We start from the raw sequence: 56,971 nt of genomic DNA on the forward strand, positions 1-56,971 counted from the left end.
TCAGGTTTTCGACGCGGGTCGCCAACGTCCAGACATGACCAAACGGATCGGCAATCGTGGCGCAGCGTTCGCCCCAATAGGTGTCCGCCGCCTCAGCGATCAGGCTGGCACCGCTTTCCAACGCGACTGCAAGGGCAGTGTCCACATCTTCGACATACATATGATGCCCAATCGGAGTAACTGTGCCCGGAATGGCGGGGCCGTGCGCACCCCATCCGGCGGTGACAAACAGCATCGAGTTGCCGATCTTGATCGAGGCAAAGCCGGGGGCCTCATCCGCGTCATAGGCCTGTATCTTCGCATCAAAGGCGCATTCGTAGAAAGTTAGCGCGGCATCGACGTCGGCGACGGCAAGCGATGCGGTGCAGGTGCGATAGCCACGTGGCAGAGTGGCAGGTTTCTTTTTCATTCCGGTACTCTCTGAATTGGGCGGCGGACACCCTGGATTATCTGCAGGAATTTCCCGCACTATGCATCATACTGTGGATCAAACCAGGAGATACTGCAACACTATGATGCATAGTGCTGAAATTTCTGCCGTGATGCTTAGAATGTAGGCGGAGTACAGGCGCTGATGACCCGGCAAACTTCGGGGCCGACCTGCCTGAACCGGTGCGGGGTGCGACTGTCGAAATAATAAGCATCGCCTGGTCCCAGTACCTTGCGCTTATCACCCACGGTCACCTCCACCCGACCCGAAATGACAATACCGCCCTCTTCCGCCTCATGCCCGTACATCACGCGACCGGTGTCAGCCCCTAGCTCGTAAGTTTCCTGCAAGATCATCATCGCGCGACCATGCAGGTTTGATCCTACCTGCCGCAGAGACAGCCCACCCTTTCCGATCTCAGTAAGTTCTTCTGAGGCGTAAAACACGGTCTGCTCAGGTTCGATTTCGAAGGAAAAGAAATCGGACATGCCAATCGGTATGCCTTGCAGAATACGCCGTAACGCACCAACCGATGGATTCATCTTGCCCGACTCGATCAGTGAGATGGTTGAGTTCGGCACATCCGACTTCTTGGCCAGCGCCCGCTGAGATAAGCCTGCACGCTCTCGCAAGGTTCGCAGGCGCAGTCCGAGGGTCAAATCCTCTTGGCTGGTGTTCTTCATGTTCAGTATCCGCAACACTTGATCCTGCCGCGACGGTAAATCAATGGCTTATGAATCACAAGAAACAGGCTTTCGCTTGCAGGCGCAGATACTACAGTCGCGCAGTCAAACATACGGGCACCGCGCCCGGAAACGGGAAAGGACGCAAGATGCTGAACGCTCAGATTGCTGAACGCCGGAATACCTCGATCGCGCAGGGCGTGGGGATGCAGACGCAAGTCTATGTGGACCGTGCCGTGAATTCCGAGGTCTGGGATGTCGAAGGCAAACGCTATATTGATTTCGCCGCAGGCATCGCCGTTGTGAACACCGGGCATTGCCACCCCAAGGTGATGGAGGCTGTTCAGAAACAGGCCGCGAACTTCACCCATACCTGCCATCAGGTTCTGCCTTATGAGAATTACATCCGTCTGGCCGAGCGCCTGAACGAGAAGGTGCCTGGCGACTTCACCAAGAAAACCGTCTTTGTCACTACAGGTGCCGAGGCGGTCGAGAATGCCGTCAAGATCGCGCGTGCTGCCACTGGCCGCCCGGCTGTAGTGGCCTTTGGCGGCGCTTTTCACGGCCGCACCTTCATGGGCATGTCGCTGACCGGCAAGGTTCAGCCCTATAAAGCGGGCTTCGGCGCGATGATGCCCGATACCTATCACGTCCCGTTCCCGATCGATCTGCATGGCACCTCGACCGAAGATTCGCTGGGTGCTTTGACTAAACTGTTCAAGGCCGATCTTGATCCGGGCCGGGTGGCCGCGATCATCATCGAACCGGTTCAGGGCGAAGGTGGCTTCTACCCCGCTCCGGCTGAGTTGATGCGTGGTCTGCGCGCGCTTTGCGACGAACATGGCATCGTTCTGATTGCCGATGAGGTACAGACCGGCTTTGCCCGCACCGGCAACCTGTTCGCGATGGACGCTTATGACGTCTCTGCTGATATCACCACTATGGCCAAAGGTCTGGCCGGTGGTCTGCCGCTGGCCGCCGTCACCGGTCGTGCCGAGCTGATGGACGCCGCGCACCCGGGTGGTTTGGGCGGAACCTATGGCGGCAACCCGCTGGGGATCGCCGCCGCCCATGCTGTGATGGATGTGATCGAAGAAGAAGACCTGTGCACGCGCGCCAATGAGCTGGGCTCGCGCTTGAAACAGCGTCTGGAATCGATCCGTTCACGCACGCCCGAGATCGTAGATATTCGTGGTCCGGGCCTTATGGTTGCGGCCGAGTTCAACACGACCGACGGCAGCGCCCCGAATCCCGATATGGCAAACGCCATACGGGTCGAGGCATTGAAGCGTGGATTGATCCTGCTGACATGTGGCGTATATGGGAACGTAATTCGTTTCCTCGCGCCGTTGACGGTGCAGGACGAAATCTTCGCCGAGGCCATGGATATCCTCGAAGCCTCGATCGACGCTGCCAAAGGAGCCTGAACATGCTGGATACCAAAGTGACCAAGCTGGAGCTGAAAGATCCCAGCCTTCTGGAACCCCGCGCCTATATCAACGGTGAATGGGTCGAAGGTGAGGCAACGTTCCCTGTCTACAACCCTGCAACTGGTGATCTGATCGCCAATGTGACAGATGTCAGCATCGAAGGCACAACACAGACCATCGATGCAGCTTACGCTGCGAAAAAGGAATGGGCTGCTCAGACTGGCAAGGAACGCGCCGCCATTCTGCGCAAATGGTTCGACCTGATGGTCGAAAACGCAGACGATCTGGCGACCATCCTGACCGCCGAGATGGGAAAACCCTGGCCCGAGGCGCGCGGTGAAATCCTATATGGCGCGTCCTTTATCGAGTGGTTCTCGGAAGAGGCCAAGCGTGTATACGGCGACGTCATCCCCGGCCACCAGCGCGACAAGCGCATCGTGGTGCTGAAGCAGCCCGTGGGCGTAGTGGGATCAATCACGCCTTGGAATTTCCCGAACGCAATGATCGCGCGCAAAGTTGGCCCAGCGCTGGCCGTGGGCTGTACCTTTGTGGCGCGCCCAGCGACGCTGACGCCGCTGTCGGCGACGGCGATGGCGGTTTTGGGTGAACGTGCGGGTATACCAGCGGGCGTGTTCAACGTGATCCCGGGCACCGACAGCTCGGGCGTCGGTAATGAGCTTTGCACTAATGACAAGGTCGCCAAGATCACCTTCACCGGCTCGACCCGTGTAGGACAGATCCTGATGCGTCAGGCGGCGGGCACCATCAAGAAGATGTCGCTGGAACTGGGCGGTAACGCACCATTCATCGTCTTTGACGATGCCGACGTGGATGCCGCCGTGGATGGCGCGATGATCGCGAAGTTCCGCAACAATGGCCAGACCTGCGTCTGTGCCAACCGCATCTATGTGCAGGCGGGCGTCTATGACGAGTTTGCTGCCAAGCTGGCCGAGAAGACAAAATCTTTGAATGTCGGCGACGGCTTTGGCGACGGCATCACCACAGGTCCCCTGATCAATCAGGCGGCGGTCGACAAAGTTGAAGAACATATCTCGGACGCGGTTTCCAAAGGGGCGACTGTAACGCTGGGTGGCAAACGCTCGGATCTGGGTGGGACATTCTTTGAACCCACCGTTCTGACTGGCGTAACCCGCGACATGGTTGTGGCAAAGGACGAAACCTTCGGCCCCGTCGCTCCGCTGTTCAAATTCGAGGAAGAAGACGACGTCGTCAGCATGGCCAATGACAGCGAGTTCGGCCTGGCCTCGTATTTCTACAGCCGCGATCTGGCGCGCGTCTGGCGTGTGGCCGAGGCGCTGGAATCGGGCATGGTGGGCATCAACACTGGCCTGATCTCGACCGAAGTCGCCCCGTTCGGCGGTGTCAAACAATCCGGTCTGGGCCGTGAGGGTTCGAAATACGGGATCGAGGATTTCCTTGAGATGAAGTATCTCTGCATGGGTGAAATTCAGTAAGCGCCTCGTGCCTTGAAAATTCAACGCACTCGCAGTCCGCTGCGGGTGCGTTTTTCGTTTCAGACCGATGCGTGCCCGCGCAGACGGAACACCAACGGCATCATCACCAAGACCAGAGCCGCCGAGAAAAAGAACGGTGCGCCGGGCAGATAAGTGCCTTCGCCATCGACCGACGCCTGAAAGATGCCGGTCATCACCAAAGGCGACAGAACCGCAGCGACAGAAGACAGTGACGCGATGACTCCCTGCACCACGCCCTGCCGGTCTTCGTCCGCCTGGTTCGAGGCCATAGCCGTGATCAAGGCAGGCACGAGGTCGGACAGCGCGGCAAGCAGAATAAAGATGACAAGGGCCGTAACCGTTACGGTAAACCCAAAGCCGATCATTCCGACCAATGCCGATACCATCCCCAGCAGCAGGGTCCGGTAGTCGCCGATCCAGCGAATGAAGACCGGCATCAGTCCGGCTTGGACGAAGGCCAACAGCACGCCGTATGCAGCCAGCGACAGGCCGATATACAGCGTGGACCAGCCAAACACCTCTCGTATCCAGAAGGCCCAGAGGGTGGGGTAGACCATGTTGGCAAATTCAAAGATGAAAATGCACAGCAGCGGCACTGCCAGCCCCGGAAAGCGGAAGGCGTCAAAGATCGATTTGAACGGGTTCAGGTCGCGCTTGCCAAAGGGGCGGCGCTTTTCTGGTTTCAGGCTTTCGGGCAGGACGAAGACTCCGAACAGGGCGTTGGCGGCGGACAAAACCGCGGCAATCCAGAACGGCGCAGTAATGCTGATCCCGGCAGCGATGCCGCCGATGGCCGGTCCAAGCACAAACCCAATCCCGAAGGCCGCCCCGATCAGGCCGAAATTCGCCGCCTTCTCAGTCGGTGAGGATATGTCAGCGATGTAAGCCGTTGCGGTAATATAGGTCGCCCCCGCAAGCCCCGCGAGCGTTCGCCCCAGAAGAAGCAGCCAGAATGTTTCGGCCAGCGCCATGATCACATAATCCAGCGCCAACATGGTCAGTGCTGCGATCAGGATCGGCCTGCGCCCGACCGCATCTGAAATGCTGCCGACAATGGGTCCGCACAGGAACAGCGCCCCGGCATAGGCGGCCATCAGCAGCCCACCCCAAAAGGCCCCTTGTCCGGTATTGCCCGCACCGACGCGATCCATCAGGTCGGGCATGATCGGGAACACGATGCCAATACCGATGGCATCGATCATCAGTGTGATCAGAATAAAGGTTATTGCGCGGCTTTTGAACATACCGCCCTATCGGACGAGTACGCTGTTAAAGCAAGAGAAAAGGGCTGTGTGGTACAATTGTCCAGCAGCCCTTTTCCAGTTCATGTTTATTGGCCCAATGCCACGCCTTCGCGACGAGGATCAGCAGCGCCGATCAACTGCCCGTCCTTGATCAGGATGGCATGCAACCCGCTGTTGAGATCGACTTCTTTCACCTCATGACCTTTGGCGGTCAGAGCATCTGCGAATTCGGCAGCGGATGTTCCCTGCTCAAGATCCATCGCAGACCCGTTGCGATGCACGAAATGCCCGGTTTCGATGGCATCCTGCGGGTCCATTTCCCAATCCAGGATCGCAATGATCGTTTTGGCCACATAGTTGATGATGCGGCTACCACCGGGTGAACCGATCAGCAGATAGGGCTCACCATCCTTCATCACGATAGTTGGTGACATCGAACTGCGCGGGCGTTTGCCACCCTCAACGCGGTTGGCCACCAGACGGTCGCCATCCTTTGGTGCGCGGTCGAAATCGGTGAGTTCGTTGTTCAGCAGGAAACCCCGCACAAAAACCCGGCTGCCAAAGGCGGTCTCAATAGTGGTCGTCATCGACAGCGCGTTGCCGTACTGATCTCGGATCACGATATGGCTGGTGCCGGGACGACCCGGGTTTTGCGAGGGCGCAAACAGGGCGGTGTGATCACGTGGCGGCTCACCTGCCTGACGCTTCTCGCTGGCTGCTGCCGGGTCGATCATCTCCGAGCGCAGCTTTAGGTAGTCCGTGTCCAGCAGACCCTTGACCGGTACATCAATAAAATCGCTATCGGCCATGTACAGCGCGCGGTCAGCATAGGCCAGCTTGGCGGCCTCGGCATAGAGATGCGCCATCTCGGCGTTCCAACCGGTGCCTTCGAGGTCGAAGTTGCTGAGGATCCCCAGAATCTGGCCCACGGTCAGACCACCCGAGGTGGGCGGACCCATTCCGCAGACATCGTAGCCGCGATAATCGGCGCAGACGGCGGGGCGGATTTTGACGCGGTAGTCGGCCAGATCTTCAAGCGTGATGTTGTTTTCCACCTTGGATGTGGCATCCACTGCCGCCACGATATCTTCGGCGATGGGGCCGCTATAGAAGGCGCCTGCGCCCTGATCGGCCAGAATGCGCAGGGTTTCGGCAAACTCGGGGTTCCGTAGTGAGGTTCCAGCCTGCAGCGGCGTGTCATCTTCGTTGAAGAAATACGCTTTGCCCGCCGGGAACACACCGACTGAGCGCTCACGTTCAATCGTGCTTTGGATCGAGTTTGCCATGCGGGGCGAAACCTCAAACCCCTGCTCGGCCTGATCGATGGTGGGCTGGAACAGCGAGGCCCAGTCTTTCTTGCCATAGAGGTTATGGGTCACTTCCATCAGGCGCAGAATGCCCGGAACGCCAACAGATTGTCCGCCTACAACAGCTTCGGGCCACGGCATCTTTTCCCCGTCCGGCAACAGGAACCGTTCAGGCGTGGCTTTCGCAGGGGCTTTTTCACGCGCATCAAAGGTGGTCAGAGTTTTAGCCGACGCATCCCAATACAGCATGAACGCACCACCGCCGATGCCCGATGATTGCGGTTCAACCAGATTGAGCATCAGCTGCACGGCAATCATCGCATCTGCGGCTGTGCCACCTGCGGCCAGCACATCATATCCGGCTTTGGCAGCAATGGGATTGGCGGCCGAGACCATGAACTCGGTGCCAGTCACCGAGTTTTTGTCCTCCCAACCATAGCCATATTCCGGCGCAGGGTCCTGCGCATTGGCCGCGCAAGCGACAACACCCAACGCCAGAACGGCGCCGGTTTTCATGAATGTCTTCATCATAGAAATCTCCCGGTAAGGATCTGCGAGATTGGCTACTGAGTAACGAACTTCAAATGGCAGACTCTCAGCTTAAATCCGATCGATTTACCGCACAACATATACTGACGTGTGCGAATGCCTCACGACGCGCGCCGCATTCGGACCAAGCAAATAGTCTTTCAAGTCAGGCTTATGCGCGCCGATCACGATCAAGTCCGAGCCCGCGCCTTCCGCGGTTTTGAGGATCTCCTGATAGGCGCTGCCAGTTGCCACCACATGACGGACCTTGGCGTTGCGCTCTTCCCCCAGCGTGGCGGCGCAGAGGGCGACCAGCTTTTCATGAGCCTCTTCAATCACCTTTTCGTGGTGGTGGGGCTCAAAAAAACTGCTGACAAAGCCTTCGCCATAGTCAGGTGTCACGGTCACGACATCCAGCCGCGCGCCATCCATTTCGGCCAGCGCCGCCGCCCGTTCAAGGACGGCAACATCAAGATCGCCATTGCTGATATCCACGGCGCACAGAATTGCTTGGGTCATGCGGGTTCTCCCTGTTTTGCGGCACGGCCGCGCTGGAGGAAGGCGACAAGACCCAACAGGATCAGCGCCGGGATAAAGATCAGCTCTTTCGCGGGCTGGCTTTGCGGGGCCTGAATGCTGGTGATGCGAACGGCATCGTCAGCATAATAGTCAAACATATCCAGCTCATCCGCGACCGGCGTACCGAACATCGGCTCGTCGAGCTTGACCAGACCATCCTCTTCCAGCGTCATCAGGCCCAAAGCGTCAACGCGTGCTGTACCGTCGGCTCCTTCCGGAATGTCCAGAACAACGGTGGTTTCGGTCATGTTGCCGGTGTCAAAATCCGGGCCCGCGACCTCGATCCGCATGGTGCTACCTGGCGCGGCCTCACCCACGGCCTGCGTCAGCTGTGCCGGTTCGATCTGCGCAAAGGGCGGTGCGATGCGGTTCATGAAGAAATCCGGACGGAACAGCGCAAAGGCGATCAGGATCAGCGCGACGCTTTCATAGATGCGGTTCTTGGTCAGGAACCAGCCCATGGTACCGGCGGTAAAGATCAGGATCGCGATGGTCGCAGAGACGGCCACAAGAATGCCCTGTACCCAGCCCACATCGATTAGCAACAGGTCAGTGTTGAAGATGAACACGAAAGGCAGTGCCACGGTGCGCAAGCTGTAGAAGAAGGCGGTGAAACCGGTCTTAATCGCATCCCCGCCCGAGACGGCGGCGGCGGCAAAGCTCGCCAGACCAACCGGCGGTGTCACATCAGCCATGATACCGAAGTAGAACACGAACAGGTGCACCGCGATCAGCGGCACGATCAGCCCATCCTGCGCGCCCAATTCCACGACCACACCCGCCATCAGCGAGCTGACCACGATATAGTTCGCCGTGGTCGGCAATCCCATCCCGAGGATCAGGCTGAGCAGACCCACCAACGCCAGCATGGCGATCAGGTTACCGCCTGACAGAAACTCGACCAGATCGGCCATCACTTGGCCCACGCCGGTCAGCGTCACGGTGCCCACGATCACACCCGCAGTGGCGGTGGCCAGCGCGATACCAATCATGTTGCGCGCGCCGTCGATCAGCCCGTTCCACAGGTCGACGACACCGGCCTTGAAGGCATTCGCTGTGTCACTTTCACCCCGGAAGATCGACTTGAGCGGTTTCTGCGTCAGCAGGATCACGAACAACAGCGAAGTCGCCCAGAAGGCTGATAGGCCCGGTGATTTCTGTTCGATCATCAGGAAATAGACCAACACGATGATCGGTAGCAGGTAATGCAGACCGGCCTTGTAGATTTCGGCAATTACCGGCAGTTCAACCTCTTTGGCATTAGGATCGTCAGGCACCAAGTCCTCTACTCCGGAAGCCAGCCAAAGCAGGATCAGATAGGCCAAAACGATCAGCGCCGACAGGACCAGACCCGACGCATCGGGCATGAGCGCGACAATCGCTTTGATCGGGTACTGGATGCCATAGCACAGCCCGGCAAAGCCCACGAAAAACAGCGCCATTCCACCGATTGTGCGCCCCATCGAAACGACGCGGTCGCCCAGCGTCGGCATGTTCCGCTTCACCGCTTCAAGATGCACAATGTAGACCAGCGCGATGTAGGAAATCGCAGCAGGCAGGAAGGCGTGGGTGATCACCTCAACGTATGAGATGCCCACATATTCCACCATCAGGAAGGCAGCAGCGCCCATCACCGGTGGCATGATCTGGCCGTTCACGGATGAAGCGACCTCAACCGAGCCCGCTTGTTCGCTGGAAAAGCCCACACGCTTCATCAGTGGGATAGTGAAGGTGCCGGTCGTGACAACGTTCGCAATGGACGAGCCCGAGATCAGGCCGGTCGCCGCAGAACCAACAACAGCCGCTTTGGCCGGGCCACCGCGCAGGTGCCCCAGCGCGCCAAAGGCCATCTTGATAAAGTAGTTGCCCGCGCCCGCCTTATCCAAAAGCGCGCCGAACAGCACGAACAGGAAGACGAACTTGGTCGACACGCCCAGCGCGATGCCAAAGACACCTTCGGACGTGATCCACATATGGCTCATCGCCTTTTGCAGGCTGGCACCTTTCCAGCGGATCACCTCGGGCACCCACTCGGAGGAACCAAAGAAGACGTAGGCCAGAAAGATCGTGGCGATGATCGCCATTGCCGGGCCAAGCGCGCGACGCGCGGCCTCGAACAACAGCAGCAGGCCAACAAGGGCAAACCACTTGTCCGTATCGTCTGCCAGCCCCCCGGCATCGACGATCTTTTGATAGAAGAAATAACCATAAAGCGCCAGAAATGCGCCCACGATCCCCATGATCCAATCCTGAATCGGGATGTAGTTCCGCGGGCTGGATTTCAGTGCCGGATAGGCCGAAAAGGCCAGGAACATCGCAAAGGCCAGATGAATCTGGCGTGAGTTGTTCACTACACTGCCCGGCAGCAGATAATTCGATAGGGGAGAGGCCAGAACGACCTGGAACACCGACCACAAAACCGCAACGATCGCCAGAAACAGCCCGACATTTCCCGCCGGATCACGCGCGCCTGCATCTGATGAGGCAACCAGTTCCTGAAGCTCTTCTTCGGAAAGAGGGCGATTGCCCTGTGTGTCGGAACTCATGTTGGTATCTCCCTGTCCTTCGGCCTTGGTTTTTACGGCCGTCTTGTCTCCGGTTTAGCCCGGATATGAATCGGGGCGCCCCGAAAGGCGCCCCGTGTCAGGTCTGGTTACTGAATCCAGCCTTTTTCTTTGTAGTACTTCTCAGCGCCCGGATGCAGCGGTGCCGACAGGCCATCCGCAATCATTTCTTCCGGTTTCAGGTTGGCAAATGCCGGGTGCAGCTTTTTGAAGTCATCGAAGTTTTCGAAGACCGAGCTGACAACCGCGTAAACCGCGTCTTCCGACACATCTGCCGAAGTCACGAAGGTCGCGCCCACACCAAAGGTCGATGTGTCGCCATCCGAACCGCGGTACATGCCACCGGGGATGGTCGCGGTACGGTAGAACGAGTTGTCGCCCACCAATTTGTCGACCGCATCACCGCTAACGTTCACCAGAACCGAGTCACAGGCGGTCGTTGCTTCCTGGATCGAACCCGATGGGTGACCCACGGTGTAAACCATCGCATCGATCTGGTTGTCGCACAGGGCAGCGGACTGTTCAGCCGCCTTCAGCTCGGTAGCCAGTTCGAAATCGTCGGTGGTCCAACCCATTTCGCCCAGCAGCACTTCCATGGTGCCACGCTGACCGGAACCGGGATTGCCGATATTGACGCGTTTGCCCTTCAGGTCTTCGAAATTCGAGATACCCGCGTCGGCACGCGCCACAACCGTGAACGGCTCTGGGTGTACCGAGAACACGGCACGCAGGTTCTCAAACGGGCCGGCTTCTTCGAATTTCGAGCTGCCGTTGAACGCGTGGTACTGCCAGTCCGACTGTGCCACCCCAAACTCAAGCTCGCCTTCGCGAATGGTGTTGATGTTGTAAACCGACCCCCCAGTCGACTCCACCGAACACCGGACCCCGTGCTCTTTCCGGCCCTTGTTGACCAGACGGCAGATCGCGCCACCCGTCGGGTAATAGACACCCGTAACGCCGCCAGTTCCGATCGTGATAAATTCTTCAGCATATGCCGCTGGTGCCATCAGGGCCGCCGCGGCAAATGCGGTGATTGAGGTTTTCTTGAACACTTTGACACTCCTGTTGTCAGTCTTTTTTGATCTGTGGGGTGCCTGAAACCTTTCAGAACACAACAGAAAAAATCGCACTGGAATCAGGCCCCCCGATGATAAAGAGGAAAGCGAAACCAAACAGCAGGTGTCTATACGGTAGATTACGTATAGGCTTGGATTCAGATATAGGGGAAAGAGGGTAACTGATCACATTCTGTGACTGTGATACCGACCCGTGCAGAAGGTCGTTTGGACAAGAATTGAACTACGCAGGGCAACAAGAAATACGCCAGGACCACACTGAGCCAGCCCGCAGGCGAAGATCGCTGCGCGCCACGCTTGCGCTGTGTTTGGGTGGGCTGCAGTTCATCGCCATCCTTTCGGTGATCCTGTCGACCTTTGTCAGCTCGGAGAACGCGCTGTTGCGGCAATCCCGAACATCGCTCAACGAAGTCAGTGTCAATGTCATCGGCCAAGTCAAAAGTTTTCTGAACCCCGCCCGGCAGGCCTTGGATGCAACTCGGCGACTTGCTGAAAATGACGTACTGGATATCAGCGATCCTGGCGTATTGGAAAGCCATTTTTTTCAGCAGCTACAGGTCGCGCCTCAACTCGCAGGGATGTATCTGGCCGATGCGACGGGCAGGTTTGTCTATGTCATGCGCGCGGAAGAGCCCGGACGCTATCGCACCAAGTTCGTTCCGCCATTCCTGCCCGGCACCGCGGAACATCCCGCCGATTTCCAATGGCGCAACGATCAGTTCACATTGCTGGAAACGGCCACTACCCAGACTGACACCTATGAGGCGCGCACCCGGCCCTGGTTCAGAATGGTGACCGAAGCCAAAGCACCGATCTGGACAGAGCCTTATATCTTCTTCACCACGCGCCAGCCGGGGATCACTTATAGTGTCCCCATATTGGACGATACCGGAGCTATCCGTGCCATTTTGGGTGTCGATATCCAGATCGACGCCCTGTCGGGATTCCTGCTGGACATCTGGTCGGAACGACGCGGTGCCGCGCTGGTTCTGAACGAAAATGGCGCGGTGCTGGCGCATCCAACGCTGGTGCTGATCCGGCAGGAAGCACATATGGAAGCGCCCGAGCTGACGCGTGTGGACCAAATCGCAGACCCGATCGCACAAAAGGCGTTCGGAGATGTCGTGCAAACCGGTCTGAGCGACACGGAAGGACCGGTTCATACCGATTTCCAGCTGAACGGTCAGGACTATGTGGCGATGCTGATCGAGGTGTCCGAGCCGGGGCTGCGTTGGTTGATCGGGCTTTATGCGGCCGAGGACAACTTTATTGGCGAGATCAAGAAGAACCGGACGCAAGGCGTCTGGATCGCGCTTGCCATTGCCATTCTGACCGGCGCAATTGGTTTGGCCATGGCCGACCGGATCTATGCCCCTGTGCGCACCTTTGCCAGCCAGAGCCAGCAATTGCGCAGCGGAGAGATCACCACCGAAGAAGGCCTGCACAGCCCCTATCGCGAGCTGGAAGATACCGGCGCGGCTCTGACACAGGAAGTTCGACAACGGCAACGGTTCGAAACCGCCTATGGCCGCACCTTCGATCTGGCCTCGCGCGGGATGGCGCAGATCTCACCCGAAACGGGGCGTTTTCTGCGGACCAACGAACAGCTGTGCGATATCATGGGATATCAGCCGGATGAATTGGAGAAGATGACGCTGGCCGACATCCTGCCGGAAGATGAACAGCAGATCGCGGTCAAGTTCCGCGAAACCTTGCTGCAGGATTCCGAGTTCATCGCCGAAAACCAGTTTATCCGAAAAGATGGATCCCCCATCTGGTTGCGGGTCAATGCCATCCTCATCCGCGATGAAAGCGGGACCCCTGATCATGCGGTTGCCATTATCGACAACGTCAGCGATCGGAAGCAGGCCGAGGATGAAGTAAGCCGCCTCAGCCGCGATCTGTCCCATGTGGCACGGGTCAACCTGATGGGCGAGATGGCCTCGGGGCTGGCGCATGAGCTGAACCAACCGCTAAGCGCGATTTCCTATAATGTCGACGCCGCGAAGATCACGCTGGATGAAATCGGCGATCCCGATCCTGAGGTTATAGAAATCCTTTCGGATATCGACCGACAGTCGCGCCGTGCGGGCGACATCATCCGCGCCCTGCGTGATGTGGTGCGTAAGGATCGCGGACGTCAGACTCCGTTTGAACTGAACGGGTTGATCCGGCAAACCGTCAGCCTGATGGACGCCGAGGCGAAGTTACACGAGATCAAGCTGCTTTATGAAGAAACCGACCTTCCTCTTGTCATCGGAAACCGGACGCAGATCGCTCAGGTTCTGGTTAACCTGTTGCGCAACGCGATCGACGCCTTGGCCCTGGATCCGGATGGCAAGGGTAAAATCACCATCACTACAAAGACTAGCGATGAACTGGTCGAGGTGCGGGTTGAGGATAACGGGCCCGGGATTAGCGATGGTGTCACCTTGTTCAACTCGTTTGACACCCAGAAGACCGACGGGATGGGGCTGGGCCTGTCCATTTGTCGGACCATCGTCAAAGCCAATGACGGAGCCATTTGGTACGAGCCTACTGAGACGTCCGGGGCGCGCTTCTGTTTCACCCTGCAGCGCCGCGATCAGCCCAAGGAGGATCACGCATGACCTTTGAGCCGCTGGTCGTCTATATCGTCGATGACGATGAAGATGTGCGCGTCGCCTTATCACGCTCGCTCAGCAAACGCGGACTAAGGGTCGAGCATTTTGCCGATGCGCAGACATTTCTGAATCAGGTGCATGAGGACGCAAAAGGTTGCCTGATCCTGGACTATGGCATGCCCGGCATGGACGGGCTGGAATTGCAGGAACATCTGAACCGGCGCGAGTCGACCATACCGGTCATTTTCATCTCGGGTCATGGCGGCATTCCGGAATCCGTGCGGGCCACCAAGGCGGGTGCAATTGATTTTCTGGAAAAACCCTTTGACCTGCAGGTGCTGATCGAACGGATACAGGCCGCGTTTGAAATAGGCGACCGTCTGCGCGCCGAGAAATCGCGACGTCAGATGCTTGCGGATAAGCGCAGACTTTTGACCGACCGCGAGGAGCAGGTCCTGCAACATATTCTGACCCACCCCGCGCGCACGTCGAGCAAGGAGATCGCAACTGCCTTGGGTATCAGCCCCCGCACGGTAGAAATTCATCGCGGGCGCATCCAGCAGAAGGTCGGCGTGAAAACCACGATAGAGCTGTATGAACTGTTCGGGCAGATGCAATGATCGCAAGCCTGATGATGTATGCCCGCCCTCAGCTTGATGAGGCACATCTGCGATACTGGAACCTCATTCGTGACAATCTGAACCGCGCCGGGATCGAGAGCCCTGAGCATCTGTCGCAGGACGCCGAGGAATTCTCGGTCTGGCAGCACCCGGAACTGGTGCTGAGCCAGACTTGCGGCATGCCGTACCGGACATGGCTGCACGATAAGGTCGCGTTGGTTGGCACGCCAGACTATGGTCTCGACGGGTGCCCGCCCGGCTATTACCGCAGCGCTCTGGTCGTGCGCGCCGATGATCCACGCACAAATCTGATGGCGTTTCGGGAAGCGGTGTTCGCTTACAACCAGACATTTTCGCAATCTGGCTACGCCGCGCCTTATTGGCATCTTGAGCCGCATGGCTTCTGGTTCAAGCACCGTGTGCAAACCGAAGGTCACCTGAAGTCGGCGCATGCCGTTGCGGAAGGTCACGCAGATATCGCCGCCCTTGATGCGGTTTCTTGGCGATTGATGGCTGAGTATGAAGAGTTTGCCGCATCTCTGCGGGTGTTGGAGTGGACGGACCCGACCCCTAGCCTGCCATTGATCACTGCGGAGGGTAACGATCAGCAAGCGATTTTTACAGCGGTTGAACGGGCAATTGCGCAGTTGGATGACGCGGATCGTACTGCCTTGGGGATCAAAGGTCTCGTGAGGATTCCGGCCGAACGTTATCTGGACGTGCAGAACCCGCCGGGATCGGTTTAGTCGTCTTGTGTGCCGGTGTCGCCGGCGACAGCCGGTGTCACATAATGGCTTTGGTCGCCCTTAATCAAAATCGGTGGGCCGGGTTGTTTAAGCTGCGGAACGACGCTTTCAACGCCGAGACCGCGCGTTAGGTCTGTCGCGCGAATTCCTCCGAGACCGGCTCGGCCTTTCCCTCGATCAAGTCCTCTTCGACCGGCTCTTCAAGTGACTCTTCAGCACTTTCTTCAGGTTCCTCTGCCTCTTCAGCCTCTGATTGATCCTCAAGCGCGCCAACGATCAGAGGCAGCATGTGCACACCCGTCGCACTAGCAATCTCGGGCGTCTGAGGCGTCTGCCAGCTGAGCGTATCGAAGCTGCCGCAGTTCTGGCACACCGGTCCCCATTCAGGCTGAATGTCGTGGCAATTGGTGCAGACCCATTGCGGCCCGCGCGGTGCGTTCAACGCCTTGGCCAGCCAACCCTGAACCACCGCGTCCGAGGCGCCCTCGCCCCGTTCAATCGCAGCCATCAGCGTGTAGGCCCGTGCATCCCCCTGCTTTTCGACAACATCACCCAGCGCGCGTCGCGCTTCGGGGAAGTCTTCGGCTACGATGTTCAGCTCGGCCAAAATCAGGCGTGTTTCCATATTCTCTGAATGAATGCGGGTCAAAGCGGTGAACCGCTTGATCCGCTGTTCAGGTGTTTCGTCTGGCACAATCTCGGCAAAGGCATGGGCCAGATCGGGGTGAGGCTGTACTTCCCACGCCTTTTTCAGAATCTTGGTGGCTGCACGCGGTTTGCCCTTTTCGATATAGGCGCGCGCGGCCATGGCGGCTGCTGGGACAAGATCGGGTGAAAGGCGGTTTGCCTCAATCGCATGTTCCTGCTGTTCGACCGTCGCCGTGTCGTCCAGCAGCACTTTGGCCTCGGACAAAGCCAGGACTGCGTCGCGCCGTTTGAACACGTCGCGCGGCAAATACCCGGCCTTCAGCTTCGAGGTCAACGTGGACCGCGCACCGGCCCAATCCTGCGCTTTGGTCTGCAGGTTCAACAGCACATCCTGCGTTTCTTCATGCCGGGGTTTGAGGGCCAGAGCCTTCTCGGCCAGCTTGCGCGCGGTTTCATCATCGCCTTCGGCCAGCTTTTGCTTCATGATCCCGCGCACACCGACAAATCGCGTGGCGTTGTTGGTGACCAGCTTCTTGTAAGTCTCGGACGCTTTCTTGGTATCACCGGTCATCTCGGCTGCCTGCGCCACCAGCAAATTGGTCAGTTCCGGATTGTTCAGCAGCTTCTCGGCCTTATTGGCCTTGGTCATCGCCACGCGCCCCTCACCCGAGGCCAGCGCCATCAACCCGTCCGCCAGAGCCTGATATCCCCGCTTTTCCCGACTGCGATCGAAATAACGTGAAAGGGCGGTTTCATCACCGTTTAGGAATTTCAGCGTGGCGATCAGCAGCGTAAGCAGCTTGAAGAACAACCAGACCGCAAACACCAGCACGGCCAGCGCGATCACTGATTGCAGCGGGCCCAGTGTGTATTCGGTGCCTGCGACGGTGATCTGCACGCCGCCGGATGATTCCATCAAGAACCCAGCACCCATGGCCAGCAGGCCGATAATCGCAACAAAAACAAGGATCTTTAACAATGACCACAGCATGGCAGGTCCTTCAGTTTGAGTTCAGGCTTGAAGCAAGCGTATTTGCGGCCTCGACGGCAGAGGCCCGTGTCTGCGCCGCCTGCTCCCAATCCGCCAATGCGGTCTGCGCCGCTTCGGGCAAGGATTTCAGTTCGGTCAACGCCTTAGTGACATCACCATCCGCCAACGCCGCTTGAGCGCGTGACAAGACCGCGTCCGGATCGTCGCCCTCTTGCGGGGTCACCGACCGCGCGCCTGTCTGGCGCTGCAAGAAAGCAACGAAGCCGGTGCCTTTATCGGCATCACGGGCATCCGCCAGTGCGGCGCGGGCTGCGGGGGCAAACGAGCTGCGCAGCGCCGAAAGCGTCTCAACTCCGTCCTTCGAAGATGCAGCCAAGGCATCGGGTACATCGACACCACCGGCTTTCAGTTCAGAGACCAAATCTTCATAGGGTTGACCGGCATCCAATTGACCATGCAAACGCGACAGGATGGCGGCGTTGGTCGCCGCGCGCGCCTCGGCCGAAGCTTTAGCCTCTAAAGCCTGCGCGTCTGAGACCATCTTTTCCACTTCGCTACGCTGAGCGGCCAGAGAATCCTGTAGTTTCTTCAATTCCGCCTCGAACGCGGCTGTGGCCTCGGGCGAGACATTTGCTTCAAGCGGCTGCTTCTCAAGCGCGGTCAGGCGTTCCTCAAGCGGGTCGACCTTACCGGTCAGGCCATCAACACTGCTCTTCACGGCAGTCAGATCGCTTTCGACCGGAGCAAGCTTATCCGACAACGCCTTGATCTGATCTGACAAGCCCGAGACATCGGGGCCTTCAGCAAGAGTTTTTGTCAGTTGGGCAATCTGATCGGATTGTTCCGCCAGCTTCGACTCGAGTGCGGAAATTGCGTCCGAGCTATCGGCTCCTTGAGACAATAACCCGCTGTTGCCTGCAGCAAATCCGAGGCCTGCAGCAATAACCCCGCCCAACAAAGCCGGAACAAACCCACCGCGTTTTTCGACCGTGCGTTCGATCAGCTTTTCTTCGGTCGGCTCGGCCCTGTTCAGGGCTTCGGCTTCGGCTTCGGCTTCGGCTTCGGCTTCGGCTTCGGCTTCGGCTTCGGCTTCGGAAGTCAATTCGTCCGCAGCGTTATCCGCGTCAACGGATTTCTCATCCGACACTGCATCACTTTCGGTCTCGGCGGCTTCTACCACCTCTTCGACGCTGGGGTCTTCGACCGGTTCCTGATCGGGTTTCTTCTTATCAGCCACCGCGTTAATCCCCTTATCGATTCCCAAAACACATGAACAATAGACTAACCCAAGTTAATCTGCACCCGGCGCGCTCTCAACCCGCATCACGTGTTTCACGAGTTTTTTCACGGCTTTCTGCATTTTGTCCGGGGTCGGTTCATCCGCGATCTTCAGCCGCTCGAAACTCAGTGTTTTAAGGGGTTCCGCCGTGGCTTCGCTGATCGCGGCCAGCCACAGAGGCGCGGATCCGGCCCAGACATCGGCAAATTGTCGCGCTGTGCGGGGCGAAAATAGCGGGGCGATGATGGGCTGATCACCTTTGGCGGCGTGGGAAGCGTCATCACTCAGCGGCAGAAGTTGCTGTCGATAAATCGGCTGTTCTCGGGTGGTCAGCCCGGATTCAGTTAAACGCGCGGCCACGTTGCCACGGCTGTGTTCTCCGCGCAGATGTAGCAGCGGGCTGTTTGGCTTGAGTTTCAGCAGATTGGCCACCAGCCCTTCGGCCGTCGCACCCAGCATCTGCGCTTCCCACCCTGCTGCCTGCGCTGCCTGCGTGGTCACCGGACCAACGCAATAGGCGGGCAGGCTGCGTTCCACATTCAATAGGGCGGCGGCGTTCACGCCATTTGCCGAGGAAAAGATCAGTCCAGCAGAATCATCGGACTCAACCATGACACCCAGCGGTTCGATCTTTAACAAGGGTGAATGGATAACCGCGACTTGCGACCGAATGTGGTCCGGCAGTTGCGCAACGAACCTGTCCGAGGCGGCGCGAGGGCGGGTCATCAACAAATACAACGGTCGGCGCCTTCGGCCTTGGGATTGTTTGCATCCGCGCGGGGTGATACCCCGCTTGGCAATCATGATGCAACGGATCAGGCCTATGGTGCAAACACTTACCGTCCTTGGACTGGAAAGCAGCTGCGACGATACCGCAGCCGCCGTTGTGCGGCAGGGCACAGGCGTAGGGGCCGAGATCCTGTCATCCGTGGTGCATGGCCAGACTGAGTTGCACAGCGCCTATGGTGGCGTTGTGCCTGAGATCGCAGCGCGTGCGCATGCGGAAAAGCTGGATATTTGCATCAAACAGGCTCTAACACAGGCCCAAATTGGCTTAGATGATCTGGACGCTATCGCTGTCACCGCCGGTCCCGGCTTAATTGGCGGCGTAATATCCGGTGTGATGTGCGCAAAGGGTCTGAGCGCGGCGACCGGGCTGCCGCTGATCGGGGTGAACCATCTGGCCGGGCACGCGCTGACGCCACGCCTGACCGACGGGATTGCCTTTCCCTACCTGATGCTGCTGGTGTCGGGTGGTCACTGCCAATACCTGATTGCGCATGGTCCGGAGCAATTTACCCGACTGGGCGGTACGATAGATGATGCCCCCGGTGAAGCCTTCGACAAGACCGCCCGGCTGTTGGGCCTGCCGCAACCCGGTGGCCCCTCGGTCGAGGCTGAGGCGCGCGCGGGTGATGCCAAACGTTTCCGCTTTCCCCGGCCCCTTCTGGATCGCCCCGGATGTGACCTGTCTTTTTCGGGACTCAAGACCGCGCTGATGCGGATGCGGGATAAGGTCGTAGCCGAAAAAGGGGGGCTGACCCGACAAGATCGCGCTGATCTGTGTGCCGGATTTCAGCAGGCAATCGTCGATACTCTGGCCGAGAAAACCCGCCGCGCGATTGCCCAGTATCTTGAGGCATCACCGTCGGAACCGGTTATTGCCGTTGCCGGTGGGGTTGCTGCAAATACCGCCATTCGCGCTGCATTAGAGACCGTTTCTGCGGAAATGGGCGCCCGATTTATCGCCCCGCCCATGGCCTTATGCACCGACAACGCCGCCATGATTGCCCATGCAGGTATAGAGCGATTTCGCACCGGTGCGCGGGATGGGTTGGACTTGACGGCACGACCCCGCTGGCCCTTGGATCAAACCAGCCCGGCGATGCTGGGCAGCGGCAAGAAAGGAGCCAAGGCATGAGCGTGACCGTCCTTGGATCAGGTGCCTTTGGAACCGCTTTGGCGATATCATTGGCGGGAAATGGCCCCGTTACGCTTTGGTCGCGGAATCCCGAGCAGGCAAGGCAAATGCAGCAATCGCGCGAGAATGTCGATCGCCTGCCGGGCGTCACGCTGCCTGCCAAAATCACTGTGACTACCGAGATTGAACAGGCGGTGCGGTCCGACGTACTGCTGCTTGCTGCGCCAATGCAAAAACTGCGTGATGCCATGAACCTTCACGCAGCACGGCTGAGCGGGAAGGTTCTGGTTGCCTGTTGTAAGGGGATCGAACTGTCAACGGGTCTGGGTCCTGTCGCCGTCATCCGTCAAACCGTGCCGGACGCCCAACCGGCCCTGCTAACCGGTCCCAGCTTTGCCGACGATATCGCGCGTGGTTTACCCACGGCGCTGACGCTGGCTTGTGCTGATGCCGAACTGGGCGAGGCGCTTCAGCAAGAGCTGACAACCGCCAACCTGCGCCTTTATCGAACCGCAGATACCGTTGGGGCCGAATTGGGTGGCGCGCTGAAGAATGTGATGGCCATTGGCTGTGGCGCGGCCATTGGTGCGGGCCTTGGCGACAGCGCCCGCGCTGCTTTGATCACGCGCGGATTTTCTGAGATGCAGCGCTTTGCCGCCCAGCGCGGGGCACGGCCCGATACGCTGATGGGGCTATCGGGGCTGGGTGATCTGGTGCTGACCTGCTCATCCGAATTGTCGCGAAACTATCGTTTTGGCCTTTGTTTGGGTCTAAACAAGCCATTTGACACCACGACAACCGTCGAAGGTGTCGCCACTGCGCAGGCCATGTCCGAAATCGCAGCGAGCGAAGGGTTAGACATGCCCATCAGCGCAACGGTGGCGAAACTCAGCAGCGGTGCCTACAGTGTCACCGACGCGATTCAGGCCCTGCTGGGTCGCCCACTCAAGGAGGAATAATATGCTCATCGCCCTGATCGCCCGGGATAAAGCTGGTGCCCTACAGACCCGGCTGGACAACCGCACGGCCCATCTGGCTTACATTGAAGAAACCGGTGTTGTGGCGCAGGCTGGCCCGTTGCTGGACGGCGATGCAATGATCGGATCGCTGGTCATTCTGAACGTCGAGGATCTGGCCGCCGCGCAAGCTTGGGCTGAGAATGACCCCTACGCGCTGGCCGGCCTGTTCGACTCGGTTGAATTGATCCCGTGGAAAAAGGTCATCGGCTGATGGCATATTGGCTGTTCAAATCCGAACCCTCGACCTGGAGCTGGGATCAGCAGGTCTGCAAGGGAGACGCGGGCGAGGAATGGGATGGGGTGCGCAACTACCAGGCCCGCAATTTCATGCGTCAGATGCAGATTGGTGACCGGGGTTTTTTCTACCACTCGCAAAAGGACAAGGAGATTGTCGGCATTGTCGAAGTCTGTGCCGAGGCCCATCCCGACAGCACAACCGATGATGAGCGTTGGGAATGCGTGGATATCAAAGCCGTCCGGTCTTTCACAATTCCGGTCAAACTGGATCAGATCAAGGCGGATGAGCGTTTGGGTGAAATGGTTCTGGTCAAGAATTCACGCCTTTCAGTGCAGCCGGTCAGCGATACAGAATGGCAGTTGATCTGCGCTTTGGGCGAGACAGAGGCGGATTGAATGAAAAGGGAAGGCCCTGACGACTTCAGAACCTTCCCTACCCCGCGTGCTCCCAAGCTCACCACACGCATACGGAAATCTGTTGGTTCTGACCGTCCTGGTCATATCCTGACCTTAGCCGATTTCAGAACCGCGCTTCAAACGCCAAGTATTTAGAGTTTCAATCAAATACAAAACACCCGCCGGTAAGACCGACGGGTGCTGAAATGGTTCTTGGCTGGATCAGCTATAGACCGATTCTTTGCCGAAATGCTTGGTCAGCATGTAATAGACGACAGCGCGGTACTTGTTACGCTCGGACATGCCATAGGTCTCCATGGCCTTGTTGATCCCTTCCATCAGTTCGGGACCATCCGACAGGCCCAGCTTTTTGATGAGGAAGTTGTTCTTGACCGTCTCAAGCTCGCCTTCCTGGCTGGCCGCCACTGTCGACGCATCCGCGTCATAGATCGCCGGACCACAACCGATGGTGACCTTGGTCAGCAGGTCCATATCGGGGTCCATCCCGCATTTGCCTTTTAGATCTTCAGCGTATTTGGCGATCAATTCGTCGCGTTTGCCCATGTCCCAATCTCCTTAATCCATTGTCACGGAACTTTTTACCGATGCACGAGAGACTAGCCTTGTCGGCGGAATTCCCAAAAGGGAAAAATCACAAGGTTTCCCCCTAGGCTGAACTTCGCGGGACTCGGTGATTTGATTTTTTCAGATTTATTATTTAACATTTTTGTTAATTATGATTCCCGGAGGTCCCCATGCCCGTGACGTTACCGAATGAAACCACCGAATATCGGTCAGCTCGTAATGCACTTCTATCCGCCGAGCGGGACCTGAGAGCAAAGGTTGAAGAGGTCGCGGCCTTGCGCCGTTCTCTTCCAACCGGAGGCAAAACCCCTAACGATTATGCGTTCCGAGATCTGGCAGGCGAGGGTGCGCCTATGTCGTCGCTGTTTGGCGATAAGGATACGCTGATTATCTATTCGCTGATGTACGGACCCGACGCGGAACGCCCCTGCCCTATGTGTTCGGCGTTTCTGGACGGGCTGAACTCTCAGGTTCATCATCTGAAGCAGAACGCCTCGGTCGCCGTAGTGGCGCAGAATACGCCCGAAAAACTCTCGGCGCTCAAGGATGAGATGGGTTGGAATGCGCTGCCGCTCTACTCAGCATTAGGGACGAATTACCAACGTGACTATCTGGCCGAGACCGACGGGGGTGATCAGCTTCCCATCCTGAATGTCTTTCAACAGCTCCCTGATGGCATTCATCACTTCTGGAGTTCCGAGCTGTTCTTTGAACCCAGCGATTGGCATCCCCGGCACGTGGATGCGGCTTGGCCACTGTGGAATGTTCTGGATTTCACGCCACAGGGCCGCGGCGATTTTATCCCGTCTCTACGCTGAGGTACTATCGGCAGTAGCCCCAGCCGGGCCCCTGCAGGTGGAAGTGATCGGCATGTAAGCGGTTGTAGTCAGGGCCAAGCACCACGCGGAACCAGTCACAGGCTCCGCGCCATATCTGGCGCAGAAAATCGGCCTCGGGCCCGTCAGCGTCCCAGTCAGCCAGCAGGTTCAAGCTGCGCCCGTCCGAGAGATCCATTCCGACGATGTCGATCGCGTCCGCAGTGGCGTGACTGCTCCAACCATTGTCTTGTCCTTGCGCGGTGCGCATCCGGCGGCAATTATAGCTGCCGATCTGACGCAATCTGCTGACGGAAGTCCCCAGTAGTTGCTGCGCAGCGGGTTGCACAACATGGTGTTCCCACATGACAAGCCGCAAAGTTGTGGCACACCGGGTCTCGACTGCAGTGACGCGGGCGTTCACCAGACCAGACAACCGGCCGCGTCCCTCGATTCCGCAATTCTGGTCCACCACCAGATCGTCCAGCGGATCAAACCGAGCTCCAGCCTCGGCCAAGGCTGCACGGCATAAAGCGTCATCCGCCAGTGCGCGGTTCAACTGGTAGGGAGTGACCGGAGTCACTGGCGCGGTCACGGTCAGATCACGCAGCGGGTTCCAGTGCGGGGGTACAGGCGTATTGGGATGGGCAAGCAGCCACCAAACGCCGCCGCCCAACAAGGTCAACAGCGTTAAGAGGCCGAAAAGAAAAGACGCCGCCGAAAGCAGGATTCGGCGACGTCTGGAAGCTTTGGTCATGCGTCTTTCGCACTTAGTAGCGGTAGTGTTCCGGCTTATAGGGGCCTTCGGGTTTCACGCCGATATAGGCCGCCTGATCGCTGTCCATCTGGGTCAGCTTCACGCCGATCCGGTCCAGATGAAGACGGGCAACTTTTTCGTCCAGATGCTTGGGCAGGATGTAAACTTCGTTCTTGTATTCATCGCCTTTGGTGAACAGCTCGATCTGGGCCAGAACTTGGTTGGTGAAAGAGGCCGACATCACGAACGAGGGGTGACCGGTGGCGTTGCCAAGGTTCAGCAAGCGACCTTCGGACAGCAGGATAATGCGGTTGCCCGAGGGCATCTCGATCATGTCCACCTGTTCCTTGATGTTGGTCCATTTGTGGTTCTTCAGGCTGGCCACCTGAATTTCGTTGTCGAAATGGCCGATGTTGCCGACGATGGCCATGTCCTTCATCTCGCGCATATGCTCGATGCGGATCACATCCTTGTTGCCGGTTGTGGTGATGAAGATGTCAGCGTTTGCGACTTCCTCTTCCAGCAGGGTGACTTCGAACCCGTCCATGGCCGCTTGCAGCGCGCAGATCGGATCGACCTCGGTCACTTTCACGCGGGCGCCTGCGCCACGCAGCGAGGCTGCCGAGCCTTTGCCCACGTCACCATAGCCGCAGACCACGGCAACCTTACCGGCCATCATGGTGTCGGTGGCGCGGCGAATACCGTCTACCAGCGATTCCTTGCAGCCGTATTTGTTGTCGAACTTCGACTTGGTGACCGAGTCGTTCACGTTGATCGCCGGGAACGGCAGGTGGCCATCTTTCACCAGCTGATACAGGCGGTTTACACCGGTGGTGGTTTCTTCAGAGACGCCTTGGATCTGGTCGCGCATTTTGGTGAACCAGCCCGGAGACGCGGCCATGCGCTTGGCGATCTGCTTCTTGATCACCTCTTCCTCTTCCGAACCCGGAACAGGGATAATGTCCTCTCCTGCCTCGGCACGTGCACCCAGCAGGATGTACAGCGTCGCGTCGCCGCCATCGTCCAGGATCATGTTGGGGCCTTCGTCGAACAGGAAGGATTTGTCCAGATAATCCCAATGCTCTTCCAGCGTCTGGCCCTTGATGGCAAAAACGGGAATACCAGCCTCGGCAATCGCCGCCGCCGCGTGGTCCTGCGTTGAGAAGATGTTGCACGACGCCCAGCGCACATCAGCGCCCAGCGCCACCAGTGTTTCGATCAGAACGGCGGTCTGGATGGTCATATGCAGTGAACCGACGATCCGCGCGCCAGACAGCGGCTTGCTTTCACCGTATTCGGCGCGCAGGGCCATCAGGCCCGGCATTTCCGTTTCAGCGATATCCAGTTCCTTGCGGCCAAACCCGGCCAGCGAAATGTCCTTAACGATATAGTCCCCGGCCATCAGGCTCTCCACTCCGGTAAATCTTGGTCCGGGCTGCCCCTAGCATTCCTTGGGACAGGAGGCAATGTGGATGGCCGGAAACAGGAAGTCTGGTGACAAAATATCAGCTTGGCGTGCCCTCTGCCTTGATTTTGGGGATCGCTTCAAAAAAATCAGTGCCAACGGCGACAATACAACTCATGCCGTTCGCCTGGGTCACCAAAACGGTATAACTTCCCGTTTCCTTCGAGGTCCAAACCTCCATGACCGTCTGCCCGCCACGTGATTTCTGAAGACCGCCAAAGGTTAATTCCTCGGAGTAATTGTCTTGCAGTTTGGTAATCACGTGCTCGCGCTCTGCGCAGTTCTGGGCAAAGGCGGGTGGCGCGGTTGCGGCCATTCCGAAGGTCAGGGTTATTGCAAACAAACGCTTGAACATAGCAAGCTCCTTTCGATACGAGTTTCGTTTCGAGAGGGCGCAACTGGGAGGAGTCAGCACCCCCCTCAGTCCTTGATGTCGGGATCGTATCGCGCAGGTTCAAAGCACGAATGCTCAAGAAATTGTTGGCAGCATGTGATCCAGACAGATACATCATACCACAAGAACGCGAATTGAACGTGTCCCAGTTCACAAGGCATGGTAAAATGGCAACACAACCCAGAGCGTGGCAAAGAATGCTGTCGGGCCGTCGGCTGGATTTGCTGGACCCGACACCCGTGGATATCGAGATCGAAGATATCGCGCACGGGCTGGCCTTTGTGGCGCGGTGGAACGGTCAGACCAACGGGGATTTTGCCTATTCCGTGGCCGAGCATTCCTTGCTGGTGGAAGAGCTTTTTGGCCGCATCGCACCAAATGCACCGACGAAATGGCGGTTGGCGGCACTGTTACACGATGCCCCCGAATATGTGATTGGTGACATGATCTCTCCGGTGAAATCCGCCGTTGGCCCGGATTATGGTGATTTAGACGACCGGCTGGCTGCTGCGATTCATATACGTTTTGGGTTGCCCGCCGTGGTACCAAAAACAGTGAAACGCCAGATCAAGAAGGCGGACAAGATCAGCGCCTGGATGGAGGCGACGCAGATCGCGGGTTTTTCTGATACCGAAGCATCAAAGTTCTTTGGTCGTCCGGACAAGGCAATATTAGAGGGGTTGCAGATCAAACTGCGTCCCCCGATTGAGGTGCGACAGGCCTATACCGCGCGGCATCAGGAATTGTTGGGCAGCATTTAGGTCGCCAATAGATCAGCAGCTCGGCCTATGCTAATTTTCCGCTAAAACAAGACCATAATCGGACCAGGTTCAGATGAGCGACGCAGACAGCCAGATACCGGTCACGAACGCGCAGATGGAATATGCCAACGCGTGTTTACGTGAAGCGTACAATCTGACAGGCCGAGGGCGGGTGCGCAATCTGATCCGAAAGTCACTGCTGCCACAGTTGATCGCCTACCGGGGCATTCGAATCCACCTGCACCCTTATGACAATTTCAGCGAATTCTCTCTTTGGCAGAAGGGCCGGTCCCCGGAAGAGCTTGAGCTGAATTGGCTGAAAGAAAGCTTTGCGGGGAAGACTCTCAAGGTTTTGGATATCGGTGCAAATTTTGGTCTGTATTCACTTTTCTTGTCGTCAATTCTTAGCCCGGACTCCCGGATTCATGCGTTTGAGCCTAATCCGACACTGGCCGAACGCCTCAGCAATAATTGCTCTCTGAACGGATTTGGCAACGTGGAGCTGAACACTTTCGCGATCGCGGGCGAAACTGGTGAAGCGACGCTTATTATAGAAAAGCGGGGCGACACGGCCACCAATCTTGGTCAGGCGCGTTTGGCAAACGACACAGCGTATCTGGAGCTATCAAAATACGATACGATTGAGGTGCAGACCCGAACACTGCTTGAGCTTACACATCTGCATGATGCCGATTTTGCCAAGCTTGATGTTGAAGGGCACGAGCCGAACATTCTTATGCCTTTTCTTGAAAGCGCAGAAGATGCAGCGCTTCCCCAATATCTACAGCTGGAAACCGTGAATCTTGGTGATAGCGCCGAACGCCTGTTTGCCTCACTTTCTGATCGTGGCTATGAAAATGCCTTTCAAACTCAACGTAATATCATCTTCAGAAGATAGGCCGTGCAAGGAAGAATCACGATCATGATCAAACCCACTCAGGCCAAGCCGATATGAAGGTTGGGCTATTCTCCTGCGCCAAGGATGAAGGGCCGTTTATACTTGAGTGGGTCGCGTATCATCTGCTGGTCGGGTTTGATCCTATTCTGATTTACAGCAATGACTCGACAGACGGCACCGCCGAGCTGCTTGATGCGCTTGATAAAAACGGGGTTATTTCCCATGTTCTGCAAGATCTGAAACCCGGGCAAGTACCACAGCATACAGCGGCGGAAACGGCCTATGCGCATCCTTCGCTTAACGATGCCGATTGGCTGATGTGGCTTGATAGCGATGAGTTTCTTTTCTGTGCAAACGATGAAAATCAGGTCGCAGGTCTCGTCGAACGCTGTTCCGGTTTCGCCGAGGGCATCGCCGTGAATTGGTTGATCTTCGGAAATGGGGGCAACGACAAGTGGGAACCGGGGCTGGTCACGCAACGATTCCTAAAGCGTGCCGATACAGATCATAATTTGCATCGCTACTTCAAAACGCTTTTTCGAAAGTCTGATAAAATACAGGGGTTTGGCCTCCACCGACCCCACTTACAGCCAGACTTTCGGAACGATGGATCGCAATTTGTAAATGCTACGGGCCTGCCGATGCACGAACACATGTATCGTACGGGATCACGGCGAAGACATGCGCTGGGCGCCGCGCCCGAGCATCTGTCTACACACGATTGGGCTGCTGTCATTCACTACCCGGTGAAAACGCGAGACAGTTTCGCGCTCAAGCGGCAGCGCGGGCAAGGCACGAAAGCGACAGATGCACCCAACCGGTCCAGCCGGTTTCGTGAAAGGTATTGGAACAAGTACAACCAGAACAGCGTCGTGGATGATCGAATGCTGGCGATGGGTGGCAAGCTACAGGCAAAGGTTGATGAGTTGCTGTTATTGCCTAAAGTTGGGTGCGCGCACTCTGCCTGCCTTAAGAATTACGCGCTGAGGCTTCAAACTCAGGCTCAACCCGCGCCCTGAAAGTCGTTTGGAACGGCCCGGAGAATACACGCTATTAAGTCTACGGGTCTATCTTGGACTGCGCTTCGCCAGAATCCGCTGCAACGTCCGGCGGTGCATGTTCAACCGGCGCGCGGTTTCCGAGACGTTCCGGTCGCACAGTTCATAAACGCGTTGGATATGTTCCCAGCGGACGCGGTCGGCGCTCATGGGGTTTTCCGGCGGCGGGGGCAGTTCGTCGCCCTTGGCCAACAGAGCGTTGGTGATGTCAGTGGCGTCGGCGGGTTTGGACAGATAGTCGGTTGCACCAATTTTGACCGCCGCAACGGCGGTGGCGATGGCGCCATAACCGGTCAGAACCACAACCCGGCTGTCGGGGCGTTTTTCGCGCAGCACTTCAACCACGTCCAGCCCATTGCCATCTTCAAGTCGCAGATCGACCACGGCATAGGCAGGTGGGCGGGCTGTGGAAATGGCGCGGCCTGCGGCGACGGAACCCGCGGTTTCAACCTCGAATCCGCGTTTTTCCATGGCCTTGGCCAGACGTCTTAGAAACGGCTCGTCATCATCTACCAGCAGCAGCGATTTGTCGGGGCCTATTTCAAGCTGGGAACTGTCTGCCATATGTGGGTCTTTCCGCTATTTCATGCCTCTTGGCTTAAACATGAGTAATAGCAGCGCCATTCCAAAGGTCAAACCGACTGTTGAGGATCAGGCCTGATCAAGAAAGCAGCCAATCTTGTCCGCCATCTGCTCGGCCGTTTCATCGCGTTTGAAAAATTCCAGAAACCCGTCCTCGGGCGTCATCAGATAGGTAAAGGTCGAGTGGTCGACCAAATAATACTCATCGCTTTTGTCTTGGGCCTTGTAATAGGTCTTGTACGCCTTGCTGGCCGCCTTGATCTGCTCGGGCGATCCGGTCAGGCCAATCACGCGTTCATGCAGGTTGAATGCGAAATCGCCCACGACCTCGGGGGTATCGCGATCCGGGTCTATCGAGATGAACAACGGCGTCACCGACTGACCGCGCTCGGCCAGCAAATCGATCGTGTCGACATTGCGCGACATGTCAAAGGGGCAAACATCCGGGCAGAAGGTATAACCGAAGTAGACAAGCGTGGGCTCGGTGATCACATCCTTGTCGGTTACCGTCTCACCATTGGCGTTAAGCAGTTCGAACGGTCCGCCGATTGCGGCGCTCCCACCCGCAATCTGAGACGAGCGGCACTGCGCGTATTTGTCGTCCGCGCCGCCCCGCGTCAGCAGCCACATGGCGCCAAGACCAATTGCAAGAACAACAGTTGCGAGAATAGCATAAAGACGAACCATGGCGCGTATCCTGATACGAAAGGGGATGTTGATCGATTCTGCCGGGACACCTATCAACATGTCGGACCGACGCAATAGGACATAATCGACAGATGACGAATTCCAACACCAGTCTTTGGCGTGGGCAGGAGCGCAGTACCTGGATCAGGCTGCGCACGCTGATCCTGCTGCGATGGGTCGCCATTATCGGCCAGTTTACGGCCATCACGGTTGCACAGAAATATTACGACGTTCAGCTTGAGCTGGCATTGTGTTATTTCGTCATCGGCATTTCGGTGATGGGTAATCTCACGGCGATTCTGTTGTTTCCCGAAAACAAGCGCTTGTCGGAATTCGAGAACTTCCTGATGGTGCTGTTCGATCTGCTGCAGCTGTCGATCCTGTTGTATCTGACGGGGGGGCTAAACAACCCGTTTGCGCTGCTGTTGCTGGGTCCGGTGACGATTTCTGCGAATGTAATGAGCACCCGCTCGACCCTGATCATCGGCAGCGTTGCGGTGATCCTGACCACGTTGCTGGCGCAATTCCACCTCCCGCTGAGAACCAATCTGGGGTTGGTGCTGGATATCCCCGATATTTTGCTGTTCGGAAACTGGGCGGCGATTATCATCGCCATCGTTTTCATCGGCGCCTATTCGCACCGCATCAGTTCCGAAGTTCAATCGATGTCTGAAGCGCTCTCGGCCACCCATATGGCGCTGGCGCGCGAGCAAAAGCTGACTGATCTTGGTGGTGTGGTGGCCGCAGCCGCGCATGAGTTGGGTACGCCGCTGGCAACGATCAAGCTGGCCAGTTCAGAACTGATCGAAGAGCTGGACGACCGGCCTGAGCTGATGGAGGACGCAGCCTTGATCCGCGAACAGGCTGACCGCTGCCGCGACATCCTGCGCGATATGGGCCGAGCTGGGAAAGATGATTTGCACCTGCGTCAGGCGCCTCTGTCCACCGTGATCCATGAAGCGGCAGAGCCACATATCAATCGTGGTAAAGTGGTGCATTTCGACGAAGGACCAGTTGCGGATGGCGATGTGCAGCAGCCCTCGATCCTGCGCAAGCCCGAGATCATTCACGGGCTGCGCAACCTGATCCAGAACGCAGTGGATTTCGCCCAGTCGACGGTCTGGGTCGAAGCTGAATGGACCTCTGATCGGATCAGCGTTTCGATCATGGATGATGGGCGCGGCTACCCCTCCCACATCATTGGTCGGATTGGTGACCCATTCATGCGCCGCCGCCGCGCCGATCGCAGTAGTCGGCCGGAATACGAAGGCATGGGGCTGGGTCTGTTCATCGCCAAAACCCTGCTGGAACGCAGCGGTGCCGAACTGAGCTTCGCCAATGGCGCGGACCCTTATCAGACCCTGACTGACCAACCGGACCGCAGGGGGGCGATCGTCAATGTCGTTTGGCCGCGCAAGCTGATCGACGCGCAAACCGGGGACACTCCTGTTCCCTCGGGCGCCAACCAACCGTTCCAGATCTGAGTTAAGACCCCGTTAACCATTGTTGTTCATATAGATTCAAACGTTTTACCCGGGGGTTGGAGCAATGGCCGAATGGATCGTTCTGGCCGCAATCAGTGTGGTTTCGGCCAGCTTTGCGATATTGTGGCTCTTGCCACGCCATCAGGCCAAAACAAGAGATTTCGGGCTGTCAGCGCCCGGAGCGCTGTTCGATGTTGTCTTCCTGTTCGATGGCGACCGGTTGATCAGCCACTCCGATATTGCGCTGGCAGGTTACGAATCCGTCAGCAACTGGGCTGATCTGCGGCGTTTGCTGCAACGTGATTTTCCCGCTTTCCCCGAAACGCCCGAGATTGTCCGGTCCGGGGGCAACATCGCCGTTTCAGCCATCGACTGCACAGTCGAGCGCGAGGTTCTGTGCGAATGGATCGATGGTATCATTCGGGTTCAATTACGTGATCTGACGGGGACCATCCCTGCGCCACGCCGTGACCAGCGCGATCCAATTCGTTTGGCGATGGAGCAGGCGCCCTACCCTGTTTGGCTGATAGATCACCGTGATAAGGTGGGCTGGTGCAATGCGGCCTATGTACGGTTGGTTCGCAAGATCGCGGGACCGGATGCCGATCTGACGGACCCTCTGTTTCCTTCTCACAGGGACGAGGCGCAGCTGAGTCGAAAAACCCGTGTCTCGATTCCGGTTAGGGACAGCGATGCCAAGCTCTGGTTTGACCTGACCCAGGTCGCACACGAACAGGATCAGTTGTGTTACGCGGTCGATATCAACGCGATTGTCGAAGCCGAGACAGCGCAGCGCAAGTTTGTGCAGACCATGACCAAGACCTTCGCGCAGCTCTCCATTGGTCTGGCGATCTTTGACCGCAACCGGCAACTGGCCCTGTTCAATCCAGCGCTGATCGATCTGACCACCCTGCCACCCGACTTCCTGAGCCTGCGCCCAAGCCTGTCCAGCTTTTTTGACCGGCTTCGCGACCAGCATATGATGCCCGAGCCTAAGAACTATCGCAGTTGGCGGCGCCAGATGAACGACCTTCTGGAGGCGGCTCAGGACGGGAACTATCAGGAAACCTGGTCGCTGCCATCAGGATCGGTCTATTCCGTCAGTGGTCGCCCGCATCCCGATGGGGCAGTGGCTTTCCTGTTCGAAGATATCACCGCCGAAATCACACTGACCCGACGGTTCCGCGCTGAAACGGACCTTATGCAATCCATTCTGGACAAGCTGGCTGATGCCATCGCGGTGTTTTCGGATGACGGTTCGCTGGCGATCACAAATTACGCCTATCAGGTGTTGTGGGGCGACAGCGGCGAAGTAGGATTCGAACCAGCAACGGTGCTGGAAATCACACGCCAATGGCAGGAGCACTGCACCGCCACGCCGATCCTTGGCGAGATCCGCGAATTCGTCACCGCGCGAGAGAATCGGGCCGAATGGTCGGCTGAACTGATCCTAAAATCCGGCGGCTCTTTGAACTGCACGGTCAGCCCCATGCAAAACGGGGCAACAATTGTCCGTTTCGCCTCGGACAACCCGGTCAGGAACATCACGGAAATACAAAAAATCAGCGCCTGAACCGGTTGCAGCCGACCCGGCGCAGGTTCATTGTGACGCCATGAACGCACCGCTGACTCTGACCTCGAAATCCCCATTCGACACTGCTGAAGTTGCCACCAAACTGGGTGGCGCATTGCAGTCTGGCGATACTATCCTGCTTGAAGGTACCATCGGCAGCGGCAAAACCCATTTCGCACGCGCATTGATCCAATCTCTTCTGTCCGCTCCCGAAGATGTGCCTTCGCCGACCTTTACTCTGGTTCAGGTTTACGAGACGCAGCTTGGAGAGGTCTGGCATTCAGACCTCTATCGTCTTTCTGCCGTGGAAGAGATCGAAGAGCTCGGGCTGGTCGACGCCTTCGACGCCGGCATTTGCCTGATCGAGTGGCCTGAAAAGCTGGGTCCTCTGACGCCAGAGCCGGCCTTACTGATCCGGTTCACCACAGACGCCAACGAACAAGATACGCGACAACTTAAGATGTCGTGGACAGACCCGAAATGGAACGCCAAGCTGGAGGGGATCCAATGACGAACCGGGCCATTCTGGCAGAAGCCTTGATCGCGCAGACACCATGGAACGGCGCACGGCATACGCCTTTGGCGGGTGATGCCTCGAACCGCCGGTACGAGCGTCTGACCGACCCTGCCACCGGCCGGACCGCCGTTTTGATGGATGCTCCGCCCGACAAGGGCGAAGCTGTTGAACCCTTCGTGCGTATGTCGAAATACCTGCGTTCCATTGGGTTGAGTGCGCCGGAAATCTACGCCGAGGACTGCGAATACGGGTTTCTGTTGCTCGAAGATTTGGGCGACGATCTGTTCGCACGCGTCTTGCGGGACGATCCGACGCTTGAGCGCACGCTGTATGACGCCGCAACCGATGTACTTGTCCATCTTCACGCGGCGCCGACGCTTTCGCTCGACAGTTACGACCCCGCTATGATGACCGAATTGGCGGCGCTATCGTTCACGAAATATGCGCAAGGCATTCTTGGATCGCACGACGACGAGGCCCGCGCCCGGTTCGAGCTGCGCTTTGCGGATATCCTGCACCGGGAAACCGGCGGAACACGGGTTGTTGTGCAACGCGATTACCACGCAGAAAACCTGATCTGGCTGCCCGAGCGCGAAGGTCTGGCGCGCGTCGGTCTGCTGGATTTCCAAAGCGCGATGCTGGGGCATCCCGCCTATGATTTGATGTCACTGCTACAGGATGTGCGTCGGACTGTGCCCGCCGGGATCGAGATGCGGATGATCGACCGCTATATCACCGCAACCGGCGTCGATGGGCATGATTTCCGCACCGCATATGCTGTTCTGGGCGCACAGCGTAACCTGCGCATTCTGGGCGGTTTTGCCCGGTTGGCGACCGATTATGGAAAGCCACACTACGTCGACCTGATCCCGGCTGCGTGGGCACATTTGATGCGCGATCTCGAACATCCCGCGTTGGTGCCGGTGGCAGACCTGTTGCGCAGCGCCCTGCCCGCCCCAAACCCCGAGAACCTGGCAAAACTGAGGGCGCAATGACCGGCACCCCCCAAGCTGCAATGCTGTTTGCCGCGGGCTTTGGTACTCGCATGGGTGTCCTGACCAAAGACCGGCCCAAACCGCTGATCGAGGTGGCCGGGCGGCCCCTGATTGATCACGCACTGGATCTGGTCGATGCGCTAAGGCCGTTGCGGGTTGTTGCCAACCTGCACTACCACGCTGATCAGTTGGCTGATCATCTGGCGGGCTGCGACGTTATGATATCGCGGGAAGAACCGCGCATTTTGGATACTGGTGGTGGGCTGCGCGCAGCGCTACCTCTGCTTGGATCCGATCCCGTATTCACCTTGAACAGCGACGCGATCTGGGCTGGGCCCAACCCGCTGAATTTACTGAAGGATCAGTGGAATCCGGATAAAATGGATGCGCTGCTGATGTGCGTTCCAGTTGGGCAAACCCTTGGCCACACAGGCCCTGGTGACTTCACTCAGGACAGCACAGGGCGGATCGTCCGCGGTGCAGGTCTTGTTTACGGCGGGGTACAAATTCTGAAAACCGAAGGGCTACATGACATCGCTGAGGACGTGTTTTCATTGAACGTATTGTGGGATCGAATGCTGCAGCAAAAGCGCCTGTTCGCACTGTCTTACCCCGGTCGCTGGTGCGATGTGGGGCGTCCCGAGGGTATTGATCTGGCCGAGGGGCTGATTGCCGATGTTTGAGCCCAGCGCCCTGCCCCGGGTATTCGCCATTCCTCCGGGCGCGGATTTCCCCAAGGTGCTGGTTGACGGTCTGCATGAGCGATTTGAGGGGCAGCCGCCCGATGCGCTGGCCCGGGTACAACTGGTAATCAACACCCGCCGGATGGCGCGCCGGGTGCGCGATCTGTTTGATCAAGGTCCCGCTTGCCTGTTGCCACGCCTTTCTTTGGTCACCGATCTTGGCGAAAGCGCCGATCTGGCGCAGATCCCACCCGCAATCCCGCCTCTGCGTCGCAAGCTGGAGCTGACGCAGCTGATCGCAAAACTGTTGGACCAGCAACCCGATCTGGCGGCCCGGTCCTCGCTGTTCGATCTGTCTGACAGTCTGGCCGGGCTGATCGACGAGATGCAGGGGGAAGGTGTCTCGCCCGATGCGATCAGGCAACTGGATGTCAGCGACATGTCCGGCCATTGGGCACGGGCGCAGGCCTTTATCGGCATCGCCGATCAGTTCATGGAATCCGGTTCGGAGGCGCTGGATGCGCAGGCCCGACAGCGGCGCGTGGTCGAGAACCTGATCGCGCGCTGGGAGGCGTCGCCGCCCGAACATCCTGTCATTCTGGCAGGCTCTACCGGGTCTCGCGGGACCACCCTGATGCTGATGCAGGCGGTCGCGCGTCTGCCTCAGGGGGCGCTGGTGCTGCCTGGCTATGATTTCGATCAGCCTGAACATGTTTGGCACAATCTGGATAACCCGCTGACATCTGAGGATCATCCTCAATACCGGTTCCGCAAGCTGATGCTTGGGCTAGGGCTTGGCCCGGATCAAATCCGGCCATGGACCACGGATCAGGCCCCTTCACCTGCCCGTAACAAGCTGATTTCGCTTGCATTGCGCCCTGCCCCGGTCACCGACGCATGGATGACTGAAGGCCCGCTCCTGCCCGACCTGAACGGTGCGACCAAGGATGTGACGCTGATCGAGGCGCCCTCGCCCCGGGCCGAGGCCTTGGCCATTGCGCTACGCCTACGGCAAGCCGCCGAGACCGGCCAGACCGCCGCGCTAATCACCCCCGACCGGATGCTAACCCGGCAGGTCAGCGCCGCACTGGACCGGTGGAATATCCTGCCCGATGACAGCGCGGGCCTGCCACTGCAGCTGTCTCCGCCCGGGCGGTTCCTGCGCCATGTCGCCGGGCTGTTCGCGCGCCGCCTGGATGGCGAGGCTCTGCTGACGCTGCTCAAACACCCACTGTGCCATGACGGGGGCGACCGGGGCAGCCACCTGCTGCATACCCGCGATCTTGAGCTTGACCTGCGTCGCTATGGCCCGCCCTTTCCCGACAGCGCCAGCCTGACCGCTTTCGCCATTCGTACTGAAGCGCCCGAGGACTGGGTCCGCTGGGTTACCGAGACTTTTTGCGATCAATACGACCCCACCGAACAGCCACTGCCGGACTGGGTCGCCCGGCTTCGCACGCTGGCCGAGATGATCTCGGCAGGTGCAACCGGTGAATCTGGCACATTGTGGGACAAGAACGCGGGCCAGAAGGCGCTTGCGGTGATCTCTACTTTGGAAGCCGAAGCACAGCATGGCGGCGCGATGACCGCCCATGACTTTGCCGACCTTCTGGGCGCGTTGTTGGCAGGTGAAGAAGTCCGCGACCGCGATGCACCTCACCCGCATCTGATGATCTGGGGCACGCTGGAAGCGCGCGTTCAGGGTGCGGATCTGCTAATTCTGGGTGGCTTGAACGAAGGCAGCTGGCCCGAGGCTGCGGCACCCGACCCCTGGCTGAACCGTCAGATGCGCAATGAGGCCGGTCTTTTACTGCCCGAACGCAGGATCGGCCTGTCCGCGCATGACTTCCAGCAGGCGGCAGGTGCTGCAGAGGTGGTTTTGACCCGCGCTACCCGCTCGGATGATGCGGAAACCGTACCATCCCGTTGGCTGAACCGCATGACCAACCTGTTGCAAGGCCTGCCTGAACAGGGTGGAACTAGGGCGTTAGAAGCAATGCAAGCGCGGGGCCAACGGTGGCTGGATTGGGCAGAGATGCTGGAACATGCACCCCGAATCGCACCCGCGCACCGCCCGTCGCCACGACCACCCGTCGCGGCGCGGCCACGGCGGCTATCGGTGACCGAAATCAAACGCCTGACCCGCGATCCGTACGCCATATATGCCCGGCATATCCTGCGATTGAGACAACTGGACCCGCTGGTTCAGGCGCCAGATGCCCTGCTACGCGGTATCGTCATCCACGAGGTGATGGAACAATTCGTGCGCGACAGCGTTCTGGATCCGGCTTTGTTGACCCGAGAAAATTTCCTGAAACGCGCCAAAGCTCTGCTGGACGACCACGTTGCGTGGCCAACTGCCCGAAAGCTGTGGCTGGCGCGGCTAGAGCGGATTACCGATAGCTTTCTATCCGCCGAGATTCAGCGCCGCACCGATGGCGGGCCTGTGGCTTTTGAGGTTGGGATGCGCCTGGCGTTGACGCCGCTGGACTTCACCATTGCCGGACGTGCCGACCGAATCGATCGAAGCGGGCAGGGGGCCTTGCGTATCATCGACTACAAGACGGGCACTCCGCCGACGGAAAGTCAGCAAGCCAAATTCGACAAACAACTGCTGATCGAAGCTGCAATGGCCGAGCAGGGCGGTATCGAAGGATTCGATCCGCTTCCCGTTGCACAGGCGATCTTCATTGGCATGGGCGGCACCTATAAAGAAGTGCCCGCACCGCTGCAGAAAGAGCCGACCGACAAGGTGCTGGCCGAACTGAAAGAGCTCATTTCAGCCTATTTAGAGCCTGATCAGGGGTTCTCTTCACGCAGGATGCTGCACAAGGACACAGATATAGGGGACTATGATCACCTCGCCCGGTTCGGCGAGTGGGATCGTTCGGCGGAAACCGAACCGGAGGACCTGACATGACCCCCCGCAATGATGCCACCGAACGGCAGGTTCAGGCCGCGCGCCCGGACGCTTCAACCTGGCTGGCGGCCAATGCGGGCTCGGGCAAGACGCGGGTGCTGACCGACCGGGTGGCGCGGTTGTTGCTGGATGGGGTGCAGCCGCAGCATATCCTGTGCCTGACCTATACCAAGGCCGCGGCCAGCGAGATGCAGAACCGGCTGTTCAAACGTCTTGGCAAATGGGCAATGTTGGGCGACGGCGACCTTCAGGCTGAGTTGGTCGAACTTGGCGTACCAGGCCTGATCGATCCCGACCGGTTGGCGCAAGCACGGACACTGTTTGCCCGCGCCATCGAGACACCCGGTGGATTGAAAATCCAGACGATCCACTCGTTCTGTGCTTCGCTGCTGCGACGGTTCCCGCTTGAGGCAGGGGTCAGCCCTCAATTCTCCGAAATGGAGGATCGCGCCGCTGCGTTGCTGCGCGAAGAGATCATTGAGAGTTTTGCCGAAGGCCCTCAGGCCGAATTGATCGAAGACGTTGCCCGCTTTGTCACCGATACCGGTTTTGACAAACTGACTGCCGCTGTTGCGCAGAAACGAAATCAGTTTGAACATGTGCTGCAATGGCCGGACGTTCTGCGACGGTTTGATCTGCCCGAAGGTTTTGATGAACAGGTCCTGCTGCGCAGCGTGTTTCTGGGCGGTGAGGTCGATCTGATCCGGTCCATTTTGCCCGCGCTTTCGGAAAGCGGTGGAAACAATGCCAAGGCTGCCGACAAGCTTTCCGGTTTTACCGACGCCCGGTTGAGCAGCCTGCCAACACTCGAAAACGTTTTGTTGACGGGAAAAGGCGCGAAGGAGCCCTTTACCGCAAAACTCAACAGCTTCCCGACCAAGGCGCTGCGCGAAGGGGTGCTGGCTGATTGGATGCCCCAGCTTGAAGCACTGATGCTGCGCGTTGAAGCTGCGCGGGAACAGCGGCTGGCGCTGGTTGCGGCCCAAAAAACCCATGTATTGCACCGCTTTGCTGCGGCTTTCCTGCCGGAATACACGCGGCGCAAGCAGGTGCGGGGTTGGCTGGATTTCGACGATCTGATCCTGCGCGCGCGGCAGGTTCTGAACGACCCGGCGGTGGCGGAATGGGTGCTGTACCGGCTCGACGGTGGCATCGATCACATTCTGGTGGACGAAGCGCAGGACACCAGCCCAGATCAGTGGGACGTGATCGAAAAGCTGGCACAAGAATTCACCAGCGGGGAAGGGGCCCGATCCGGGGTTGAGCGCACGATCTTTGTGGTCGGCGACAAGAAACAGTCAATCTATTCCTTCCAAGGTGCCGACCCGCAAGCCTTTGACCAGATGCAGGCCGAATTTGGACGAAAACTCCGAGAATCAGGCTCTAAACTGTGGGATTCAACGCTGGAATATTCGTTCCGCTCGTCCAGCGCGATCCTTGGGCTGGTCGATATACTGTTCGAAAACCATGTAGAAGCCGGGTTCCACAAGGATGCCTTACACCGGGCATTCAAGGCCGATCTTCCTGGGCGCGTCGACCTATGGCCGGTGATCGAGAAGGTTGAAGACGAGGATGACAGCGATTGGACCGATCCCGTTGATCGACCCGGCGCGCGGCATCACACCGTCATTCTGGCAGAACAGGTTGCCCGGTCAATCAAGGATATGATCAGGGATGGCGCCACCATTCCCGATGATGGCGATGCGTCGGGGACATTTGTCCGGCGCAAAGTGCAACCCCGCGACTTTCTGATCCTTGTCCAACGCCGCTCGGACCTGTTTGCCGAGATCATTCGCGCCTGCAAAAGCGAGGGTCTGCCCATCGCGGGGGCAGATCGCCTGAAGGTGGGCGCGGAATTGGCGGTCAAGGATCTGGCTGCTTTGCTGAGCTTTCTGGCCACACCCGAAGACAGCTTGTCACTGGCGACAGTCCTGAAATCCCCACTGTTTGGCTGGACGGAACAACAGTTGTTCGATCTGGCTCATCGCAGGGAGGAAACTTATCTATGGGCAGCGTTGCGCAATCGTGCCGAGGAGTTCCCGGTAACGCTTGCGATTCTGAACGACCTACGCGGTCAAACCGACTTTCTGCGTCCTTATGATCTGATCGAACGTATCCTGACGCGCCATGACGGGCGACGCAAACTGCTGGGCCGGCTTGGGACCGAGGCTGAGGATGGTATCAACGCGTTGCTGTCGCAGGCGCTGGCCTATGAACGGACAGATATCCCAAGCCTCACCGGTTTTCTGGTCTGGATGCAAACCGACGATCTGGAGATCAAGCGCCAAATGAGCGGAGTCGGCAATATGATCAGGGTGATGACCGTTCATGGCTCGAAGGGATTGGAATCACCGATCGTAATCCTGCCGGACACTGGTAAACGACAGCCACCACGAGATGCCGAGATCATGATGGCGGGCGATACTCCGTTGTGGAAAGTGCCTTCTGATGCCTCACCTGCATTGATCGCAGCTGCGCGCCAAGAAGCCAGAACGCGCGAGGAGAATGAGCGGCTGAGGCTGCTCTATGTGGCTCTAACACGGGCAGAAAAGTGGTTAATAGTGGCGGCCGCCGGGGATGTAGGCAAGGATGGCAACAGTTGGTATCAGATGGTTGAGGCCGCGATGGCGCGGGCAGGGGCTACTCAGGTGCCCGGCACCCAGACCCTTCGACTGGCGCATGGAGATTGGGAGGCTTTGTCTGCCGTTGAACAGGGCAGCATCCCGCACAACGAACAGCATTTGCCTGTATTTTTTGACCACCCCGCGCCAAATGCACCCGCGCCAGCCGAAACGCTCAGCCCCTCTGATCTAGGGGGTGCGAAGGCCTTGCCCGGAGATGCGGGGCAGGATGAAGAGGCGGCGAAACGACGCGGATCGCAGCTGCACCTGTTGCTCGAACATCTTCCTGCTGCCGCACAGGATCAATGGCCGCAGCTTTGCGCACGGCTTCTGGCCGATATGCAAGATGTTGAGCGGCAAGATCTGCTGACTGAGGCCACATCGGTGCTGACGGCCGAATATCTGAAACCGGTCTTTGGCTCGGATGCGCTGACCGAGGTTTCGGTCTCTGCCGATCTGAACGGCACGCGAATGCATGGGGTCATCGACCGGCTGATTATCACGGATAAAGAGGTGCATGTAATTGATTTCAAATCCAATGCGACTGTTCCAACCGGGCCAGAATCCTGCCCCGAAGGGCTGTTGCGCCAGATGGCGGCCTACGCCCATGCCCTGTCGCAAATCTATCCCAATCACAGTATCCGCACCGCTATCTTGTGGACGCGAACCGCGCACCTGATGTGGTTGCCACACGATATGGTGACGGACGCCCTGACACCGAACCCTATATCTTGACCTTGCCCGGTGCCGCACCTAGGTTCTGAGCCCAAGCATTCCCAGTCAGGAGACAGACATGTCGACCGTAGCCGTTACCGACGACACCTTTGACGCCGAAGTCAAGAATTCCGATATCCCCGTCGTGGTGGATTTCTGGGCCGAGTGGTGCGGCCCCTGTAAGCAGATCGGCCCCGCCCTGGAAGAGCTGGCCAGCGAATATGGTGGCAAGGTGAAGATTGCCAAGGTCGATGTCGACAGCAACCCAAACTCAGCCGCGGCCATGGGCGTGCGCGGCATTCCAGCGCTGTTCATTTTCAAAGACGGTCAGGTGGTTTCGAACCGCGCTGGCGCGGCCCCGAAGGCGGCCCTGCAAAGCTGGATCGACGAGTCGATCTGACCTTCGCTAGTGTGCGAACGAAAAAAAGGCGCCCCGCTTTGGGCGCCTTTTTTTGTTAAAGCCACTGCGTGACAAGAGTTTAGACTCACTTGATGGTCCACCTCACCGATACTCCCGCGCCGTCTTTGTGGGTAAATGTAACGGTGTCGTCTGCGATTGAAACCACCTGACAGTCGCGGGGCATCACTTCACCGACGATCACGATTCTCCGACAGTAATACCTGTCTTTCCACTCCCACGTGCCGCTGATACTGCCACCTTTCGGGCCTTTGCCCTCAACCGTGCCGTCCTTGTGAATAGTCACCCAGGTTTCGCCCTGAACCAGCTTCTTATCAACGATCAGGTTCATAAATTTCGCTTTGTTTTCTATGACTTCAGCGGATACGCTTGGCGCCAGAAGTCCAACCAACAACAATGATGACATGAGCCGAAAATACGTCATGGAATCAAACCTTTCATAGATCGTGTGCTTAAACAGACAGAATTCTAGTCGATAGCGGCGGTACACACCAAACATTCGGGTTTCGTGGTTTGGCCGGATGCAGTTCACTGTACTGGTTCTTTCAATTCGCAAGAACTCGTGCAGATTGTCGGGTCATCAGGAATAAGGAGGCGACATGCCCAAAACTCGGGTATTGGTGGAATTCGGTATGGGTACGTCGCTTCGGCGCGAAGACTATACCGAAGCAGCGCTGCGCGCACTCAAGGATGCGCTCTGGCATAACTCGGTCAATATGGCGGAATTGTTCGGATTCCCGAAAGAGGCCATGATCATCGACGCGGAAATCGGTGTACAGCAACCGGACCGGGTGGATTCGCAGGCGTTGAAGGCCATTTTCCCCTACGGCCAGCCCAACATCACGGTCACACATGGTGGTTTGGATATCGACAAGCCCCATTCTGAGGGTCGCACGGTGATCGCCAACGCCGCGATCGTTGTCTCATTTGATATGGAGCCCGCCCGATGACGGAAAAACGCATCATTCTGGAGATGGGGACCGGCAACGACCTGTATGGTCAGGACTATACCAAGGCCGCGCGCCGCGCTGTTCAAGACGCGCTGCACCACTCGTCCATCACGCTGTTTTCCAAACTGGGCATCAGTCATGAGGAGATGCGCGTTGAGGTCACGATTGGCGTTCAACAGCCTGAGAAGGTTGATTGTGATCTTGTCGCCTCGGATCTGCCGCGGGGCCGCGCCTCGGTTCGGGCGGTCAAAGGGGGACTGGATGTCGAGGATGCCGAGGCGGGTACCCGGCATGTCGTAGCCACTGCTGCAGTTGAGGCTTATCTGCCTGATCTCGCAGGTAAATTCGTCGAAAGCTGAAAAAGAAAAAGCCGCTCAATCGAGCGGCTCATCTTATAAGTGTTCAAATCCTGGATCAGAACTTGGAGATATCAGCGCGGGTCAGCCCGACGTCTTCCAGCTGCTCGTCGCTCAGTTGCGACAGTTCGTTGCGTGTCTGATATGATTTGTACCATTCGACAACGTTTTCGAATGCATGAGAGAATGCGTCCACTGCGTGCAGGATGGTGACTGCTCCGCGCGGCGCATGGGTTTTTGCGATTGCGTTTGCCATGTGCTTAGTCCTTTTAACAGAAACAGCCGACCCGTTGTCGGTTGTAAGCCTCATGTAACTCCAGCGGCTGAGTCTCACAAATGCTGACTCAACAGCCCCGGTTTGCGTTTACTGCATATCTTTTGGGCATTTTTAGAACCGGTTGCGCAGAACCCGTGCCCGGCCCATATATGGCAGCACGGATAACGGAGGCATTCATGGCAGACAGCGATTTTCCCGGATGGCACGGCACCACTATTATTGGCGTCAAGAAGGGCGGGCAGGTTGTCATCGCCGGGGACGGGCAGGTCAGCCTGGGCCAAACCGTGATCAAGGGCACTGCGCGAAAGGTGCGTCGCCTGACACCGGGCGGGTTCGAAGTGGTCGCCGGATTCGCCGGATCTACGGCGGATGCGTTCACGCTGCTGGAACGTCTGGAAGCCAAGCTTGAGGCGACGCCCGGCCAACTGGCGCGTGCTTCGGTCGAGCTGGCCAAGGACTGGCGCACCGACAAGTATCTGCAGAAGCTCGAGGCGATGCTGATTGTGACCGACGGCAAGGATCTGCTCGTGATCACTGGGGCAGGGGACGTACTTGAGCCCGAACACAACGTCGCTGCAATCGGGTCGGGCGGCAACTTTGCCCTGGCGGCGGCCCGTGCGATGATGGATAGCGACAAACCAGCCGAGGATGTGGCGCGTGAAGCTATGGCAATTGCTGCGGATATCTGCGTGTATACCAACGGCAATCTGACGGTTGAGACGATCGGGTCATGAGTGCGGTTCTGGCAGCGATATTTGGTGGGCTGATTGGCGGTATTGTTGGGCCGATTGTGCTTGAGGAATATCGGAACCGGAAGCACGCCAAGACATGGAAAGAGCCTCGCAAGAAGCTGCTTGAGTCCATGTTGAGGGATACCAAATACAAGTTCAAAACTCTGGAACGGCTCAGCAGAACAATTGGCTGTACCGAAGATCAGACACGCTCGCTATTGATCGAGCTGGAAGCCAGAGGCGCTGTTTCAAAGAAGACCAAAAAGGAAATTTGGGCACTGATAGAGCGCGCGCCATTACAGGAAAGCCAGCGCAAACTTGACGAAGAAGAAATTGAGGAAGAGCAGGAGTAGGTGACCCCCTCCGCTCTATCGGCTGCTCTTTACGCCAATAGCGCTTTGATCTCTTTACCCTTCCACCTCAGATGCATCCCGATCAGGCCCATCAGGGCAGTGACGATGACAATGTAGTAGGGGACGCGGATGTCGATGCTCATCAATCCGCCTCCGATCAGGGACATGATACCGCCTGCTAGGCAGAACACGGCTGTGGTCACGCCCATGACCCAGCCCTGATCCGTTTCGGCAACGCTGGATGAGAACAGGCCTAGCAGCGTCGGGTAAGAAACGCCGAAGAAGAAGTAGAAGAAAAAGACCGGAATATAGCTCAGCACCCCGCTGGGGCTGAATGCGAAGGCAAAGCCACAGATCACCATGGTGACCAATGAGGTGTAGATGATCTGGTGCTTGCTGAACCTCTCTTGCGCTGGTTTCACAAGGAAGGTGCTGGAAAAGGCCAGCGCAACGCCAATGACCACCATCGCCATGCTGCCCCCAATTACGCCATAACCCCACGCGCTGGTCAGGAAGTTGTCGACGAATACATAGAAAGTAACGTTGGCGACCATGAACAGGGCGTAAACTGGCATGATCTTCAGAACCAGCGGGTGCTCGCGCACAGCAATAAGACTGTCGGTGATGTCGCGTGGGCGGAAAACAAAAGGTTCACGCTCGGTTCTGGTATCCTTGAAGAACGCGGTCACAAGAAAGATTGCAATCAGGACCAGTACAAACGCCCCGTAGAAAGGCGTTTTCAATGTCGCCGCGCTGCCCAATAAGGCTGCATCGGACAGAACCGCGCCTATGATCGGTCCTCCGACCAAGCCAAAGCTGACACCGGTCACAATATAACCCATGTTGCGGTCGCGGTCCGCAGCGTCGGTGCTGCCATCGATCATTGCCGCCTGCGCAATGGGCTGATTTCCAGCCGTAAACCCGGTGATCGAACGACCAATGATCAGCAGAAGCAGGCTGTTGAGATAAAGCGCTGCGATGGTCAGGGCGTAGCCGACCAGCGCCCCGGTCAAACAGACCAAAAGGGCATTCTTGCGCCCGATAGAGTCTGAAACCTTCGAGACATAGACCACCCCCAGAAACCAAGACAGGAAGAAGCAGCCGATCACCAGACCATAATAAAAGTGCCTTGTGCCCATGGCCGTGCTTTCCGGCAAGAAGCCGGACTTCGTTTCCATGATCAGGGAGTTGATGATGGGAAACACCAGCCCTTGTCCGATCAGGTCAACAAAGACCACAAACAGCAGGGTGATCTTGGCAATCTTGGTCATGAAAACGCCCCCAGTTCCAATATCTTGGGGCGAGTGTAACAGACAGTTGCCCTGTCACCTAACGGCGTGTCAGAGGCCGGAAAGCCCGACCCCTGAAGGGTGTGATTACTTCAACGAAGCAACGCCCAGCGGGACGCCGGCAACCTCGCACCAAATATAAACTTCGTTGTAGCCCGAGACATCCATGGTTGGCGGCACGGCATAGGATTGCTTGCCGGCCAGGTGCAGCAGCGCGCCCAGTTTGCTGTCTGGGGCGTATGTGCCGTCCTTACCAAATGCGACACGCGGGTCGGGGCCGTTGTCCAGCGAAAAGTCGTCGCCCAGTTCAACGATGTAACGCTCGCCATCTTTGACCAGTTTTACCGAACCGGTAGTGACGTGGTTCGAGCGGCCTTCAAATGTGCCTTTCTTTTTTGCGCCACCGGCCAGGGCAGCGGTGGTGCCGACCAGAGACAGGGCCGCGCCGGTAGCTGCAGCTTTCACAAAAAGCGAACGACGAGTCATCATGATGAGGTATCTCCCTAATTTCATACGGACGCAGGGTCCGTCGCGAAAGGTTATGCCGCAGACGCTGTGCATCTGGCGATTCACATCACCACGAAATTCCGTGTGCTGCCCGTGAGTTGCCGTGATCTTCTCGTGATCGGCTTGTGTTTTCGCGCCGTATGATTAGGTTCCGCTGCGAAACATACGGATAGAACGCATATGACCGACCTGACCCCGCGCGAGATTGTCTCGGAACTGGACCGCTTTATTATCGGGCAGAAAGACGCGAAACGCGCCGTCGCCGTGGCGCTACGCAACCGCTGGCGGCGCAAGCAGTTGCCAGATGACATCCGCGATGAGGTCTATCCGAAAAACATTCTGATGATCGGACCCACCGGCGTTGGCAAGACCGAGATCAGCCGCCGTCTGGCCAAACTGGCCCGCGCACCCTTCATCAAGGTTGAAGCCACCAAATTCACCGAGGTCGGCTATGTCGGTCGGGACGTTGAACAGATCGTGCGCGATCTGGCTGACGCCGCAATCCTGCAAACCCGCGAGTATATGCGCGAGGATGTCAAAGCCCGCGCCCATCAGGCCGCCGAGGATCGCGTGATCGAGGCGATTGCTGGAACCGACGCCCGCGAAGCGACACGCGAGATGTTCCGTAAGAAGCTGAAAGCGGGTGAGCTGGACGATACCGAAATCGAGTTGGAACTGTCAGATACCACGAACCCGATGCCGATGTTCGATATTCCGGGCCAGCCGGGTGGTCAGATGGGGATGATGAATCTGGGTGATATCTTCGGCAAAGCCTTCGGTGGACGGACCGTCAAGAAACGCATGACTGTGGCTGAAAGCTATGAGGCGTTAATTGGGGAAGAGGCCGACAAGTTGCTGGATGATGAAACCGTCAACCGGGTGGCTTTGGAAGCGGTCGAACAGAACGGCATCGTGTTTCTGGATGAGATCGACAAAGTCTGCGCCCGATCCGATGCGCGCGGAGGCGATGTCAGCCGGGAAGGGGTTCAGCGCGACTTGCTGCCTCTGATCGAGGGCACCACTGTCAGCACCAAACATGGCCCTGTGAAAACCGACCATATCCTTTTCATCGCATCCGGTGCGTTTCACATCGCCAAGCCCTCGGACCTGCTGCCAGAACTTCAGGGCCGTTTGCCGATACGCGTGGAGCTGCGCGCCCTGACAGAAGAGGATTTCGTACGTATCCTGACCGAGACCGACAACGCTCTGACCCTGCAGTATACTGCCCTGATGGGCACTGAAGAGGTCACGGTCAGTTTCACCGAAGACGGGATCGCAGCCTTGGCCCGGATTGCGGCGGATGTGAACCAAAGCATCGAGAATATCGGTGCGCGGCGGCTTTACACGGTGATGGAGCGCGTGTTCGAAGAGCTTTCGTTCACCGCACCGGATCAGGCGGGGGCTGAGATCACCGTCGATGCAGGTTTCGTGAATGACAATCTTGGCGAGCTGACAAAATCCACAGACCTCAGCCGTTACGTTTTGTAACAGGTGCCAGCCGGATTTTGCCAATGAGTCGTGCCCTCAGGCTGGACGCGGGGCGGGAATACGGTAGCGTAGCCCTGTAACTTCACAGGGGCAGAGCGTGCTGCGCTATTTCATCATCATTGTTACGCTGTCTGTGCTGACCGCCTGTGCGGATCGGTCTATCACAGAGATCACACCCGAAGCCCTTAGGGTCGGCACCCCCGCCACGGTCTTTGCCGCCACTACCCGGGCGCGCGAGCCGGATGGCAGCTACGGAGCTAACCGTGCCGAGGCACTGCGTTACCTTGAGATGACCGTCTCTATTCCGCCGTCGCACACGCCGGGTGAACTCGAGTTCTCATACGCGAACCCGAATCCGAAAAAACAGTTTGTCGTGGCCGATGTTACCGAGTTCTCGGGTCCGCAGGATCTGAAGTCCCGTCTGCGTGGCGTGGATGACGTGGTCATCTTTGTTCACGGGTATAACGCCACGCAGACTGAGACCGCCTTTCGGGCCGCTCAGCTGAGCCATGATATCGGTATCCCCGGAACCATTCTGATTTATTCCTGGCCCAGTAAGGCACGCGGCACCGGTTACGCCTATGATCTGGACAGTATGCTGTTTGCCCGAGACGGGCTGGAACAGACCATTAGATTGCTCAAATCAATGGGCGTAAAGCGGGTCGTCCTGATAGCGCATTCGATGGGCAGCGCCCTATCGATGGAGATGATGCGGCAAGCCGAACTACGCGAGCCGGGGTGGGCAAGCCGCAATCTTGAGGGGGTCATCCTGATCTCACCTGATCTGGATGTGGATCTGTTCCGATCCCAGATGAACAGCATCAAGAGCCCGCCCGATCCGTTTGTGGTGATGGTGTCCCAGAAGGACAAGATTCTGAACCTGTCGGCTCGGCTGCGCGGCACCGCGGACAGTCAGAGGTTGGGTAATATCAGTTCGGTCGACGCGTTGGCCGAATATCCGATCAGCGTGATCGACACGACTGCATTCAACAGCGATGCGGGATCATCTCATTTCGTGGCGGCAACGTCTCCGGCGCTGCTGGCCATTCTCAGTTCGGTCCGCCGGGTCAGCAACACCTTTGGCCCCGACCGGCCTGGCATCGATGTCCTTGTCCCACCCAGCGAGCGCAGCGCAGATGGCGCGACCGAGATTGTGCTGACCGAGACCGGACAGGCGCAGGTCAGCGCGCCCTGATCAGGCACGCATTCGATGATCGGGGTCCAGCGATGGGATCGCATCCAGCAACCGCTTGGTATAGTCTTGCTTGGGAGCGGCAAACAGTTCGCGCGTTGGGGCGCTTTCGACGATCTTGCCGTGATACATCACAACCACAAAATCGCAGGTATGGGCCACAACCGACAGATCGTGGCTGATGAACATGAAGGTCAGGCCCATATCTCGCTGAAGGGATTTCAGCAGGTTCAGGATATCCGCCTGAATCGACACGTCCAGCGCCGCCACGCATTCATCGGCAACTACAAAACGCGGGTTGCAGGCCAGAGCCCGCGCGATAGAAATCCGCTGACGCTGACCGCCCGAAAACGCGTGCGGATAGCGTCGCAGATGTTCAAGGTTCAACCGGCATTTGCCCGCAATCTCGCGAACCCGCGCATCGGTTTCCTCACGCGATGCGGTCAGGCCCATCACATCCAGCGGTTCGGCTATGATATCACGCACGGTCATCCGAGGACTAAGCGCCGCGTAAGGGTCCTGAAAAATCAACTGAGCCCGACGGCGATAGGACTTGAGATCGGTTGCTGACATTTTGGTCAGATCGAACCGCTCTTCACCATCGTCATAGCTTGCGCCACCGCTGGTGATTGGAACCGCATTCAGCAATGCGCGGCCGAGTGTTGTCTTGCCCGAGCCGGACTCGCCGACCACTCCAACAAATGCCCCTTGCGGGATTTCGATCGAGACATTGTCGACCGCCTTCAGCGTGCGCTTGTTAAACAACCCGCCACCAAGGGGAAATTCGACTGACAGGTTTTCGGTTTTGATCAATGCGTTTGTCATGGCTGGCCTGGCACGTCTTCGGGGAAAATGGCTGCGAAATGGCCGGGGCTGACCTCGGTCAAGGGTGGGCGTTCCGTTTCATATCGCGATCCGGGTTTGAGTTCCGGGTTGCGTGGATGGAACACGCAGCCTGATGGCCGCTCCAGAGGTGAGGGGATATCGCCGGGGATCGGGGTTAGCGGTGCGTCCAGATCATCGAGTTTGGGTAACGCGTTCAGCAGGCCACGCGTATAGGCATGTGCCGGATGGCGGATCACCTCACGCACAGGTCCGCTTTCCATGATCCGACCCAGATACATCACCGCAACCCGGTCGGCGGTTTGGGCGACGACGCTTAGGTCATGGGTGATGAAGACGATGCCCATGCCGAACTCGGCCACCAGATCCTTCATCAGATCCAAAACCTGAGCCTGAATGGTCACGTCCAGCGCCGTTGTCGGCTCATCCGCGATCAGCAGTTTGGGCTTGGTCGAAAGCGCCATGGCGATCATCGCCCGCTGACGCATCCCGCCCGACAATTCGAAAGCGTATTGGTTGAACCGGGCCGCTGGTTCAAGGATACCCACCCGGTCCAGCATTTCGATCGATAGTTCTTTGGCCTGCTTTTTGCTGAGATCCGTGTGGATCAGCAACTGTTCAACCATCTGCTTGCCGATGGTGATCGCGGGGGCAAAGCTGGCCATCGGCTCTTGAAAGATCATACTGATCGCCCCGCCGCGCACAATCTCCATGTCCCTGGGCCGCTTCAGCGCCATGATATCAACCGGGCCGCTGTCGAGATGCAGATCGATCCGGCTTTCCGGCGCATAGATCGCGTTGGGTGGATTTAGTTTCATCAGTGACTTTGCCGTCACTGATTTTCCCGATCCACTTTCGCCGACCAGCCCGAGCACCTCGCCTGGGGCGAGTGAAAACGAAACATCCTCAACCGCCGTGATCAACCCTTCATCGGTTTTGAACTGAACGGACAGGTTTTCGACATCGATCAGGCTCATTTGCGGGTCTCCGAATAAGGATCAGCCGCATCGCGCAGGCCATCGCCAACGAACACGAAAGACATCACGAGAACGACAAAGAAGATGACCGGGATGAAATACCATTGGTAATTCAGCAGAACATCCGCCTTGGTCACATTCTGCAACATCACGCCAAGTGAGTTGACCGGATCTTTCAGCCCCAGCCCGATAAAGCTGAGCGCGGTTTCGCTGAGGACCATATAGGGGAACGAGATCACCAGATCGACGATGATGTAGCTGGTGAAGCTGGGCAGCAGATGACGCCGGATGATGTGGCCCGGCGATGCGCCGCAAAGCTTTGCCGCAAGCACATATTCCTGATTGCGTTCGGTCAACAGATGGGTGCGAACTCGCCGTGCCAGCGTCGGCCAGCCGACCAATCCCAATATGGCTGTGATGACAAAGAACCGTGTCTCGGCCGACCATTCCGGTGGAATGAAGGCCGCAATCGCCATGAACAGAGGTATGGCCGGAACCGTACGGATCGCATCGGTGATCATTTGGATCACACTGTCGACCATTCCACCGTAATATCCAGCCACCCCTCCGATCGCGAGCGCCAGCACGAACGAAATCATCACCCCAAGCGTTCCGACCTGTAGCGACGTCCAAACCGCATGCAGTGTACGGCTGAAGATATCCTTGCCGGCACTGTCGGTTCCGAACAGGTGAACATAGCCCTGATCGACACCAAACAGATGGATGTTACCGGGAATGACTCCAAACAGCTTATATTTGTCGCCCCGAACGAAGAACTGGATATATCGGCGTTCATCCTCGTTCACTTTCTCGACCCAGCGGAAATTGGTCGCCAACGAGCGTTCGCGGGTTACCCCGTGCAGGAACGGGCGGATCGAGCAGCCATTCTTGTCGCAGAATTTTGGAATCTGCGGGGCTCCGTTCAGATAGTCTTTGTCACGCCCTGCGGCGGTCGGATCGTAAGGCGACAGGAACGGAGCAAAGATGCCCGACAGGATCAGGACGACCAGAACTGTGGCCGCAATCATCGCCGCGCGCTGTTTCTTGAATCGGGCCCAGATCAACTGACGCTGCGAGGCGGTGAAATAGGCTTCTTTTGCCTTTTGGTTGTCGATTGTCGCAGTCATCTGGTCACCTGAGGATACTTTTGCGCACGCGCGGATCGATCACCGCAAGCAGAATGTCGGTGAAGAAATTCAACGTTACGATTGATGCCGTCAGCAGAAAGATGATGGCCCCCGCAAGTTGCTGATCATTGGACCGCGCCAACGCTTCAAGCAAAAGCGCACCGGCTTCGGTCAATGTCAGGATCAGCGCCACAATGGGCAGTTCGTTGAAGATCCGATTCAGGTCAAAGCCAAGGCTGTTGACGATCGGCCCCAGCGCATGACGGGCCGGATAGCGCCATAACAGTCGGAGGCCATAAATGCCCCGCGCGGCAGCAGCGGTGACATACAGCTTCCCGATCTCATCCGACATCAACGCGCGCACGGTCTGCAGCGCAAAGGCTGTGGCCGACCAGCCTAGAATGAAGATCGGCAGCCAGGCGTGTTTCAGCAAATCGAGGAACTTGCCCCAAGACCAAGGCGCTTCTTTGTACTCGGGCGAGAACAGCCCGGTCAGAGTCTCGCCGAAATAGACGGTTGAAACCAGCATCACCATCAGGGCCAGCAGGAAGTTCGGCATCGCCAAACCCAGATAGCTGACGATCCGCAGCGAGTTGTTCAGTACCGCACTGCGCGAGGCGGCAGAAATGATGCCCACAGGGATTGCAATGGCATAAGCCAGCGTCAAAGCGCCAAGGCAGATCCACAGCGACAGCCAGAACTTGTCGCCCAGCAGCTGTGCAATATTCACCCGCAGGATGCAGCTTTCGCCGAAATCGCCACGAAATGCCCCTGACAACCAAGTGGCCCATCGGGTCAGGAACGGTTGATCCAACCCCAGTCGGGCGCGTTCTGCTGCAACGTCAGCAACGGTGATCGCGGACCCTTGGGTGTTTTTATACGCCAAATAGCGCTCGGCACAGTCACCGGGCACCAGTTCCATCAGTGAAAAAACAATCAGCGATACGATGACCAAAGTGACCAACGCCATAACCGCCCGGGTGGCGGCAAATCTGCAGAATTGCAACATATCTGTCCCCGCGGGATGCGCGAAGGCGGGCGCGGGCGCCCACCTTCTTATCTTCTCAACCTTATTCGCTCAGCCACCACTGTGCGGGGCGGTAAGGATAGGTCCGATAGAACTCGTAAGACTGCGTTTTGAACTCGGTAAAGTTCTGCAGGTTGTTCGAGTGATAGATCGGGGCAGGAGCATTCACGGTACCCAGGAACAGCAGCTCGCCGGTCATGATCTCGACCATCTTCTGCGCGGCGGATACTGACGCATCAGAGCCGGGTGCACTGGACTGATAGGTGTCCAATGCAGCCTTCAGATCCGCGACCCAAGCCGGTGGTTCAACACCGTTTTCACCGTTTGAGCTGATATATTCAGCCCAGAGCATACCTGTACGTACGTCGAAATAGCCATCAAACGGAGGCACCCAGATCTCGCTGTCCCCGAGGATCGACCCGGCTGGCTGGCTCTTCAGCCATAGGCCCATATCCAGCGAGTTGGCCGTTTGTGCGGCGCGGAATTCGTCGGATGTCACCTCTTTGATCGCGGTGTTGACGCCAACGTCTTTCCAGTTCTGAGCAATCAGTTCCACCAATTGCGCCGAAGCTGGCTGGGTCGAGAACTGCCAATCCAGAACAAACGGATCACCATTCGGCAAGTCGCGGAAGCCATCACCGTCCTTGTCGACAAGACCTACTTCGTCCAGCAGCGCATTGGCGCGCTCTGCGTCGAATTCGATCTCATGGTTCGACCATTTTTCGTCGATGAAATCGGGACGTGGCGAGAAGCCGATGTACTGTGTCGGTGTTCCCAGACCAAAAGCCACAACCTCGTTTAGCTGGTTGCGATCCATCGCAACAGACATCGCAGTTCTGAACCGGATATCGTTAAAGATCGCGCGCTTGGCCTCGTCTTCTGCGGTCACGTTGAAGGTCAGAACCGGATAGCCGATCGAAGGCTTCACCTCGACCGTGTAGTTACCGTTCTCCTGACCTTCGAGCAGCACCGGAGCGGATGTCAGGTTAACACCCTGCGATTTGTAATCGACCTCGCCATTCAGCAACTTAAGGGTGCGTACTTCTTCGTCCGGAACGTAAGTTTCATCCATTTCCGAAATGTAGGGAAGCTGGTTACCCTGCGTGTCGACCTGGAAGAAATAGGGGTTGGCCACGTAGTGACGACCCTCGGTGCTCTCCTTCACAAGGATATGGCTCTCCAGCGTCGGCATGGTGTCGGTGGGAAGACCCGCCAGTTTGTCACCGGCTGTCAGCATCGGAGAGGGCGTATCCATCCAGTCCGAGTTGCCATAATAGGCCTTGATCAGCTCGTACCCGTTTTCATAACCAAGCGCCTGCGCGTTGGCGTCGGCGTTGTCATCCAGCGCCGGGTGGAACTTTTCAAAGAAATGCTTGGGCTGGTAGGGCTGCACATAGGTGAACGAGAATGTCTCGGTCAGGCCAGGCTTGGGCGCGGCAAGGGTAAAGCGGACAGTGGTGTCGTCCAGCGCTTCGACCTTCATGGGCTCACCGCCCGCCAGCGCATAATCCTTCGCTTCGGCGATGACATTGGTGTCCATCATCAGATTGTCGTACCAGAACACAACATCTGCTGAGGTGAACGGTGCACCGTCCGACCATTTGTGACCTTCGCGCAAGGTCACGGTAAGCACGGTGAAGTCATCGTTCCATTCCCAGGATTTCGCCACGTTGGGCACCAGGGTCTGCAGGTCGTCGGAATAGCGGAACAGGTTGACGTGACGCACCGAAAGGAAGTCCGAGGTGCCGCTTTCTGTGGCGTTGGAGAGCGCGTCCAGAACACCGCCATACTGACCTATCGAGTCATAGGGTACGATGACCAACGGGTCAGCCGGCAGACGATCTGCCACGGCCGCAAGATCGCCATTGCCACGGATCATGCCGTTCAGATCCCCAATAGCCGGGTTTTCTGCAAAGCTGAGCGTACAGTTTGCAGCTGATTGAAACTCGGACAGATCAAACTGCTGAGGATAAGCACCGGCTGCGACGCCCTGCATATCCGCGACGGTTGCAGCAGGACAATTGGCCCAGGCCGCGCCCCCGATTGTGGCAAAGGCCACACCAGACATAAGAAGCTTTTTCATGTTTTCTCCCTAGGTTTTGTTTATTTCGTTTTGCGTTTCCGAGAGCCCGATTTGCCCGCTTTGCTTTCGGAGGTTTCTTTGTTCTTTTTTTGCTTCCGGGGCTCTGTTTCATCTGGCCCGGATTTGACATCGTATTGCGATGCAATGTGCACTTGGACCCCAGCTTGCTTGAGAACGGGTGCAAACGCATCAGGTGGCGCGATATCGGTCACCAGATCCGTCACCTTGTCGAACGGGCAAGACACGTTGGCTGCCTTTGCACCGAATTTGGTGTGGTCCGCTGCAACGATCATGCGATGCGTGTTCCCTTGCAGCGCACGGGTCAGATCCGCCTCTAGCGGGTTCGAAGCCAATACGCCTCCAACCAGCGACAGTGCATCCGCGCCGCAGATCACCGCGTCATAGCTGTACTGACACGCCAGTTCTTCAGCTGCACGGCCAAAACTGCCTCGTTCGGAGCGGATTACTTCGCCCCCTGCCAGAACGGCGCGCGTGCCATTGTGATCGGCCAGGGATGCGACAACTGACAAAGAGTTGCTAACGACGGTCAAACCCCGCAGCTCACGTAGTTGCTCGGCCACATGAGTCATGGTCGAGCCAACGGTGATGAACAACACCATCTCGTCCTCAAGCAACCCGCAGACCCGCTTGGCGATGTTGGTTTTCTCGTCGGCATTATACTCCAACGCGCCCGAAAACATCGGTGTATCCTGCGCCCGAGACAGAAATGTGCCGCCATGCACACGCTCAACCTTGTTCGCGCGCGCCAGTGCCTTGACCAAACGACGCACAGTTTCCTCAGAGACGTCCATGATCTGGGCGATCTGAGTGTTGCGCGCTGACCCCCCCAGCCGCGCAAGGACATCCAGCAGCTCTCGGCCACGATGTGGGATGGTTACGCTATCATCATCCATTTTCAGACTCGGTCACATTTTCGCGCAAAAATCCACAATAAATGTAAATCTTTTGCGACAATTTTGGTTTTTTTGCCTTTTCCGGTCAACATGGCACAGCAAACCTGCAGTTTCATGCGGCGTGACAGGTGGATTTCAGATCTCTCGCAAGAATCATTCAACTCATCCCAGCATGTGTTCATGACGACAATGCGATCAGCGTCACGCCAGCAGCCATCATCACGGCCGCCAGAAGGCGTCGCATGGGATTGCCTTCACCCAGGAACAGAAATCCGATTAGGGCCGCGAAGATCACTGAGGTTTCGCGTAAGGCTGACACGACGCCAAGCGGAGCGAAATTCTTGGCATAAAGCACTAGGCCGTAAGCCGTCATCGACACCATTCCGCCTGCAATCCCGATCACCCAGATGCGCAGAGGCAAATCAAGCACACGCGCGCCTCGCCGTAGCGCGACAAAGCCCACAACAAAGATATGCAGAACCGAATGCCAGGCCCAATAACTCAGGATGTTGCCTGACACCCGCACGCCCAGGCCATCCACAAGCGAGTAGATGGAAATAAAGCAGCCCGTTCCCAATGCGAAAACAAGCGATACCCTACCGACCCCTTGCCTCAAAACCGACCAGCTGGACAGTTGAATGCCGGTGGCAATCACCGCGATCCCAATCCAGGCCTGCGTCGGCAGATGTTCGCCCGCAAATATCACGGCCCAAAGAGCGACCAGCGCAGGAACCACACCGCGCGCGATCGGGTACACCACACTGAGATCACCATGCCGGTAGGCCTGATTCAGCATGTAGAAATATCCGAAATGAACAACGGTCGAACCTGCCAGATATGGCAGGCTCTCGACATTCGGGAGCGGCAGAACCGCTACCATCAGCGCCCCCGGGATAACATGCCCCAGTGCAACCAGACCCAGCGTGACCGTTCGGTCAGCGGCCGTTTTTACAACCGTGTTCCAGATCGCATGCAGCAACGCGGCCGCAAGGATTATGAGAACGATTTCAGCGCTCACTGTCAGATCGCCGTATTAAACAGCTCAGTGATGTTTTGTTGGTTGAGTTGGATTGGGTTACCTCCGCATGAGGGGTCGATGATTGCGCCTTGGACCAGTTCGGGGATGGCGGCTT

54 protein-coding genes (1 of these 54 running past the window's edge) are annotated in these 56,971 nt (G+C 57.7%); 27 read left to right on the top strand and 27 right to left on the bottom strand.

Annotated elements, in window-relative coordinates:
- Positions 1-409: the 5' portion of a VOC family protein gene (locus tag AC2TEM_RS17615; RefSeq protein ID WP_170425416.1), read on the bottom strand. It extends 65 nt beyond the left edge of the window; 409 of the gene's 474 nt are visible here — the first part of the coding sequence; the start codon lies at positions 407-409; the stop codon falls past the left edge of the window.
- A gap of 137 nt (positions 410-546) precedes the next feature.
- Complete coding sequence (locus AC2TEM_RS17620) at positions 547-1,113, bottom strand: cupin domain-containing protein (RefSeq protein ID WP_170425413.1); 567 nt, start codon at positions 1,111-1,113, stop codon at positions 547-549.
- A gap of 149 nt (positions 1,114-1,262) precedes the next feature.
- On the opposite strand from AC2TEM_RS17620, the gene AC2TEM_RS17625 reads away from it, so the two are divergent.
- Together AC2TEM_RS17625 and AC2TEM_RS17630 are read left to right on the top strand one after the other, a co-directional pair.
- Entirely contained in the window at positions 1,263-2,540 is a 1,278-nt protein-coding gene (locus AC2TEM_RS17625) for a 4-aminobutyrate--2-oxoglutarate transaminase (protein WP_170397954.1), read from the top strand.
- Between the two features lie 2 nt (positions 2,541-2,542).
- A complete protein-coding gene (locus tag AC2TEM_RS17630) occupies positions 2,543-4,018 on the top strand; it encodes an NAD-dependent succinate-semialdehyde dehydrogenase (RefSeq protein ID WP_170609187.1) in 1,476 nt (491 codons plus the stop codon).
- Between the two features lie 59 nt (positions 4,019-4,077).
- On the opposite strand, the gene AC2TEM_RS17635 is transcribed toward AC2TEM_RS17630, so the two are convergent.
- From AC2TEM_RS17635 to AC2TEM_RS17655, 5 genes are all read right to left on the bottom strand, one after another.
- Positions 4,078-5,283 (bottom strand): MFS transporter, encoded by a 1,206-nt coding sequence (locus tag AC2TEM_RS17635; RefSeq protein ID WP_170407966.1) that lies wholly within the window; start codon positions 5,281-5,283, stop codon positions 4,078-4,080.
- An 86-nt stretch (positions 5,284-5,369) separates the two neighbouring features.
- Positions 5,370-7,121 carry a gamma-glutamyltransferase gene (ggt, locus tag AC2TEM_RS17640; protein ID WP_170425410.1) on the bottom strand — a complete coding sequence of 584 codons (1,752 nt, stop codon included), beginning with the start codon at positions 7,119-7,121 and terminating at the stop codon, positions 5,370-5,372.
- An 84-nt stretch (positions 7,122-7,205) separates the two neighbouring features.
- On the bottom strand, positions 7,206-7,637 hold the full coding sequence (locus tag AC2TEM_RS17645) for a universal stress protein (RefSeq protein ID WP_170397943.1): 432 nt from the start codon (positions 7,635-7,637) through the stop codon (positions 7,206-7,208).
- Positions 7,634-10,243, bottom strand: a complete 2,610-nt coding sequence (locus AC2TEM_RS17650; protein ID WP_170397940.1) for a TRAP transporter permease — start codon at positions 10,241-10,243, stop codon at positions 7,634-7,636. Before AC2TEM_RS17650 ends, AC2TEM_RS17645 begins: the two co-directional genes overlap by 4 nt.
- Before the next feature lie 107 nt (positions 10,244-10,350).
- Positions 10,351-11,313 carry a TAXI family TRAP transporter solute-binding subunit gene (locus AC2TEM_RS17655; protein WP_170397937.1) on the bottom strand — a complete coding sequence of 321 codons (963 nt, stop codon included), beginning with the start codon at positions 11,311-11,313 and terminating at the stop codon, positions 10,351-10,353.
- A 242-nt stretch (positions 11,314-11,555) separates the two neighbouring features.
- On the opposite strand from AC2TEM_RS17655, the gene AC2TEM_RS17660 reads away from it, so the two are divergent.
- The 3 genes from AC2TEM_RS17660 to AC2TEM_RS17670 are packed head-to-tail and all read left to right on the top strand — an operon-like array spanning position 11,556 to position 15,306.
- Positions 11,556-13,946, top strand: coding sequence for an ATP-binding protein (locus tag AC2TEM_RS17660; RefSeq protein WP_170425407.1), 2,391 nt, complete (start codon positions 11,556-11,558; stop codon positions 13,944-13,946).
- Positions 13,943-14,560, top strand: a complete 618-nt coding sequence (locus tag AC2TEM_RS17665) for a response regulator transcription factor (RefSeq protein WP_170397932.1) — start codon at positions 13,943-13,945, stop codon at positions 14,558-14,560. The genes AC2TEM_RS17660 and AC2TEM_RS17665 overlap by 4 nt, the downstream gene beginning before the upstream one ends.
- On the top strand, positions 14,557-15,306 hold the full coding sequence (locus AC2TEM_RS17670; protein WP_170397929.1) for a PhnD/SsuA/transferrin family substrate-binding protein: 750 nt from the start codon (positions 14,557-14,559) through the stop codon (positions 15,304-15,306). The genes AC2TEM_RS17665 and AC2TEM_RS17670 overlap by 4 nt, the downstream gene beginning before the upstream one ends.
- Positions 15,307-15,433: 127 nt before the next feature.
- Here AC2TEM_RS17670 and AC2TEM_RS17675 read toward each other — a convergent pair whose 3' ends face one another.
- Genes AC2TEM_RS17675 through AC2TEM_RS17685 form a run of 3 tightly spaced genes read right to left on the bottom strand, consistent with a single transcriptional unit; the run spans position 15,434 to position 18,950 of the window.
- Positions 15,434-16,945: a heme biosynthesis HemY N-terminal domain-containing protein gene (locus AC2TEM_RS17675; protein WP_480856342.1), complete on the bottom strand. Its 1,512-nt coding sequence runs from the start codon at positions 16,943-16,945 to the stop codon at positions 15,434-15,436.
- Between the two features lie 10 nt (positions 16,946-16,955).
- Complete coding sequence (locus AC2TEM_RS17680) at positions 16,956-18,182, bottom strand: hypothetical protein (protein WP_170609186.1); 1,227 nt, start codon at positions 18,180-18,182, stop codon at positions 16,956-16,958.
- Between the two features lie 54 nt (positions 18,183-18,236).
- The gene (locus tag AC2TEM_RS17685; protein WP_170425396.1) at positions 18,237-18,950 is read right to left on the bottom strand and encodes a uroporphyrinogen-III synthase; all 714 of its coding nucleotides are present in this window, start codon (positions 18,948-18,950) and stop codon (positions 18,237-18,239) included.
- Between the two features lie 97 nt (positions 18,951-19,047).
- Between AC2TEM_RS17685 and tsaD the strand changes: the two genes are divergently transcribed.
- From tsaD to AC2TEM_RS17705, 4 genes are read left to right on the top strand one after another with little or no spacing between them, the layout of a single operon-like run.
- Positions 19,048-20,145 carry a tRNA (adenosine(37)-N6)-threonylcarbamoyltransferase complex transferase subunit TsaD gene (gene tsaD / locus AC2TEM_RS17690; protein ID WP_170425393.1) on the top strand — a complete coding sequence of 366 codons (1,098 nt, stop codon included), beginning with the start codon at positions 19,048-19,050 and terminating at the stop codon, positions 20,143-20,145.
- Positions 20,142-21,104 carry an NAD(P)H-dependent glycerol-3-phosphate dehydrogenase gene (locus AC2TEM_RS17695; RefSeq protein ID WP_170425390.1) on the top strand — a complete coding sequence of 321 codons (963 nt, stop codon included), beginning with the start codon at positions 20,142-20,144 and terminating at the stop codon, positions 21,102-21,104. Before tsaD ends, AC2TEM_RS17695 begins: the two co-directional genes overlap by 4 nt.
- 1 nt (position 21,105) lies before the next feature.
- Entirely contained in the window at positions 21,106-21,375 is a 270-nt protein-coding gene (locus AC2TEM_RS17700; protein WP_170425387.1) for a YciI family protein, read from the top strand.
- Positions 21,375-21,797 (top strand): EVE domain-containing protein, encoded by a 423-nt coding sequence (locus tag AC2TEM_RS17705; RefSeq protein WP_170425384.1) that lies wholly within the window; start codon positions 21,375-21,377, stop codon positions 21,795-21,797. The genes AC2TEM_RS17700 and AC2TEM_RS17705 overlap by 1 nt, the downstream gene beginning before the upstream one ends.
- A 222-nt stretch (positions 21,798-22,019) precedes the next feature.
- Here the strand turns inward: AC2TEM_RS17705 and AC2TEM_RS17710 are convergent, their stop codons facing one another.
- The gene (locus tag AC2TEM_RS17710) at positions 22,020-22,361 is read right to left on the bottom strand and encodes a DUF2853 family protein (RefSeq protein WP_170397892.1); all 342 of its coding nucleotides are present in this window, start codon (positions 22,359-22,361) and stop codon (positions 22,020-22,022) included.
- Positions 22,362-22,552: 191 nt separating this feature from the next.
- Here AC2TEM_RS17710 and AC2TEM_RS17715 point away from each other — a divergent pair, with 191 nt between their 5' ends.
- Positions 22,553-23,200, top strand: coding sequence for a DUF899 family protein (locus AC2TEM_RS17715; RefSeq protein ID WP_170425381.1), 648 nt, complete (start codon positions 22,553-22,555; stop codon positions 23,198-23,200).
- 4 nt (positions 23,201-23,204) lie between these two features.
- Here the strand turns inward: AC2TEM_RS17715 and AC2TEM_RS17720 are convergent, their stop codons facing one another.
- The 3 genes from AC2TEM_RS17720 to AC2TEM_RS17730 form a co-directional block, all read right to left on the bottom strand.
- Entirely contained in the window at positions 23,205-23,954 is a 750-nt protein-coding gene (locus AC2TEM_RS17720) for an extensin family protein (protein ID WP_170425378.1), read from the bottom strand.
- A gap of 13 nt (positions 23,955-23,967) precedes the next feature.
- Positions 23,968-25,356: an adenosylhomocysteinase gene (gene ahcY, locus AC2TEM_RS17725; protein WP_170425375.1), complete on the bottom strand. Its 1,389-nt coding sequence runs from the start codon at positions 25,354-25,356 to the stop codon at positions 23,968-23,970.
- A gap of 103 nt (positions 25,357-25,459) precedes the next feature.
- Positions 25,460-25,774 carry a hypothetical protein gene (locus tag AC2TEM_RS17730; protein ID WP_170397881.1) on the bottom strand — a complete coding sequence of 105 codons (315 nt, stop codon included), beginning with the start codon at positions 25,772-25,774 and terminating at the stop codon, positions 25,460-25,462.
- 206 nt (positions 25,775-25,980) lie between these two features.
- Between AC2TEM_RS17730 and AC2TEM_RS17735 the strand changes: the two genes are divergently transcribed.
- From AC2TEM_RS17735 to AC2TEM_RS17745, 3 genes are all read left to right on the top strand, one after another.
- Positions 25,981-26,574: an HD domain-containing protein gene (locus AC2TEM_RS17735; protein ID WP_170397878.1), complete on the top strand. Its 594-nt coding sequence runs from the start codon at positions 25,981-25,983 to the stop codon at positions 26,572-26,574.
- 208 nt (positions 26,575-26,782) lie between these two features.
- Positions 26,783-27,472, top strand: coding sequence for an FkbM family methyltransferase (locus tag AC2TEM_RS17740; RefSeq protein WP_480790627.1), 690 nt, complete (start codon positions 26,783-26,785; stop codon positions 27,470-27,472).
- Between the two features lie 53 nt (positions 27,473-27,525).
- Positions 27,526-28,491 (top strand): glycosyltransferase family 2 protein, encoded by a 966-nt coding sequence (locus AC2TEM_RS17745; protein WP_170425369.1) that lies wholly within the window; start codon positions 27,526-27,528, stop codon positions 28,489-28,491.
- Positions 28,492-28,539: 48 nt separating this feature from the next.
- Here AC2TEM_RS17745 and AC2TEM_RS17750 read toward each other — a convergent pair whose 3' ends face one another.
- A complete protein-coding gene (locus tag AC2TEM_RS17750) occupies positions 28,540-29,094 on the bottom strand; it encodes an ActR/PrrA/RegA family redox response regulator transcription factor (RefSeq protein WP_039542641.1) in 555 nt (184 codons plus the stop codon).
- An 87-nt stretch (positions 29,095-29,181) separates the two neighbouring features.
- The gene (locus tag AC2TEM_RS17755) at positions 29,182-29,799 is read right to left on the bottom strand and encodes an SCO family protein (RefSeq protein ID WP_170407931.1); all 618 of its coding nucleotides are present in this window, start codon (positions 29,797-29,799) and stop codon (positions 29,182-29,184) included.
- Positions 29,800-29,891: 92 nt separating this feature from the next.
- On the opposite strand from AC2TEM_RS17755, the gene regB reads away from it, so the two are divergent.
- The 8 genes from regB (at position 29,892) to trxA (ending at position 41,706) form a co-directional block, all read left to right on the top strand.
- Entirely contained in the window at positions 29,892-31,283 is a 1,392-nt protein-coding gene (regB, locus tag AC2TEM_RS17760) for a sensor histidine kinase RegB (RefSeq protein ID WP_170397866.1), read from the top strand.
- A 64-nt stretch (positions 31,284-31,347) separates the two neighbouring features.
- Entirely contained in the window at positions 31,348-32,856 is a 1,509-nt protein-coding gene (locus tag AC2TEM_RS17765; RefSeq protein WP_170407929.1) for a PAS-domain containing protein, read from the top strand.
- 40 nt (positions 32,857-32,896) lie between these two features.
- The gene (tsaE, locus tag AC2TEM_RS17770; protein WP_170407927.1) at positions 32,897-33,367 is read left to right on the top strand and encodes a tRNA (adenosine(37)-N6)-threonylcarbamoyltransferase complex ATPase subunit type 1 TsaE; all 471 of its coding nucleotides are present in this window, start codon (positions 32,897-32,899) and stop codon (positions 33,365-33,367) included.
- Complete coding sequence (locus tag AC2TEM_RS17775) at positions 33,364-34,368, top strand: phosphotransferase (protein ID WP_170425366.1); 1,005 nt, start codon at positions 33,364-33,366, stop codon at positions 34,366-34,368. Before tsaE ends, AC2TEM_RS17775 begins: the two co-directional genes overlap by 4 nt.
- Positions 34,365-35,051: a nucleotidyltransferase family protein gene (locus AC2TEM_RS17780; protein ID WP_170425363.1), complete on the top strand. Its 687-nt coding sequence runs from the start codon at positions 34,365-34,367 to the stop codon at positions 35,049-35,051. The genes AC2TEM_RS17775 and AC2TEM_RS17780 overlap by 4 nt, the downstream gene beginning before the upstream one ends.
- Positions 35,044-37,971, top strand: a complete 2,928-nt coding sequence (gene addB, locus AC2TEM_RS17785; RefSeq protein WP_480856343.1) for a double-strand break repair protein AddB — start codon at positions 35,044-35,046, stop codon at positions 37,969-37,971. Before AC2TEM_RS17780 ends, addB begins: the two co-directional genes overlap by 8 nt.
- Positions 37,968-41,327 carry a double-strand break repair helicase AddA gene (addA, locus tag AC2TEM_RS17790; RefSeq protein ID WP_170425358.1) on the top strand — a complete coding sequence of 1,120 codons (3,360 nt, stop codon included), beginning with the start codon at positions 37,968-37,970 and terminating at the stop codon, positions 41,325-41,327. Before addB ends, addA begins: the two co-directional genes overlap by 4 nt.
- 58 nt (positions 41,328-41,385) lie before the next feature.
- Positions 41,386-41,706, top strand: coding sequence for a thioredoxin (trxA, locus tag AC2TEM_RS17795; protein WP_170397826.1), 321 nt, complete (start codon positions 41,386-41,388; stop codon positions 41,704-41,706).
- Positions 41,707-41,791: 85 nt separating this feature from the next.
- Here the strand turns inward: trxA and AC2TEM_RS17800 are convergent, their stop codons facing one another.
- Complete coding sequence (locus AC2TEM_RS17800) at positions 41,792-42,055, bottom strand: hypothetical protein (RefSeq protein ID WP_170425357.1); 264 nt, start codon at positions 42,053-42,055, stop codon at positions 41,792-41,794.
- 268 nt (positions 42,056-42,323) lie between these two features.
- On the opposite strand from AC2TEM_RS17800, the gene AC2TEM_RS17805 reads away from it, so the two are divergent.
- Together AC2TEM_RS17805 and AC2TEM_RS17810 are read left to right on the top strand one after the other, a co-directional pair.
- The gene (locus tag AC2TEM_RS17805) at positions 42,324-42,674 is read left to right on the top strand and encodes a Lin0512 family protein (RefSeq protein ID WP_170397821.1); all 351 of its coding nucleotides are present in this window, start codon (positions 42,324-42,326) and stop codon (positions 42,672-42,674) included.
- Positions 42,671-43,033 (top strand): Lin0512 family protein, encoded by a 363-nt coding sequence (locus tag AC2TEM_RS17810; RefSeq protein WP_170407917.1) that lies wholly within the window; start codon positions 42,671-42,673, stop codon positions 43,031-43,033. Before AC2TEM_RS17805 ends, AC2TEM_RS17810 begins: the two co-directional genes overlap by 4 nt.
- A gap of 55 nt (positions 43,034-43,088) precedes the next feature.
- On the opposite strand, the gene AC2TEM_RS17815 is transcribed toward AC2TEM_RS17810, so the two are convergent.
- Entirely contained in the window at positions 43,089-43,286 is a 198-nt protein-coding gene (locus tag AC2TEM_RS17815; protein WP_170397815.1) for a DUF1127 domain-containing protein, read from the bottom strand.
- A 197-nt stretch (positions 43,287-43,483) separates the two neighbouring features.
- Here AC2TEM_RS17815 and hslV point away from each other — a divergent pair, with 197 nt between their 5' ends.
- Both hslV and AC2TEM_RS17825 read left to right on the top strand, forming a co-directional pair.
- Complete coding sequence (hslV, locus tag AC2TEM_RS17820) at positions 43,484-44,041, top strand: ATP-dependent protease subunit HslV (protein WP_170397812.1); 558 nt, start codon at positions 43,484-43,486, stop codon at positions 44,039-44,041.
- The gene (locus AC2TEM_RS17825; protein ID WP_170425354.1) at positions 44,038-44,391 is read left to right on the top strand and encodes a hypothetical protein; all 354 of its coding nucleotides are present in this window, start codon (positions 44,038-44,040) and stop codon (positions 44,389-44,391) included. The genes hslV and AC2TEM_RS17825 overlap by 4 nt, the downstream gene beginning before the upstream one ends.
- 29 nt (positions 44,392-44,420) lie before the next feature.
- Here AC2TEM_RS17825 and AC2TEM_RS17830 read toward each other — a convergent pair whose 3' ends face one another.
- Together AC2TEM_RS17830 and AC2TEM_RS17835 are read right to left on the bottom strand one after the other, a co-directional pair.
- The gene (locus AC2TEM_RS17830) at positions 44,421-45,662 is read right to left on the bottom strand and encodes an MFS transporter (RefSeq protein WP_170397806.1); all 1,242 of its coding nucleotides are present in this window, start codon (positions 45,660-45,662) and stop codon (positions 44,421-44,423) included.
- A 105-nt stretch (positions 45,663-45,767) separates the two neighbouring features.
- Positions 45,768-46,169 carry a DM13 domain-containing protein gene (locus tag AC2TEM_RS17835; RefSeq protein WP_170425351.1) on the bottom strand — a complete coding sequence of 134 codons (402 nt, stop codon included), beginning with the start codon at positions 46,167-46,169 and terminating at the stop codon, positions 45,768-45,770.
- A gap of 198 nt (positions 46,170-46,367) precedes the next feature.
- Here AC2TEM_RS17835 and hslU point away from each other — a divergent pair, with 198 nt between their 5' ends.
- On the top strand, positions 46,368-47,675 hold the full coding sequence (gene hslU / locus AC2TEM_RS17840) for an ATP-dependent protease ATPase subunit HslU (protein WP_170425348.1): 1,308 nt from the start codon (positions 46,368-46,370) through the stop codon (positions 47,673-47,675).
- A 97-nt stretch (positions 47,676-47,772) separates the two neighbouring features.
- The gene (locus AC2TEM_RS17845; protein ID WP_170425345.1) at positions 47,773-48,870 is read left to right on the top strand and encodes an alpha/beta fold hydrolase; all 1,098 of its coding nucleotides are present in this window, start codon (positions 47,773-47,775) and stop codon (positions 48,868-48,870) included.
- Here AC2TEM_RS17845 and AC2TEM_RS17850 read toward each other — a convergent pair whose 3' ends face one another.
- From AC2TEM_RS17850 to AC2TEM_RS17880, 7 genes are all read right to left on the bottom strand, one after another.
- A complete protein-coding gene (locus AC2TEM_RS17850; protein ID WP_170425342.1) occupies positions 48,871-49,692 on the bottom strand; it encodes an ATP-binding cassette domain-containing protein in 822 nt (273 codons plus the stop codon).
- Positions 49,689-50,687 (bottom strand): ABC transporter ATP-binding protein, encoded by a 999-nt coding sequence (locus AC2TEM_RS17855; RefSeq protein WP_170407909.1) that lies wholly within the window; start codon positions 50,685-50,687, stop codon positions 49,689-49,691. The genes AC2TEM_RS17850 and AC2TEM_RS17855 overlap by 4 nt, the downstream gene beginning before the upstream one ends.
- Positions 50,684-51,814, bottom strand: coding sequence for an ABC transporter permease (locus AC2TEM_RS17860; protein WP_170397790.1), 1,131 nt, complete (start codon positions 51,812-51,814; stop codon positions 50,684-50,686). The genes AC2TEM_RS17855 and AC2TEM_RS17860 overlap by 4 nt, the downstream gene beginning before the upstream one ends.
- 4 nt (positions 51,815-51,818) lie before the next feature.
- Positions 51,819-52,823, bottom strand: a complete 1,005-nt coding sequence (locus tag AC2TEM_RS17865) for an ABC transporter permease (protein WP_170425339.1) — start codon at positions 52,821-52,823, stop codon at positions 51,819-51,821.
- Between the two features lie 61 nt (positions 52,824-52,884).
- Complete coding sequence (locus AC2TEM_RS17870) at positions 52,885-54,924, bottom strand: ABC transporter substrate-binding protein (protein ID WP_170425335.1); 2,040 nt, start codon at positions 54,922-54,924, stop codon at positions 52,885-52,887.
- Between the two features lie 20 nt (positions 54,925-54,944).
- Positions 54,945-55,838 (bottom strand): DeoR/GlpR family DNA-binding transcription regulator, encoded by an 894-nt coding sequence (locus AC2TEM_RS17875; protein ID WP_170397781.1) that lies wholly within the window; start codon positions 55,836-55,838, stop codon positions 54,945-54,947.
- 178 nt (positions 55,839-56,016) lie between these two features.
- The gene (locus AC2TEM_RS17880) at positions 56,017-56,856 is read right to left on the bottom strand and encodes an EamA family transporter (RefSeq protein ID WP_170425332.1); all 840 of its coding nucleotides are present in this window, start codon (positions 56,854-56,856) and stop codon (positions 56,017-56,019) included.
- Positions 56,857-56,971 lie beyond the last annotated feature (115 nt).

It is taken from the genome of Ruegeria sp. HKCCD3925 (assembly GCF_057221175.1).

Excerpts from the sequence above, each read along its gene's own strand:
- AC2TEM_RS17620 (WP_170425413.1), bottom strand. The coding sequence starts at position 1,113 with ATGAAGAACACCAGCCAAGAGGATTTGACCCTCGGACTGCGCCTGCGA.
- AC2TEM_RS17625 (WP_170397954.1), top strand. The coding sequence starts at position 1,263 with ATGCTGAACGCTCAGATTGCTGAACGCCGGAATACCTCGATCGCGCAG.
- AC2TEM_RS17630 (WP_170609187.1), top strand. The coding sequence starts at position 2,543 with ATGCTGGATACCAAAGTGACCAAGCTGGAGCTGAAAGATCCCAGCCTT.
- AC2TEM_RS17635 (WP_170407966.1), bottom strand. The coding sequence starts at position 5,283 with ATGTTCAAAAGCCGCGCAATAACCTTTATTCTGATCACACTGATGATC.
- ggt (WP_170425410.1), bottom strand. The coding sequence starts at position 7,121 with ATGATGAAGACATTCATGAAAACCGGCGCCGTTCTGGCGTTGGGTGTT.
- AC2TEM_RS17645 (WP_170397943.1), bottom strand. The coding sequence starts at position 7,637 with ATGACCCAAGCAATTCTGTGCGCCGTGGATATCAGCAATGGCGATCTT.
- AC2TEM_RS17650 (WP_170397940.1), bottom strand. The coding sequence starts at position 10,243 with ATGAGTTCCGACACACAGGGCAATCGCCCTCTTTCCGAAGAAGAGCTT.
- AC2TEM_RS17665 (WP_170397932.1), top strand. The coding sequence starts at position 13,943 with ATGACCTTTGAGCCGCTGGTCGTCTATATCGTCGATGACGATGAAGAT.
- AC2TEM_RS17670 (WP_170397929.1), top strand. The coding sequence starts at position 14,557 with ATGATCGCAAGCCTGATGATGTATGCCCGCCCTCAGCTTGATGAGGCA.
- AC2TEM_RS17675 (WP_480856342.1), bottom strand. The coding sequence starts at position 16,945 with ATGCTGTGGTCATTGTTAAAGATCCTTGTTTTTGTTGCGATTATCGGC.
- AC2TEM_RS17685 (WP_170425396.1), bottom strand. The coding sequence starts at position 18,950 with ATGACCCGCCCTCGCGCCGCCTCGGACAGGTTCGTTGCGCAACTGCCG.
- tsaD (WP_170425393.1), top strand. The coding sequence starts at position 19,048 with ATGGTGCAAACACTTACCGTCCTTGGACTGGAAAGCAGCTGCGACGAT.
- AC2TEM_RS17695 (WP_170425390.1), top strand. The coding sequence starts at position 20,142 with ATGAGCGTGACCGTCCTTGGATCAGGTGCCTTTGGAACCGCTTTGGCG.
- AC2TEM_RS17700 (WP_170425387.1), top strand. The coding sequence starts at position 21,106 with ATGCTCATCGCCCTGATCGCCCGGGATAAAGCTGGTGCCCTACAGACC.
- AC2TEM_RS17705 (WP_170425384.1), top strand. The coding sequence starts at position 21,375 with ATGGCATATTGGCTGTTCAAATCCGAACCCTCGACCTGGAGCTGGGAT.
- AC2TEM_RS17710 (WP_170397892.1), bottom strand. The coding sequence starts at position 22,361 with ATGGGCAAACGCGACGAATTGATCGCCAAATACGCTGAAGATCTAAAA.
- AC2TEM_RS17715 (WP_170425381.1), top strand. The coding sequence starts at position 22,553 with ATGCCCGTGACGTTACCGAATGAAACCACCGAATATCGGTCAGCTCGT.
- AC2TEM_RS17720 (WP_170425378.1), bottom strand. The coding sequence starts at position 23,954 with ATGACCAAAGCTTCCAGACGTCGCCGAATCCTGCTTTCGGCGGCGTCT.
- ahcY (WP_170425375.1), bottom strand. The coding sequence starts at position 25,356 with ATGGCCGGGGACTATATCGTTAAGGACATTTCGCTGGCCGGGTTTGGC.
- AC2TEM_RS17730 (WP_170397881.1), bottom strand. The coding sequence starts at position 25,774 with ATGTTCAAGCGTTTGTTTGCAATAACCCTGACCTTCGGAATGGCCGCA.
- AC2TEM_RS17735 (WP_170397878.1), top strand. The coding sequence starts at position 25,981 with ATGGCAACACAACCCAGAGCGTGGCAAAGAATGCTGTCGGGCCGTCGG.
- AC2TEM_RS17745 (WP_170425369.1), top strand. The coding sequence starts at position 27,526 with ATGAAGGTTGGGCTATTCTCCTGCGCCAAGGATGAAGGGCCGTTTATA.
- AC2TEM_RS17750 (WP_039542641.1), bottom strand. The coding sequence starts at position 29,094 with ATGGCAGACAGTTCCCAGCTTGAAATAGGCCCCGACAAATCGCTGCTG.
- AC2TEM_RS17755 (WP_170407931.1), bottom strand. The coding sequence starts at position 29,799 with ATGGTTCGTCTTTATGCTATTCTCGCAACTGTTGTTCTTGCAATTGGT.
- regB (WP_170397866.1), top strand. The coding sequence starts at position 29,892 with ATGACGAATTCCAACACCAGTCTTTGGCGTGGGCAGGAGCGCAGTACC.
- AC2TEM_RS17765 (WP_170407929.1), top strand. The coding sequence starts at position 31,348 with ATGGCCGAATGGATCGTTCTGGCCGCAATCAGTGTGGTTTCGGCCAGC.
- tsaE (WP_170407927.1), top strand. The coding sequence starts at position 32,897 with ATGAACGCACCGCTGACTCTGACCTCGAAATCCCCATTCGACACTGCT.
- AC2TEM_RS17775 (WP_170425366.1), top strand. The coding sequence starts at position 33,364 with ATGACGAACCGGGCCATTCTGGCAGAAGCCTTGATCGCGCAGACACCA.
- AC2TEM_RS17780 (WP_170425363.1), top strand. The coding sequence starts at position 34,365 with ATGACCGGCACCCCCCAAGCTGCAATGCTGTTTGCCGCGGGCTTTGGT.
- addB (WP_480856343.1), top strand. The coding sequence starts at position 35,044 with ATGTTTGAGCCCAGCGCCCTGCCCCGGGTATTCGCCATTCCTCCGGGC.
- addA (WP_170425358.1), top strand. The coding sequence starts at position 37,968 with ATGACCCCCCGCAATGATGCCACCGAACGGCAGGTTCAGGCCGCGCGC.
- trxA (WP_170397826.1), top strand. The coding sequence starts at position 41,386 with ATGTCGACCGTAGCCGTTACCGACGACACCTTTGACGCCGAAGTCAAG.
- AC2TEM_RS17800 (WP_170425357.1), bottom strand. The coding sequence starts at position 42,055 with ATGAACCTGATCGTTGATAAGAAGCTGGTTCAGGGCGAAACCTGGGTG.
- AC2TEM_RS17805 (WP_170397821.1), top strand. The coding sequence starts at position 42,324 with ATGCCCAAAACTCGGGTATTGGTGGAATTCGGTATGGGTACGTCGCTT.
- AC2TEM_RS17810 (WP_170407917.1), top strand. The coding sequence starts at position 42,671 with ATGACGGAAAAACGCATCATTCTGGAGATGGGGACCGGCAACGACCTG.
- AC2TEM_RS17815 (WP_170397815.1), bottom strand. The coding sequence starts at position 43,286 with ATGGCAAACGCAATCGCAAAAACCCATGCGCCGCGCGGAGCAGTCACC.
- hslV (WP_170397812.1), top strand. The coding sequence starts at position 43,484 with ATGGCAGACAGCGATTTTCCCGGATGGCACGGCACCACTATTATTGGC.
- AC2TEM_RS17825 (WP_170425354.1), top strand. The coding sequence starts at position 44,038 with ATGAGTGCGGTTCTGGCAGCGATATTTGGTGGGCTGATTGGCGGTATT.
- AC2TEM_RS17830 (WP_170397806.1), bottom strand. The coding sequence starts at position 45,662 with ATGACCAAGATTGCCAAGATCACCCTGCTGTTTGTGGTCTTTGTTGAC.
- AC2TEM_RS17835 (WP_170425351.1), bottom strand. The coding sequence starts at position 46,169 with ATGATGACTCGTCGTTCGCTTTTTGTGAAAGCTGCAGCTACCGGCGCG.
- hslU (WP_170425348.1), top strand. The coding sequence starts at position 46,368 with ATGACCGACCTGACCCCGCGCGAGATTGTCTCGGAACTGGACCGCTTT.
- AC2TEM_RS17850 (WP_170425342.1), bottom strand. The coding sequence starts at position 49,692 with ATGACAAACGCATTGATCAAAACCGAAAACCTGTCAGTCGAATTTCCC.
- AC2TEM_RS17855 (WP_170407909.1), bottom strand. The coding sequence starts at position 50,687 with ATGAGCCTGATCGATGTCGAAAACCTGTCCGTTCAGTTCAAAACCGAT.
- AC2TEM_RS17860 (WP_170397790.1), bottom strand. The coding sequence starts at position 51,814 with ATGACTGCGACAATCGACAACCAAAAGGCAAAAGAAGCCTATTTCACC.
- AC2TEM_RS17865 (WP_170425339.1), bottom strand. The coding sequence starts at position 52,823 with ATGTTGCAATTCTGCAGATTTGCCGCCACCCGGGCGGTTATGGCGTTG.
- AC2TEM_RS17870 (WP_170425335.1), bottom strand. The coding sequence starts at position 54,924 with ATGAAAAAGCTTCTTATGTCTGGTGTGGCCTTTGCCACAATCGGGGGC.
- AC2TEM_RS17875 (WP_170397781.1), bottom strand. The coding sequence starts at position 55,838 with ATGGATGATGATAGCGTAACCATCCCACATCGTGGCCGAGAGCTGCTG.